The following is a 56,432-nucleotide window of genomic DNA, read 5'->3' on the forward strand; positions in this document are numbered from 1 at the left end:
CCCGGCCCCCGCCGGATCCCCCCGGTGCGCCGTGCCCGGCCCACCGACCCACGAACGAAGGACGAAGCCACCTGTGGCCGATCACTACGAAGTGCTGGGCGTCGACCGCGACGCCTCCGCCGACGAGATCAAGAAGGCGTACCGCCGACTCGCCCGCGAGCTGCACCCCGACGTCAACCCGAGCGCGGACGCCTCCGAGCGCTTCAAGCTCGTCACGCACGCCTACGACGTCCTGAGCGACGCCCAGCAGCGGGCGCAGTACGACCGCGGGCCCCAGGAGGGCTTCGGCGGCGGCGGCCAGGGCTTCGGCGGGTTCGGCGACATCTTCGAGACCTTCTTCGGGCAGGGCGCGCAGGGCTCGTCTCGCGGGCCGCGCTCCCGCCGCGAGCGCGGCCAGGACGCCCTGCTGCGCGTGGAGGTCTCGCTCGACGAGGTCATCTTCGGCACCCACCGCGACCTCGAGGTCGACACGGCGGTGCTCTGCGAGACGTGCCAGGGCTCGTGCTGCCAGCCCGGCACCTCGCCGGTGACCTGCGACATCTGCCACGGCTCCGGCCAGATCCAGCGCACGGTCCGCTCGCTCCTGGGCAATGTGATGACGGCCAGCCCCTGCGGCACCTGCCGCGGCTACGGCACCGTCATCGCGACCCCCTGCTCCACCTGCCAGGGCCAGGGACGCGTCCGCGCCCGCCGCACCATCCCCGTCGACGTCCCCGCGGGAGTCGACACGGGCCTGCGCCTGCAGATGCCCGGCAGCGGCGAGGTCGGCCCGGCCGGCGGCCCCAACGGCGACCTGTACCTCGAGATCAAGGTCAAGCACCACGACGTCTTCAGCCGCAACGGCGACGACCTTCTCTGCACCCTCGAGGTGCAGATGACGGACGCGATCCTCGGCTCCACGGCGTCGCTCAAGGCGCTCGACGGGGACATCGAGATCGAGATCAAGCCGGGCACGCAGAGCACCGAGATCGTCACGATCAAGGGACGCGGAGTCACGCGCCTGCGCGGCAGCGGACGCGGCGACCTCCGCATCGGCATCCAGGTCGTCACCCCGACGAAGCTGGGCCACCGCGAGCGGGAGCTGGTCCAGGAGCTGGCGAAGCACTACAAGCCGCAGAAGCCCGCGCTGACCCACTTCCAGCAGGGCCTGTTCTCCAAGCTCCGCGACCGCTTCCTGGGCTGAGCCCGTGGCGCACCACTACATCGACGAGTCGCTGGACTCCGAGGGCTTCATCGTCGGGGGCCGGCTCGCGCTCACCGGCGCGGAGGCACGGCACGCCGCGACCGTCAGCCGGATCCGCGCGGGCGAGAGCGTCCGGGTCGGGGATGGGCGCGGACTCGTCGCGACCGCGGTCGTCGAGAGCGCGGAGCCGGCGCGAGTGGTGCTCGTCGTGGAGTCGGTGCAGGAGTCCCCGGTGCCGTCCCCGCGCCTGGTCCTCGTGCAGGCCCTCGCGAAGGGCGACCGCGACGAGCTCGCCGTGCAGGCGGCGACCGAGCTCGGGGTGGACGAGGTCGTCCCGTGGCAGGCCGCGCGGTCGATCTCGCGGTGGTCCGGCCCGAAGGAGGAGAAGGGGCGCGAGCGCTGGCGCGCCATCGTGCGCGAGGCGAGCAAGCAGTCGCTGCGCCCCCGGGTGCCCGAGGTCGCGCCGCTCGAGCAGGTGCGCGGTCTCGTCGCGCGCGCCGCGACGTCCCGCGTGCTGGTCCTCGAGCCCTCGGCGCAGGCGCGGCTCTCCCAGGTGGTCCCGGACGGACGCGACCTGGTGCTCGTCGTCGGGCCCGAGGGCGGCATCGCTCCGGAGGAGCTGCGGCTGCTCGCGGAGGCGGGCGCCGAGGCCGTCGCGCTCGGCGACTCCGTCCTGCGCACCTCGACCGCAGGTCCCGCCGCCATCGCCGTCCTCTCGGCCCGCCTGGGCCGCTGGTGACGCTCCTCCACAGCCGACTCGGGGCGCCGGAGCAGGGTGCCGTGGGCGAACGCGGCACCCGTCGCGCACGGGCCCCGTTTAAGATGGGTGCATGAGCGAACCCACCGTCTTCACGCGAATCGTCCAGGGCGAGATCCCGGCCGATGTGGTGTTCGAGAACGAGCGCATCCTCGCGATCACCGACATCGAGCCGAAGGCGCCCGTCCACCTCCTCGTCTTCCCGAAGACCCAGGAGCACGCCACGGTCGCCGCCCTCGCCGCCGCCGATCCCGCCCTGCTCGCCGAGATGGTGCAGGTCGCCCAGTCGCTCGCCGACGCCCACAGCAACGGTCAGTTCCGCCTCGTCTTCAACTCCGGCGAAGAGGCGGGCCAGACCGTGTTCCACGTGCACGCCCACGTCCTGGGCGGCCACCAGACGGAAGGCTCCCTTGCCACCGGTTGAGAACACGGGCGCGAGCCCCGACGAGCGTCCCGCCCCCGGCGCGGACGCGTCCGAGACGACGCGGCGCGTCGTCGCCGTCGACGGAGTCGCGATGGTGCGCCTCCTCGGACCCCAGGACCGCCTCATCCGAGCGGTCGAAGGACGATTCCCCGATGTCCGGGTGCACGTGCGCGGCAACGAGGTGACGCTCGACGGCGAGCGCGAGCCCGTCGCCGCGGCGACGCGCCTGGTGGAAGAACTGGTGCGCATGACCGCGAGCGGGCACGATCTCGACCCGGAGGGCGTGCGCGAGTCCGCCCGCATCCTGCAGAACGGCGGGCCGGTGAGCCCGGCCGAGGCGTTCGGCCAGGCCATCCTCACGGCACGCGGACGGAGCGTGAGGCCCAAGACGCTCGGGCAGCGCGAGTACGTCGACGCGGTCGATCAGAACACCATCGTCTTCGGCATCGGCCCGGCCGGAACCGGCAAGACCTACCTGGCGATGGCGAAGGCCGTGCAGTCGCTGCAGCGCAAGGAGGTCGAGCGGATCATCCTGACCCGCCCGGCGGTCGAGGCGGGGGAGCGGCTGGGCTACCTGCCAGGCTCGCTCACCGACAAGATCGACCCGTACCTGCGCCCGCTCTACGACGCGCTGAACGAGATGATGGACCCAGAGATCGTCCCGAAGCTGCTCGCGGCCGGCACGATCGAGGTCGCACCGCTCGCCTACATGCGCGGGCGCACGCTCAACAACTCGTTCGTCGTGCTCGACGAGGCGCAGAACACGACGCCCGAGCAGATGAAGATGTTCCTCACCCGCCTCGGCTTCGGCTCCAAGATGGTCGTCACCGGCGACATCACCCAGGTCGACCTGCCGACCGGCGCGAGCGGACTCCGCCTCGTGACGCGCGTGCTCGACGGCATCGACGACATCCACTTCTCGCGCCTGACCAGCGAGGACGTGGTGCGCCACAGCCTGGTCGGCCGCATCGTGGACGCGTACACCGAGTACGACCAGCAGAAGCAGGCGCAGCACTTCGAGCGCGAGCAGGCCCGGGAGTTCGCGAACCGCGCCGAGCGCCGCGGCCAGGCCGCCCGCCCGCCCGGCGACCGCCAGCCTCCGCGCGGCTGAGCCCGCCCGCCCTTAGAACCGAAGGAAGACCCGCCCCCGTGAGCATCGAGATCAACAACGAGTCGAGCGTCCCCGTCGACGAGGCCGCCCTGCTGCGCCTCGCCGGCTACGCGCTCGACTCGCTCCACGTGCACCCCGACGCCGAGCTCGCGATCGTGCTGGTCGACGAGGGCGCGATGGAGCAGCTGCACGTGCAGTGGATGGACGAGCCGGGGCCGACCGACGTGCTCAGCTTCCCGATGGACGAGCTGCGGCCCGGGACCGAGGACGAGCAGACCCCCGCGGGGCTCCTCGGCGACATCGTGCTCTGCCCGCAGGTCGCGCAGTCCCAGGCCGAGTCGGCCGGCCACTCCGTGCTCGACGAGCTGCAGCTGCTGACCGCCCACGGGCTCCTGCACCTGCTCGGCTTCGATCACGCCGAGCCGGAGGAGGAGCGCGAGATGTTCGGCATCCAGCGCGACATCCTGGTCGGCTTCCACATCAGCGAGCGACGCCGCTAGAGCGCGCCGTGCCCACTCTCCAGCTCCTCATCGCCGCCCTCGCGCTCGTCGCCGTCGGCGGCTGGTTCGCCGCGACCGACGCCGCACTCGGCGTCCTCTCGCGCAGCGACCTGCTCGACATGGCCCAGCACTCCCGCAGCGCCCGCGCTCTCCGCGCGATCGCGGGCGACATGAGCGCCCACGTCAACGTCGTCAACTTCTCGCGGATCGCGGCCGAGACGACGGCCGCGGTGTTCGTCACCACGGTGCTGGTCGTCGAGGTCCCGCAGCTCTGGCTCGCGCTCCTGCTGGCGGTCCTGATCATGGCGGCGGTCTCGTTCGTCCTGGTCGGCTCCAGCCCCCGCAGCGTCGGGCGCGCGAACGCGCGTGCGGTCCTGTCCACCAGCGCCTCGCTCGTGCACGTGCTCCGGCTCGCGCTGGGCCCGGTCGCGCACGGGCTCGTGGCTCTCGGCAACCGGGTGACGCCGGGGACCGGGCGCTCGGCGGGGTTCTCCTCCGAGGAGCAGCTGCTCAGCATGGTCGACGAGGCGACGGAGCAGGACGTGCTCGAGCAGGACGACCGCGAGCTGATCCACTCGATCTTCGAGTTCAACGACACCTTCGTGCGCGAGGTGATGGTGCCCCGCACCGACATGGTGACGATCGAGGCGACCTCCTCCGTCGGCGCCGGCATGGGGCTCCTGCTGAGCCGCGGCATCTCCCGGCTCCCCGTCATCGGCGACGGCGTCGACGACGTCCTCGGCGTGCTCTACCTGCGCGACGTGGCCCGGCACACCTACGAGCGGCCGGACGACGACGACACGGTCGCCGATCTCGCGCGCCCCGCGCTGTTCGTGCCCGAGTCGAAGAAGGCCGACGAGCTGCTCCGCCAGATGCAGCTCGAGTCCAACCACCTCGCGATGGTGGTCGACGAGTACGGCGGCATCGCGGGCCTGGTGACGCTGGAGGACCTGATCGAGGAGCTCGTCGGCGACATCTCCGACGAGTACGACCGCGAGGTCGACCTCTTCGAGGAGACGGCGCCCGGGGTCTACCGCGTCTCGGCGCGCCTGCCGGTGGACGAGCTCGGCGAGCTGTTCGAGCTCGACCTCGAGGACGACGACGTCGACTCGGTCGGCGGACTGCTGACCAAGGCCTACGGGCGCCTCCCCGAGCGCGGCGCGACGGCGCGGATCGGCGGAGTGCTGCTCGAGGCCGAGCAGGCGGACCCGCGCCGTGGGACCATCTCCACGGTGATCGTCCGCCGCGATCCCGATCTGGACACCGCCGGCGAGCCCGGCACCGGCCCCGTCGCGATCATCGCGGACGGCGGCACCACCACCCCCAGCCCGAGCACGGCTCCCACCCGCGGAGCCACGGGCGATCAGCACGAGGACGCACGATGACCGACACCACTCCCGCCGCCGCTCCCTACCGGGCGGGCTTCGTGTCCTTCGTCGGCCGCCCGAACGTGGGCAAGTCGACGCTCACGAACGCCCTCGTCGGCGAGAAGATCGCCATCACGAGCTCGAAGCCCCAGACCACGCGGCGCGCTATCCGCGGAGTGGTGCACCGCACCGACGGCCAGCTGATCGTCGTCGACACCCCCGGCATCCACCGGCCGCGCACGCTTCTCGGCGAGCGGCTGAACTCGCTCGTCACCTCGACCCTCGGCGACGTCGACGTCATCGGGATGCTGTTCCCGGCGGACGAGCCGATCGGCCCCGGAGACCGCTTCATCAACGAGCAGCTCGACTCCTTCCCGCGCGCCCGGAAGGTCGCGATCGTCTCGAAGGTCGACCTCTCCTCGAAGAAGTCCGTGGCGAAGCAGCTGCTCGCCGTCTCGGAGCTGCGCGAGTGGGACACGATCGTGCCGATCTCGGCCGTGACCGAGGAGCAGCTGGACGTCCTGGCCGTCGAGCTCCTGCGCCTGATGCCGGTCTCGCCCGCCCTCTACCCGGAGGAGGCGGTGACCGACGAGGACCTGTCCTCGCGGATCGCCGAGTTCATCCGCGAGGCCGCCCTCGAGGGCGTCTCGGACGAGCTGCCGCACTCCCTCGCCGTGACGCTCGACGACATGGTCGAGCGCGAGGACGGCTCGCTGATCGACATCTACGCCAACGTCTTCGTGGAGCGCGACAGCCAGAAGGGCATCATCATCGGCAAGGGCGGCCAGCGCCTGCGCGAGGTGGGAGCCGTCTCCCGCGAGCAGATCGAGCGCCTGCTGGGCCGCCGCGTGTTCCTCTCCATCCGGGTGAAGGTCGCCAAGGAGTGGCAGCGCGACCCGAAGCTGCTGGGGCGCCTGGGCTTCTGACGCCGGAGGACGACCGCGGTCACCCTCCAGGACGACGCCCCCGGGCGCGCGGACCCGTAGCGTGGTCCTCATGCGCGCCCTCCTCGACCGACCGGCGGCCCTGCCGATCGCCGGGGCGCTGCTCGCCGCCCTCCACCTGCTGCTCGGGCTCACCGGGGTCACTCCGACCGAGCGGATCGCCGGCGGCCTCGTGCTCGCGCTGGCCCTCGCCGTCGCGGGATTCCTGCCCGCGCTCGCCCCCTCGCTCGTCGCGGTCGGCGCGCTCGCCGACGGAGGCGTCCTGCTCGGCGGTGTCCCCGTCGACGGGGTGCTCGTCGGCCTGGTCGTCCTCTGGCAGACGACCCGCCGGGTGGGCCCCTGGACCCGTGCCCTGGCGCTCGCGGGCGGCCTGATCCTCGCCGGGATCGGCGGCGTCACCGTCGCGCTCGGCCTCTCCGGCCCGCTCGATCCGTCCGGGCTCCCGGCGCGCGTGGAGTTCGTGGTCCTCGCCCTGGTCGCCCTCGCGGTCGCCTCCGTGCTCGGTGCGGCGAAGGTCCTCGTGTACCTCAACGCGCTGCGGGCGCCGGTCCTCGCGGGCGATCGGATCGACGCGCTGCTGACCCGGGTCGCCGGTCCGCAGGACCCCTTCGCGGTGGGGGTCGCCGGTGGTCAGGCGCTGGTGCTCCTCCTCGTCGCCGGCCTCCCGTTCGCCGGGGTGGACGGCGCGATGCAGCTGCTGGTCGCGGGCGTGCTCGCGGTCGCGCTGGTGCTGCACCGGCGGTCCCCGGTCCTCGCCCTCTCGATCGCCTGGGCCGGTGCCGCCCTCCAGATGAGCGCGAGCCTCGCTCCCGGACCCGCGGATCTGGCCATCCTGGCCGTCCTCTTCGGCGCCGGCGCGTCGGAGTCGCGGCGGGTGCGGATCGCGGGCGCGGTGTCGGCCGTCCTCGGCGCCGTGGTCGCCGTCGTCTACCTCGTCCTCGTCTTCGACCTCGTCGCGAGCGCCTACGACGGCCTGCTGTCGGCCGGCGCCACCTTCGGCGGGATCCTCGCGACGCTCGGCCTCTCCTGGACCATCGGACTGCTCTCCCGCTCGGTCCGCCGGGCGCGGGAGGGCCAGACCCTGCGCGCGCAGGCCGAGCAGGAGCGCGCGCGGGCGCAGCGCGAGCTCGACACCGTGGAGGAGCGCAACCGGATCGCCCGCGACATGCACGACGTCGTCGCCCACTCCCTCGCCGTCGTGATCGCGCAGGCCGACGGCGCGCGCTACCTCGGCGCCACCAGCCCCGAGCAGACCGACGCCGCGCTGCTGACCATCTCCTCCGTCGCCCGGGACGCCCTCGGCGACGTGCGCGTGCTCCTCGCCCAGCTGCGGCACTCGCAGAGCGACGGCCCGCAGCCCGGCGCCCGCGACCTGCCGGCCCTCCTCGACAGCGTGGGCGGAGCGGGAGCCCCCGTCCGCGCCGAGCTCGCCGTCGACCTGGAGGCGGTGCCGCGCGCCGTCGGTCTGGCCCTGTACCGCATCGCCCAGGAGGCGACCACGAACGCTCTCCGCCACGGCCGCCCGGGCTCGCCGCTCGACATCGCCCTGCGCCAGGACGGCGGCGAGCTCGCCCTGACCGTGCGCAACGCCCGGTGCGCCGACGTCGAGCGCGACTCCCTGCCGGGCGAGGGCCACGGCCTGGTCGGCATGCGCGAGCGCGCCGCGCTCGTCGGGGGAGTGCTCGCCGCCGGCCCGGTCGGGGACGACTTCGTCGTCGACGCGCGCCTGCCCTCCTCCCCGTCCCTCGCCCGCACCGCCCCACCCCTCGCCTCCGGAGGCAGCCCCGCATGACCGACACCATCCGCCTCGTCCTCGTCGACGACCAGGCCCTCTTCCGCGCCGGCATCCGCATGCTGCTCGGCTCGCAGCCCGACCTCGAGGTGGTCGGGGAGGCCTCGGACGGGGCGGAGGGCGCGGAGCTGGTCGCGCGGCTGGCCCCCGACGTCGTGCTGATGGACATCCGGATGCCGGGCGTCGACGGGATCGAGTCGACCCGGCGGATCCTCGCGGACGCGCAGGAGCGGCGGGTCGAGCCTCCGCGCATTCTCGTGCTGACCACCTTCGACCTCGACGAGGCGGCCGCGCGCGCCATCCGGGCGGGCGCGAGCGGCTTCCTCCTGAAGGACACGGAGCCCGGCTTCCTCCTCGCCTCCGTCCGCACCGTGCACGCGGGGACCGCCGTGGTCGCCGCCTCCGCGACCCGCGAGCTCTTCGAGCACTTCGGAGCGGCGGGCAGCGGACGGGAGACCCCGCCCGCCTTCGCGACCCTCACCGACCGCGAGCGCGAGATCTTCCACCTGGCCGCGCGGGGGATGAGCAACACCGAGATCGCGCGCGCCGAGTTCCTGAGCGAGGCGACGGTGAAGACGCACATCAGCCGCACCCTCGGCAAGCTCGGCCTGCGCGACCGCGTGCAGCTGGTGGTCTACGCCTACGAGAACGGCCTGGTCTCCTAGCGCGGGACGCCGGGGTGACGCGCCGCGGGGGCGGTGCTACCCTGACCGGGTGCGCTTCGGACAGCTCCTCCTTCTCCGCCGCGACGAGATCTGATCCTCAGGCCATCCTCGTCGCGGAGTCCGTCGTCGGCTGAACCATCCCTCGCCCGCGAGGTCGATCCGCATCCGGATCCCCGCGAGACCGCCCGACCGGCACCGCCCACCAGCGGAGCCGCACGCGAGCGGGATCGGTCACGAGCGAGAACAGACACGTGCGCACCACTGCGCCGGGAGAGCACCTCATGCTGAACAACCAGAAGCCGTCGCCCATGCCGATCGGCAAGTACCGCCCCTTCCACGAGCTGATCGCCGTGGACCTGCCCGACCGCACCTGGCCGTCGAAGCGCATCACCGCCGCGCCCCGCTGGTGCGCCGTGGACCTCCGCGACGGCAACCAGGCGCTCATCGACCCGATGAGCCCCGAGCGCAAGCGCATCATGTTCGATCTGCTGGTCCGGATGGGCTACAAGGAGATCGAGGTCGGGTTCCCGAGCGCGAGCCAGACCGACTTCGACTTCGTGCGCAGCCTCATCGAGGAGGGCGCGATCCCCGAGGACGTCACCATCCAGGTGCTGACCCAGGCCCGCGACCACCTGATCGAGCGCACCTACGAGTCGATCCGCGGCGCGCGCCAGGCGATCGTGCACCTCTACAACTCCACGAGCGTGCTGCAGCGCGAGGTCGTGTTCCGCAAGGACCGTCAGGGCATCATCGACATCGCGCTGGCCGGCGCCCGCAAGTGCCGCGAGATGGAGTCGACCGTCCCCGGCACGGCCGTCTACTACGAGTACTCGCCCGAGAGCTACACCGGCACCGAGCTCGACTTCGCCCGCGAGATCTGCGATCGCGTCGTCGAGGTCTTCGAGCCGACTCCCGAGCGCAAGGTCATCCTGAACCTGCCCGCCACCGTCGAGATGGCCACCCCGAACGTCTACGCCGACTCGATCGAGTGGATGAGCCGCAACCTCGCGCAGCGCGAGAACATCGTGCTGTCGCTGCACCCCCACAACGACCGCGGCACGGCCGTGGCGGCCGCCGAGCTGGGCTACCTGGCCGGCGCGGACCGGATCGAGGGCTGCCTCTTCGGCAACGGCGAGCGCACCGGCAACGTCGACCTGGTCGCGCTGGGCGTGAACCTGTTCACCCAGGGGATCGACCCGCAGATCGACTTCAGCGACATGGACGGCATCAAGCGCACCGCCGAGTACTGCAACCAGCTGCCCGTGCCCGAGCGCAGCCCCTGGGCGGGCGACCTGGTCTTCACCGCCTTCAGCGGCTCGCACCAGGACGCCATCAAGAAGGGCTTCGAGGCGATGCACGCCGAGGCCGAGCGGACCGGCCGCAGCGTCGACGAGCTCACCTGGGCCGTGCCCTACCTGCCGGTGGACCCGAAGGACCTGGGCCGCTCCTACGAGGCGGTCATCCGCGTCAACTCGCAGTCCGGCAAGGGCGGAGTCGCGTACCTGCTGAAGACGGACCACGCGCTCGACCTGCCGCGCCGACTGCAGATCGAGTTCTCGGGCGTCGTGCAGGCCAAGACCGACGCCGAGGGCGGCGAGGTCACGAGCGAGCAGATCTGGACGGTGTTCCAGGACGAGTACCTGCCGGCGCCCGCCGAGCGCGCCGACGAGAAGTGGGGCCGCTTCGAGCTGCTGCGCACGAACACGTCGAGCGATCTGGGCGGCAGCATCGCGCTGGACGCGGTCCTCCGGGTGGGCGACGAGCGCGTCTCGGCCAGCTCGCGGGGCAACGGCCCGATCAACGCTTTCGAGGCCGTGCTGGAGCAGCAGGGCGTCGAGGTCCGGGTCCTCGACTACGTCGAGCACGCGCTCAGCGCCGGCGGCGACGCGCTGGCCGCCTCGTACGTCGAGTGCACGGTGAACGGCCGCACCCTGTGGGGCGTGGGCGTGGACGCCGACATCTCGACCGCCTCCCTCAAGGCCATCGTCTCTGCCGTCAACCGCGCCCTGCGCGAGGAGGTCCCGGTCCGCGAGCTGGCCGGCGCCTCCGCCTGATCGGGCCCGATCCCCGCCGGGGGAGCCGTGATGCGTCGCGGCTCCCCCGGCGTTCCCGTGCGCGGACCGCGCGGGACTCCGCTCCCTGCGTCCGGGTCGGCCGCCGCTAGGTCCGGCGGCGCCAGCGCAGGCGCGGCACCCCGCTGAGCGCGCGCTGCTCGGGCAGGCTCCAGCCGTAGCGGACCGCGAGCAGGCGGATGACCGTGGTCACGCCCACCGCGAGCGGCGCGGCGAAGTCGATCGTCACTCCGAAGCGCAGCGCGAGGACCAGGACGCCGGTGCCCACCGAGGCGGCGACCGCGTAGAGCGAGCCGACGTGCATCAGCGCGATCGGCCGGTTCAGCAGGATGTCTCGGACGACGGATCCGCCGACGGCCGAGACGGTGCCGACGAACACGGCCGGCACCTCCGGCACGCCGAGCGACAGGGCCTTCGTGGTGCCGATCGCGCCGAAGAGCCCGAGGGTCAGCGCGTCGAGGGCGGTGATCGTCCCGTCGACCCGGTTCAGCAGGTGCTGGAGCAGCATCCCGAGCAGGGAGGCGGTCACCGCGACGATCAGGTACGCGTCGGTGTGCAGGGCCACCAGGGGCGTCTGGAGCAGCAGATCGCGGAGCACGCCGCCGCCGAGGCCGGTGGCCGTGCCGATGATCGTGACGCCGAGCAGGTCGATCCGGCGGTCGCGGAACTCGCCCGCGAACATCGCGCCCTGGAGGCAGCCGATGGCGATCGCGAGCAGGTCGGCCCAGGCCGGGATCTCGAAGAGGGAGGCTGCCACCCGGACATCGTTCCACGGCGCGGGCCCTGCTCCGGCCGGGCTGCCAGCCGGGTGTCGGGGGTCGGGGGGATAATCGGTGGATGCCCACCTATCGCGACGAAGCCGTGGTGCTCCGCACGCACAAGCTGGGCGAGGCCGATCGCATCGTGACGCTGCTCTCGCGCAGCCACGGCAAGATCCGCGCGGTGGCGAAGGGCGTGCGCAAGACCGGCTCCAAGTTCGGCTCGCGGCTCGAGCCGTTCATGGTCGCCGACCTCCAGCTCTACGAGGGCCGGAGCCTCGACATCGTCACGCAGGCCGAGTCGCTCGGCGCCTACGGTGCGCTGATCGCCGCCGACTACGACAGCTACACGGCCGCGAGCGCGATGGTCGAGACGGCGGACCGCCTCACCGACGCGGACGCCTCCCTGCAGCAGTACCTGCTGCTCGTCGGGGCCCTGCGATCGCTCTCGAAGCACGAGCACGAGCCGGTGCTGACGCTCGACTCCTACCTCCTGCGGGCGCTCTCGATCGCGGGCTGGGCGCCCAGCTTCGAGGACTGCGCGCGCTGCGGCGCCCCCGGGCCCCACGGCGCGGTCGTGGTGCAGCTCGGAGGCGTCGTCTGCGCCGACTGCACGCCGCCCGGAGCACCGCGGGTCGCTCCGGAGGTCGTGGTCCTGCTGGGTGCGCTGCTCACGGGAGACTGGGCCCACGCCGAGACCACCGAGCCGACCACGCGGTCGCGGGCGAGCGGAGTGGTCGCCGCCTACACGCAGTTCCACCTCGAACGCGGTCTGAGATCCCTGGAGCACGTCACCCGATGAAGCCCTTCACCCACAAGGACGCCGAGCCGTACCGCCCTCTCGACTGGACCGGGATCCACCCGCCCGCGATCCCGCGGAAGGCCGTTCCGGGGCACGTCGCCATCGTGATGGACGGGAACGGCCGCTGGGCGAACTCCCGCGGCCTGACGAGGATCGAGGGGCACAAGCGCGGCGAGACGGCGCTGCTGGACGTCGTGGCCGGAGCGATCCAGATCGGCGTGAAGCACCTCAGCGTCTACGCGTTCTCGACCGAGAACTGGAAGCGCTCGCCCGAGGAGGTGCGCTTCCTGATGGGCTTCAACCGCGACGTGCTGCACCGCCGCCGCGATCAGCTCAACGAGTGGGGCGTGCGCATCCGCTGGGCCGGGCGGAAGCCGCGCCTGTGGGCGTCGGTGATCAACGAGCTGCAGTTCGCCGAGCGGATGACCGCGGGCAACGACGTGCTCACCCTCACCATGTGCGTCAACTACGGCGGGCGCACCGAGATCGCCGACGCGGTGCAGCGGCTCGCCGCCGAGGTCCAGGCGGGGCGGCTCAAGCCCTCCGGCATCTCCGAGAAGACCATCGCCAAGGCGCTCTACGTGCCCGAGATGCCGGACGTCGACCTCTTCGTGCGCTCCTCCGGCGAGCAGCGCACCAGCAACTTCCTGCTCTGGCAGAGCGCCTACGCCGAGATGGTGTTCCTCGACCGGCTCTGGCCGGACTTCACGCGGACCGACCTCTGGGACGCGATCGAGCACTACTCCGGCCGCTCCCGCCGCTTCGGCGGCGCGGTCGACGTGCCGGGGGCCTCCTCGTGATCCGGGCCGGGATCGTCGGCTTCGGGCTCGCCGGCAGCGTCTTCCACGGTCCGTTCCTCGCGGCCGACCCGGCTTTCGAGGTCGTCGCCGTCTCCACCCGCGACGCCGGTCGGAGGGCCGCGGCCTCCGCCGCGCATCCGGAGGCCCGGATCGTGCCCGACCTCGACGCGGTGCTCGCCGAGCGGCCGGAGCTGGTCGTGCTCGCCTCGCCGCCGTCGGTGCACCGGGAGCAGGCCGTCCGGGTGCTCGAGGCCGGTGTCGCCGTCGTGATCGACAAGCCCTTCGCACCGAGCGCCGCCGACGCGGATGCGATCATCACCGCCTCCGAGCGGAGCGGTGCGCCCGTCTTCGTCTTCCAGAACCGGCGCTGGGACGCCGATCTGCTCACCCTCCGCCGCCTCCTGGGCGAAGGGGTCCTCGGCGAGGTCCTCCGCTTCGAGTCGACCTTCGAGCGCTGGAGCGCGCCGAAGACGGGCCGGTGGCAGAGCGAGACGGGTCCGGCCGAGGGTGGCGGGATCCTCTTCGATCTCGGCAGCCACCTGGTCGACCAGGCGCTGCTGCTGTTCGGCCCGGCGGTCGTCACGGCGGCCGAGACCCGGACCGTCCATGAGGGCTCCGCGAGCGAGGACGACGCGTTCGTCTCGCTCCTGCATCACAGCGGCGTCCGCTCCCACCTCACCATGAGCCGCGTCGCCCGGGCGACCGGCCCCCGCTTCCGCGTGCTCGGCACCCGCGCCGCCTTCAGCGTCGACGGTCTCGATCCGCAGGAGACCGCGCTCCGCACCGGCGGCGCCCGACCGGACGACGACGGCTTCGGCGAGGTCGCGCCGGAGGGATGGGGCGTCCTCGTCGACGACTCCGGCGCACACCCCGTGCCGAGTGAGCGGGGACGATACGCCGCGTTCCTCGAGCAGGTCGCGCGGTCCCTCCAGGACGGCGCTCCCTCGCCGGTCGACGTCCGCGAGGCCCGCGAGGTCGTCGCCGTGCTCGAGCAGGCGCACGCCCTCGCCGCCCGCTGACCGGGCCCGCCGCCGACGCGCCCGGTCGCTCCCCGGTCTTGGCGATCCGGCTCCGGAGCGTCATCCTCGAGAGGTGAGCACCGCACTGCCGAACTCCGCCGACCTGCGCGCGCGCTTCGCCGGTGCCCGCGGCTACCACAACGCCTGCACCCTCGGTCTGCCGCCGCGGGAGACCGTCGAGGCGCTGCGGGCGGACCTCGACGGCTGGTCGTCCGGGGAGAGCACGGCCGCCGCCTACGGCGCTGTCGCCGAGCGCGCGCGTGCCTCGTTCGCCGCGATCTCCGGCGTTCCGGTCGACCGGGTCGCCATCGGCTCGCAGACCTCCGCCATGGCCGCCGTGCTCGCCGCCTCGCTGCCCGACGGGGCCCGCGTGCTCTGCGTGGACGGCGACTTCTCCTCCATCGTGTTCCCCTTCCTCGCCCAGGCGCACCGCGGAGTGACCGTGCGCTCCGTCGCGCTCGAGGCGCTGGCCGACTCCGTCGAGGACGGGGACGACCTCGTCGTCTTCTCCGCCGTGCAGTCCAGCAGCGGAGCGCTCGCCGATCTCGACGCCGTCCTCGAGGCGGCTGCGCGCCACGGAGTGCGGACCGCGTGCGACCTGACGCAGGCGGCCGGCGTCCTGCCGGTCGACGCCTCCCGCTTCGACGCGACCCTCACCCACGCCTACAAGTGGCTGTGCTCGCCGCGCGGAGTGGCGTTCCTCACCGTCTCGCCCGACTACGCGGCTGAGCTCGTCCCCGTGCAGGCGGGCTGGTACTCGGGGGAGGACGTGTGGTCGTCCTGCTACGGACCGGCCATGCACCTGGCCGAGAACGCCCGCCGCTTCGACGTCTCGCCGGCCTGGCAGGCGTTCGCCGGCGCCGAGGCGTCGCTCGCCCTGTTCCGCTCGCTCGACCTCGACGCGGTCTGGGCGCACGCCTCCGGCCTCGGCGACCTGCTGTGCGAGCGGCTGGACCGGGAGCCTCAGCACCGGGCGCTCGTGTCCTGGCCGGACGAGGGGGGAGCGGACCTGGAGCGGCTGCAGGCCGCGGGTCTGCGCGTCTCGGGCCGCGGCGGCCGGCTCCGCATCGCCTTCCACCTCTGGAACGACGAGTCCGACGTGGACGAGCTCGTCCGCGTGCTGCGGGAATAGCGGGGCGCCCCCTCCGTTGTCCTGGGGGTGAGTGCTGAGCCGAGCCCCCTGTCCGTCGACGTCTGGTCCGACATCGCCTGCCCCTGGTGCTACATCGGGAAGCGCCGGTTCGAGCGCGGGCTCGAGGCCTTCCGCGCCGCGCACCCCGAGGCTCCGGAGGTCGTCGTGGAGTACCGCAGCTTCGAGCTCTCGCCGGACACGCCGGAGGACTACCGCGGGGGAGAGGCGGCGTTCCTCGCCGAGCACAAGGGGATCCCGGAGGCGCAGGCGCAGCAGATGCTCGACTCCGTCACGGCGATCGCGGCGAGCGTCGGCCTCGACTACCACTTCGAGTCGGTGCGCCACGTCAAGACGGTCACCGCCCACCAGGCGCTCCACCACGCCAAGGAGAACGGACTGCAGCTCGAGCTCGTCGAGCGTCTCCTGAGCGCGTACTTCGTCGAGGGCCGCGACCTGGCCGATCCGGAGGTGCTCGCCTCGCTCGCCGGCGAGGTCGGGCTCGACCCGGCGGAGACGCGCCGCGCTCTCGAGGACCGGCGCTACCTCGGGCGGGTGCAGTCCGACATCGCCCAGGCCCGCGAGTACGGGATCTCGGGGGTGCCGTTCTTCGTCCTCGACGGGCGCTTCGGCGTCTCCGGCGCCCAGGAGCCGGCGGCGTTCACCGAGGTCCTCGAGCACGTGCTGGAGCAGCGGGCGGCCGTCGCGTGAGCGGGCCGTTCGAGATGCTCGGCGACTCCGGCGGGCCGCTGTGCGAGGACGGCGTCTGCGCCGTGCCGCAGGCCGCGGAAGCGCAGGCCGAGGTGCCGCCGATCAGCGCGGAGGCTCCTCCACGGTGATGTCGGCCACGGTCGCGCCGTAGGCGGCCACGAGGGCGTCCGCGTCGACGAAGGCGCTGCGCCCGTCGGCGCCCGCACCCATCGCGACGCGGCGGCCGAGGATCCGCTCGTCGGCGTAGACCGGCCAGGCCTTCGTGGAGCCGATCGGGGTGATCGTGCCGCGCCGGTAGCCGGTCGCCTCGAGGGCGGCCGTCTCGTCCGGGAGGCGGAGCTTGTTCACTCCGACCACCGCGCGCAGCTTCGGCCACGCGATCTGCCGCCCGCCGGGGACGAGGGCGAACAGGTAGCCGCCGTCGTGGCGCTTCACCACGAGCGACTTCACGATGTCGCCGGGCTCGATGCCGAGCAGCGCGGCCGCCTCGTGCAGGCTGCCGGCAGCGGGCCTCTCCACGATCTCGACCGCCAGGCCGCGGGCGGACGCGTCCGCCTCCAGCCGCTGCGAACCGTCCTCCACAGGTGTGCTCCCGTTCATCTCTCCGCCTCTCTGCTCGTCACTCCGCCTTCCCCAACACAGGATCTGGGAGAATCGATACCGATGTCCTCCATTCTCACGGCCGCCCCGCCCGCGCGCACCGCGCCGGCGCTCCGGATCGGCCCCCTCGAACTCGACGCGCCGGTGGTGCTCGCCCCCATGGCGGGCATCACCAACACGGCGTTCCGCCGCCTCTGCCGCGAGTTCGGCAACGGCCTCTACGTGAGCGAGATGATCACCTCCCGCGCGCTCGTCGAGCGCACGCCGGAGTCGATGCGCCTCATCCGCCACCACCCCAGCGAGTCGGTGCGCTCGATCCAGCTCTACGGAGTGGACCCGGTCACGGTCGCCGAGGCGGTCACCATGCTCGTCGCCGAGGACCGGGCCGACCACATCGACCTCAACTTCGGCTGCCCCGTGCCCAAGGTCACCCGGAAGGGCGGGGGAGCGGCCCTGCCGTGGAAGCTCCCGCTGTTCCGGCAGATCGTCGAGGGCGCCGTGAAGGCCGCCGGCGACGTCCCGCTCACCGTCAAGATGCGCAAGGGCATCGACCCGGACCACCTCACCTACCTCGAGGCCGCCCGTGCCGCCGAGGGCGCCGGGGTCGCGTCGATCGCGCTGCACGCGCGCACCGCCTCCGAGTTCTACAGCGGGCACGCTGACTGGTCGGCGATCGCCACGCTCAAGGAGACGGTCACGAGCGTGCCCGTGCTGGGCAACGGCGACATCTGGTCGGCCGAGGACGCGCTGCGGATGATGGCCGAGACGGGCTGCGACGGAGTCGTCGTCGGTCGCGGCTGCCTCGGGCGCCCCTGGCTCTTCGGCGACCTCGCCGCCGCGTTCGCCGGCTCCGACGAGCGGTTCCGCCCCTCGCTCGGGCAGGTCGCCGAGGCGTTCCGCCGCCACGCGGAGCTGCTCGTCGACTTCTTCGAGAGCGAGGAGCGCGGCTGCCGCGACATCCGCAAGCACGTCGCCTGGTACTTCAAGGGCTACGCCGTCGGCGGCGACCTCCGCGCCCGCCTGGCCACGGTCGAGACGCTCGCGCAGCTCGACGAGCTCCTGGCGACGCTCGACTGGACGCAGCCCTACCCGGGCGAGGCGGCCGAGGGGCAGCGGGGCCGCGCCGGCTCGCCCAAGGTCCCCTCCCTCCCGGACCGCTGGCTCGAGTCCCGCGAGCTCGACGCCGGGCAGCGCGACGCGGTCTCGGCCGCCGAGATCCACAACAGCGGTGGATGACCGCGCGCTCTGGGGGTACTCGCTCGTCGACACCGAGCGATTCCTGCCGGAGGACCACTCGACCCGCCGCTCCGACTTCGCCCGCGACCGCGCCCGGCTCTTCCACTCCAGCGCGCTCCGCCGCCTGGCCGCGAAGACCCAGGTGCTCAGCCCCACGGCGGGCGTCGACTTCGCGCGCAACCGCCTGACCCACTCGCTCGAGGTGGCGCAGATCGGCCGGGAGCTCGCCACGAGCCTCGACCTCGACCCCGACGTCGTCGACACGGCCTGCCTCGCGCACGACATCGGGCATCCGCCGTTCGGACACAACGGCGAGCGCGCGCTCAACACCTGGGCCGAGGGGATCGGCGGCTTCGAGGGCAACGCGCAGACCTTCCGGCTGCTCACGCGGCTCGAGCCGAAGGTGTTCGGCGACGACGCCCGCCCCTACGGGCTGAACCTCACCCGCGCCAGCATCGACGCGAGCTGCAAGTACCCCTGGCCCGACACGCGCTCGGTCGCCGACCCGTCGGGGCGCGCCAAGTTCGGCTTCTACGCCGACGACGCCCCCGCGTTCGCCTGGATGCGCGAGGGCGCCCCCGAGGGGGTGCGCTGCATCGAGGCCGAGGTGATGGACCTCTCGGACGACATCGCGTACTCCGTGCACGACTTCGAGGACGCGGTGGTCTCCGGCTACATCGACGTCGAAGCACTCGGCTCCCGCGCCGACCACGAGGACCTCGTGCAGTCGATGCACTCCTGGGTCGGCGGGGAGGTCGGACACGACGAGCTCGTCGCCGCCTTCGACCGTCTCGACTCGCTCGACGTGTGGGTCTCCTCCTGGGACGGCTCCCGCCGCGACCAGGCCCGGCTCAAGAACCTCACCAGCCAGCTCATCGGCCGCTTCGCCGCCGCCGCCACCGAGGCCACCCGCGAGGCGTACCAGCACCCCGACCTCGTCCGCTTCGGCGGCCACGTCGTCGTCCCCCGCGAGCAGCAGGCCGAGATCGCCGTGCTCAAGGGGATCGTCGCGACGTTCGTGATGTCGCGGAACACCCGCCAGCCCATCTACGCCCAGCAGCGCGAAGTCCTCACCCGCCTCGCCGACACGCTCCTCGACCGCGGCCCGGGAACCCTCGAGCCCGGCTTCGCCGAGGACTGGCACGCCGCCCCCGACGACGACGACGCCCGCCGCCGCGTCGTCGTCGACCAGGTCGCCAACCTCACCGACCAGAGCGCCCTCGCCTGGTTCGAGAGGCTGTGCTGATGCGCTGAGCCGGGCGGCGCCCGGCTCAGCTGTGCCGCCGGTCCCTGCCCGGCGTCACCGCGGTCGGCTTGCCGAGGTGGTGCGTTCCAGGGAGCGGGGTGCGTCCGCCTAGGGCGATCCGCTGTTACGCGGATCGGCCGTTCGGCTGTGCTCGATTGCACGCCGGTCCTCGCCCGGCGTGGCGCGGTCGGCTTCTCGGGGTGGTGCGGTTCGTGGAGCGGGGTGCGTCCGCCTAGGGCGATCCGCTGGCACGCGGATCGGCCGTTCGGCTGTGCTCGATTCCACGCCGGTCCTCGCCCGGCGTGGCGCGGTCGGCCTCTCGGGGTGGTGCGTTTCGTAGAGCGGGGTGCGTCCGCCTAGGGCGATCCGCTGGCACGCGGATCGGCCGTTCGGCGGTGCCGGTGGCACGCCGGTCTCTGCCTGGCTCGGCGCGGTCGGCGGTGCTCGATTCCACGCCGGTCCCTGCCCGGCGTGGCGCGGTCGGCTTGGCGACGTGGTGCGTTTCGTGGAGCGGGGTGCGTCCGCCTGGGGCGATCCGCTGGGACGCGGATCGGCCGTTCAGCGGTGCCGGGGCACGCCGGTCACCGCCAGGCGTCACCGCGGTCGGCTTGTCGGGGTGGTGGGTTCCAGGGAGCCGGGTGCGTCGTCTGAGGCGATGTGCTGGTGTGCGGGTCGGCCGGTCGGCTCGGAGGGCGGGGAGGGCACCGCACCGCGAGGCGCGGAGGGGCGCGGGGCGGCGGGTACGGTGAGGGCGTGGGAGCGGAGCGGACACGGCAGCGGATCCTGGAGGCGGCGACGGAGGAGTTCGCGGCGCACGGGCTGGCGGGAGCGCGGGTCGACCGCTTCGCGGCACGGTCGGGGATGAGCAAGCCGATGCTGTGCTCGCACCGGCCGACGGCGCGCGAGGCCGTCGCCGCCGTCGTCCGAGTCAGTGCGGAAGGGTACTCCGCGCCCGGCACTCCTGCCGGCTGCTTCGTGCTGAGCGAGCCGCGGCTCGAGGCCCGTCGCCGCGAGATGGAGGCGCTCGTCGCCGCACGAGTCGAGCGCGGGATCGAGGAGGGCGACGTGCCGCCGGAGACGGACGCCGGATCCGTCGCCGCCTTCGTCGTCGCCGTGCTCAGCGGGATGTCGACGCAGGCCCGCGACGGAGCACCGGCGGACCGCATCGCGGTCATCGGCGAGCTCGCACTCGGCGCGCTGCCGGCGGCCACGGGCGTGCGAGCCGCAGGGCGCACGCCGGGAGCTCCCGGATGAGACCGCGTCGGCCGCGTCTCGGCCTCCTCGCCCTGGTCGTCGCGGGGCTGCTGCTGGTCCAGCCCGCCGCGGCCTCGGCGGCACCGCTGCTCCCTCCCGCGAACGGCGTCCTCGACTACCAGCTGGGAGGCGCCTACGCTCCGGCGTCGAGCGTCACCATCGTCGACCGCGACCGCACGGACGCGCCCGCCGCCGGCCGCTACAGCATCTGCTACGTGAACGCCTTCCAGACCCAGCCCGGCGAGAGCGCCGCCTTCGCGAAGCGGCACCCCGAGCTCCTGGTGAGGCGAGCGGACGGGAAGCCCCTCGCCGATCCGGGCTGGCCGGACGAGTACCTCTTCGACGTCTCGACCGCCGCGAAGCGGACCGCTCTGCTCGCGATCGTCGGCGCCTGGATCGACGGCTGCGCCGAGGACGGCTTCGACGCCGTCGAGGCCGATAAGCTGGACAGCTACACCCGCTCGGGCGGGAGGCTGACGAAGTCGCAGGCGCTGGCGTTCGCCACCCTCCTGACGGCGCGCGCTCACCGCTCCGGCCTGGCGATCGGCCAGAAGAACGGAGCCGATCTCGCCGCTGCCGGGAAGAGGACGGTCGGCTTCGACTTCGCCGTCGTCGAGGAGTGCCAGGTCTACGACGAGTGCGCGGCCTACACGGACGTCTACGGGCGCCAGGTCTACGAGATCGAGTACACCGACAACGGCCGGTCCGCCTACGCCGAGGCCTGCGCCGGGCAGGGCCGGAGCATCTCGGTCACCCTCCGCGACCGCGACGTCGTCCCCCGTGGCGCAGCGGGCTACGTGAACCGGCACTGCTGACGCCGGGCGGACGCTACCGCAGGGCTCCCAGCACGACGGCCGCGGCGCGGGCGACCAGCGCGTCGTCGTAGTCCGCCTCGGGGTCGTTGCGCGTCGAGAGGATCGACAGCACGACCGCGTCCCGCCCGGGAGGCGTCACCACGGCGACGTCGTTGCGGATCCCGCCGGCGCCCCCGGACTTGTCCGCGACGCTCCAGCCGGCCGGAGGGCCCGCCCGGACGAGAGTGTCGCCGGTCGCGTTGCCGCTCATCCAGTCGAGCAGGAGCGCCCGGTCCTCCGCGGACAGCACGTCACCTGTGGCGACCGCGGCGAGGTCCGCCGTGAACGCGGCCGGGGTGGTGGTGTCCTCGGTGCTGCCGGGCTCGATCGTGTTCAGCGCGGGCTCCTCGTTCACCACCTCGGTGGTGGTGTCGCCGAGAGCCTCGAGTCCACGGTCGAGGGCGGAGGGTCCGCCGACGCGCCGGAGGACGAGATTCAGCGCTGTGCTGTCGCTCCGGCGGACGGCCGCCTCGGCGAGCTGCGACAGCGGCAGGCCGGTGGCGGTGCTCTCCTCCGTGACGGGGGAGTAGCCCGCCGCCTCGACGTCGGCGACGGTCCAGGTGACCACCCCTCCCGCTCGGCGGCGGGGACGGTGCGCAGGAACTCCGCCGCGGCGAGGACTTTGAGGCTCGAGGCGAAGCCGAAGCGCTCGTCGGCCCGGTGATCGACCCGGCGACCCGAGCCGGTGTCGACGGCACTGACGCCGATCCGGGCGTCGAACTCGTTCTCGAGCGCGGCCAGCTCGGCGGAGACGTCGATCGGAGGAGGGGTGGCGGAGGACGCCGACGACGGCACGGAGGCGGACGACGGCGGCGCGACCGGGGTGTCCGCCGTGGTGGTGCACCCGGCGAGGGCCAGGAGGAGGGCGGAACCCGCGAGTGCGCGGAGGGTCCGCGACGACCCTCTCGAACGGTTCACAGCGCGGAGTAGACGACGGAGAAGGCGACGGCGGCCGCCGCGGTGACGCCGAGCGCCGCGAGCGAGACGAGTGCGCGCGGCCTCCTCCGCACGACGGCCAGGACGAGGAAGCCCGCGCCCAGGACGATCTGGAGCCACCAGTACACCGGACTCGTGGTGTCGGCGACCGCGCCCAGCGCCCAGACGCCCTCGCCGATCAGCACGCCCGAGAGCGGCGCGACAGCCAGGACGCGCCACGTCCTCGAGCCGTGGAGGGTGAGTGCGGCGGCGGCGCCCAGGATCGGCCCGGCGGGGACGGCGAGCAGCCAGAAGACGTCCGTGAAGGGAGGCGAGTAGCCGAAGCCGCGCGCCGCGGTCACCAGGTCGTAGCCCTCGAGCAGCGCCCAGAAGCTCAGCAGGCCGAGAGCGGTCGCCGCCGCCGGTCGGGCGCCGCCGAGGCGCACGAGCGCGAACACGAGCATGGACCAGCCCCCGGAGGAGTTGGCGAACGAGCTCGCCGACGGCGGGAGGGAGCCCTGCAGCAGGCTGGTGAGCCCGCCCAGGACGAGACCGCCGAGCAGGGCGACGAGCAGAGCACGCAGGAGAGGCGGGCGGGAGGCGGCAGGGGGCATGGGTCGATCCTCGGAGACGGCGGGCGGGTGCGGATCAGGGATGACCCTGATCTCGGGGTGCGGGTGGATCACAGGTCTCGGGGTGATCCGCGCCGCCCTGGTGCAGTTCTCCCCACCCCGGCTCGGCGGCCCCGGCGGCCGATACGATGGACCCCATGCCTCGGATCCGACAGTCAGATGTCGAGGAGGTCAAGGCGCGGGTGAACATCGGCGACGTGATCGGCGAGTACGTCACGCTGAAGTCGGCCGGCATCGGCTCGCTGAAGGGCCTCTGCCCCTTCCACGACGAGCGCAGCCCCAGCTTCCACGTCCGCCCGCAGGCCGGCTTCTACCACTGCTTCGGCTGCCAGGAGTCGGGCGACGTCTACAGCTTCGTCATGAAGATGGACCACAGCTCGTTCAGCGAGACCGTCGAGCGCCTCGCCGGGCGGATCGGCTTCCCGCTGCAGTACGAGGACGGCGACGGCCGCGCGCCCGAGACCGGCGGGCGAGCGCGCCTCCTCGCCGCGAACGACGCCGCGGAGGAGTACTTCCGCGAGCAGCTCGCGACCCCGGGCGCCGACGTCGGTCGGCGCTTCCTCGGCGAGCGGGGCTTCGACCGCGCCGCCGCCGACCGCTTCGGCGTCGGCTTCGCACCCGACGGCTGGGACGGGCTCACCACCGCGCTCAAGCGCCGCGGCTTCTCGGAGGAGGAGCTGACCACGGCCGGCCTGGTCAGCAGCAACAACCGCGGCGGCGTCTACGACCGCTTCCGCGGCCGCCTCGTCTGGCCGATCCGCGACGTGACCGGCCAGACCGTCGGTTTCGGCGCCCGCCGCCTCCTCGAGGAGGACAAGGGCCCCAAGTACCTCAACACCCCCGAGACGCCCGTCTACCACAAGTCCCAGGTGCTCTACGGGCTCGACCTCGCCAAGCGGGACATCTCCCGCGGGCACCGGGTGGTCGTCGTCGAGGGCTACACGGACGTCATGGCCTGCCACCTCGCCGGCGTCACCACCGCAGTCGCCACCTGCGGCACCTCCTTCGGCGTCGACCACATCAAGGTGCTGCGCCGGGTGCTGGGCGACGACAGCGGCGTCGGCGAGGTCGTCTTCACCTTCGACCCCGACGCGGCGGGCCAGAAGGCGGCGATGCGCGCGTTCCAGGAGGAGCACCGCTTCGCCGCGCAGACCTTCGTCGCCGTCGCGCCCGAGGGCCTGGACCCCTGCGACCTCCGCCTGAACCGCGGAGACGACGCCGTCCGCCGCCTCATCGACGACAAGAAGCCGATGTTCGAGTTCGTGATCCGGCAGCTGCTGGACCGCTACGACCTCGAGACGGTCGAGGGCCGGATCGCGGCCCTGCGCGCGGCCGCCCCGGTCGTCGCCGAGATCCGCGACCCGGCGCTGCGGCCCGGCTACTCCCGCGAGCTCGCCCGGATGCTCGGCCTGGACATGGCCGAGGTCAACTCCGCCGTGCGCTCCGCCGGATCCCGGCCCCGCTCCTTCGGACCCGAGGGCCGCGACCAGCAGGGCGGGCGAAGCGGCGGCGAATCGTCCGCGGCCGAGGCGCCCCTCGGCGCGCGCATCGCCGACCTCCCCGTCGACGTCGTCACGCGCATCGAGCGCGAGGCGCTGATGGCGATGCTCCAGCTTCCGCAGGCGATGGGTCCGGAGCTCCTGGCCCGGGCGGCGCACGCGGCGGTCACCAACGAGACCCTCCGCGTGGTCCGCGACGCCGTGGTCGCGAACCTCGAGCGGGCGGAGGACCGCGACTGGGTCGAGCACGTCGCCGACGACGTCCCCGGTCCCTTCGCCTCGCTGGTGCGCCAGCTCGCGGTGGCGCCGATCCCGGCCGCCGACGAGGAGGGGCTCGCCCGCTACTCCCGCGACGTGGCGATCTCGCTCATCGAGCGCGATCTGCTCCGCGAGATCGCCGAGCTGCGCGGGGCGCTCCAGCGCGCGTCCGCCGATCCGGTGATGGCGCGCGCGGTGCAGGTGCGCCTGGTCGAGCTCGAGCGCGAGAAGCGGGCGCTGCGCACGGAGTGAGCGTGTTGCGGTCGTGTGAAGAAATCGGCCGCACGCCCGTGCCGGTTCGGAGAGCGCTTCCAACTGTGTTACCTATGAGGAACAGCAATGCGGGCGTCCAGTGTCGTGACGCCACAGCCCACAGGAGATCTGTGTGCCGAGAGTCCGCGCGCCCGGAGCGCGCCCGCATCCCATCCTTGACAGGAAGAGGCAGACGGAGATGAATTCCGCATCCACTCGCGGCACCCGTGCACTGGCCGCCGCCGCAGGCTTCGCCGCGGTCGCGCTCGTGCTGACGGGCTGCGCCGCCGGCGGGAACGACTCGTCCGGCGGAAGCGCCGGAGGGGCCCTGACCATCGGCACCACCGACAAGATCACGACGCTCGACCCCGCGGGCTCCTACGACAACGGCTCGTTCGCCGTGATGAACCAGGTGTTCCCGTTCCTGATGAACACCCCCTACGGCAGCCCGGACGTCGAGCCCGACATCGCCGAGTCGGCGGAGTTCACCGCTCCCACGGAGTACACCGTGAAGCTGAAGGAGGGACTGAAGTGGGCCAACGGCCACGACCTCACCTCCTCCGACGTGAAGTTCTCCTTCGACCGCCAGGTCGGCATCGCGGCCGAGAACGGCCCTTCCTCGCTCCTGGCGAACCTCGACAGCGTCGCGGCTCCGGACGACACGACCGTGGTCTTCACGCTGAAGTCCGAGAACGACCAGACCTTCCCGCAGATCCTCTCGAGCCCCGCCGGCCCGATCGTGGACGAGGAGGTCTTCTCGGCCGACGAGCTGACCGCGGACGCCGACATCGTCTCGGGCGACGCCTTCGCCGGCCAGTACACGATCGCGAACTACGACGTGAACAACCTCATCCAGTACAAGGCCTACCCGGACTACCAGGGCGTTCTCGGCGAGGCGAAGACGGACACCGTCAACGTCAAGTACTACGCGGACTCGTCCAACCTCAAGCTGGACATCCAGGAGGGGAACATCGACGTCGCGTTCCGCAGCCTCTCGGCGACGGACATCGACGACCTCCGCGGCAACGACACGGTCAAGGTCGTGGACGGCCCCGGCGGCGAGATCCGCTACATCGTCTTCAACTTCGACACCCAGCCCTTCGGCGCGACGACCGGCGAGGCCGACAGCGCCAAGGCCCTCGCCGTGCGCCAGGCCGTCGCCGACCTGATCGACCGCGACGAGATCGCCGACCAGGTCTACAAGGGCACCTACACCCCCCTCTACTCCTACGTCCCCGCCGGCCTGACCGGCGCGGTCGAGCCGCTCAAGTCGCTCTACGGCGACGGCAACGGCGCGCCCGACGCGGACAAGGCGAAGGCGACCCTCGAGGCCGCCGGCGTCACCGCTCCGGTCACCCTGAACCTGCAGTACTCGAACGACCACTACGGTCCGTCCTCGGGCGACGAGTACGCGCTGATCAAGGACCAGCTGGAGTCGACCGGCCTCTTCACCGTGAACCTGCAGACCACGGAGTGGGTGCAGTACTCGAAGGACCGCTCGAGCGACGTCTACCCGGCGTACCAGCTCGGCTGGTTCCCCGACTACTCCGACGCCGACAACTACCTCTCGCCGTTCTTCATCAAGGAGAACTTCCTCGCGAACCACTTCGACGACGCCGAGGTGCAGAGCCTGATCGCGCAGCAGGTCTCGACCACCGACGCCGACGCGCGCACCGCGCTGATCGAGCAGATCCAGGAGAAGGTCGCGGCGCAGCTCTCGACCGTCCCCTACCTGCAGGGCTCGCAGGTCGCGGTCGTCGGCAGCACCGTGAGCGGAGCCGAGGACACCCTCGACGCCTCGTTCAAGTTCCGCTACGCGGCACTCAGCAAGGGCTGATCCACCCCCCTCGCGGCCGGCGCCTCCCCGATAGGAGGCGCCGGCCGTTCTCCACGAAAGGCATCACGTGACGACAGCCACGACGGCTGCGGCGACGGCGCCCACCCGGCGACCGCGCGGCTCCGGGGGCGGACTCGGGCGTTACCTGCTCGTCCGCTTCCTGCTCATCATCCCCACCGTCTTCATCCTCGTGACGCTGGTGTTCCTCCTCATGCGCTCCACGGGCGACCCGATCACGGCGGCCCTCGGCGGCCGCCTGACCGCGGACCAGCTCGCCGAGCGCGTAGCCGCCGCCGGCTACGACCGGCCGCTGATCGTGCAGTACCTCGAGTACCTCGGCAAGCTGCTGACCGGCGACTTCGGCACCACCCTGAGCGACAACCGCCCCGTCACCGAGGTGCTCCTCACCTACGGCGCTGCGACGGTCGAGCTCGCCTTCTACGCCCTGATCGTGGCGTTCCTGGTCGGCATCCCGCTCGGGATGCTCGCCGCCTACCACCGCGACCGCACGCCCGACGCGGTGCTGCGCATCTTCGCGATCCTCTGCTACGCGACCCCGGTGTTCTTCGCGGGCCTGCTGCTGAAGCTGGTGTTCTCCGTCTGGCTGAAGTGGTTCCCCGTCGCCGGGCGCGCCTCGACGAGCACCGAGCTCTCGCTCCAGTTCCTCGAGAACAAGACCGGCATCTATCTGATCGACGCGATCCAGACCGGCGACCCGGCCGCGATCTCGGACGTGCTCTCGCACGCGGTGCTCCCCGCCGTCGCGCTGGGCCTGCTCACCGCGGGCATCTTCCTGCGCCTGGTGCGCACCAACGTGATCGGCACGCTCGGCACCGATTACGTGGACGCGGCGCGCTCGCGCGGCGTCAGCGAGTTCCGGCTCGTCCGCACCCACGCCTACCGGCCGGCGCTCATCCCGATCATCACCGTGATCGGCCTGCAGATCGCCCTGCTGCTCGGCGGCGCCGTCCTCACCGAGACCACCTTCGAGTGGAAGGGCCTCGGCTTCCAGCTCGCCGAGTACCTCCAGGCCCGCGACTTCGTGGCCGTGCAGGGCATCGTCGCCCTGCTCGCCGTCATCGTGGCGCTGACCAACTTCATCGTCGACGTCATCGCGGCGCTCATCGACCCGCGAGTGAGGTACTGAGCATGAGCACCACCTCCCCGGCGCGTCCGCGCCGCCGCCTCGTCGACCGCCTGCCGGTCGTCCACCAGCTCCGGCAGAGCGTCGGCCTCCAGCGGGGGATGCTCGTCACCGGCCTGATCATCACCGGCGCGTTCCTGCTGGTGGCCCTGTTCGCGCCCCTGATCGCGCCCTACGGCTACTCGCAGCTGCGCTCGGGCGGCGAGTCGTTCGGCGCGCAGGAGCCGCCGAGCGCGGAGCACCTGCTCGGCACCACCGTCGGCGGCTACGACGTCCTCTCGCGAGTGATCTGGGGAGCGCAGACCGCGTTCCTCGTGATCGTCGTCGCCGTGGTCCTGTCGATCTTCCTCGGCGTCTTCCTCGGCCTCGTCTCCGGCTACCTCGGCGGCTGGCTCGACCGCGTGCTCGTCGTGATCTGCGACGCGATCTACGCGTTCCCGACCCTGCTGCTGGCGATCGTGATGTCGATCGTCATCTCCGGCGGGCAGTCGAACCTCTGGGCCGGCATCTTCGCCGCGGCGGTCTCGATCACCGTGGTCTACATCCCCCAGTACTTCCGCGTGATCCGGGCTGAGACAGTGCGGATCAAGGGCGACGCCTTCGTCGAGTCGGCGAAGGTCATCGGAGCGTCGACGCCGCGGATCATGTTCCGCCACGTCCTGCGGAACGCGACGCGCACGCTGCCGCTGATCTTCACGCTGAACTCCTCCGAGGCGATCCTGACCCTCGCCGGCCTGGGCTTCCTCGGCTTCGGCATCGAGCCGACGTCGGCCGCGGAGTGGGGCTACGACCTCAACAAGGCGCTGTCGGACGTCACGAGCGGCATCTGGTGGACCTCGGTCTTCCCGGGCCTGGCGATCGTGCTCGTGGTGCTGGGCATCACCCTCGTGGGCGAGAGCCTGAACGACCTCGCCGACCCGCGCCTGCGCGGTCGGCGCGCGGTGGCCGCCGGTGCCGGCGACGTCGCCGCGACGTCCGTCGTGCCGGGCGGCGTCCTCGCCGCCGACGGCCTGGAGACGCCGGGGCACGACCCCGTCGCCGGAGTGGAGGAGACGCGATGAGCGACCAGCGCATCGTCCGGGACGCCTCAGCGCGTCCGATCGTGGACATCACCGACCTCGAGGTCGCCTTCGCGAGCGACCGCGGCGCCGTCCGCGCCGTCGCCGGGGTGAGCCTGCGCGTCGAGCGCGGCGAGGTCCTGGCGATCGTCGGCGAGTCCGGCAGCGGCAAGACCGTGACCGCGAAGACCATCCTCGGCCTCCTGCCCGAGACGGCCAGCGCCTCCGGAGTGGTCCTGCTCTCGAAGAAGGACGGCAGCGCGGCGACCGATGTCGTCTCCGTGCCGAAGGCCCGCCTCCGGGAGCTGCGCGGCACCGACGTCGCCATGGTCTTCCAGGAGCCGGGAACCGCCCTCAACCCGGTCTTCACGGTGGGCTGGCAGATCGCGGAGGGACTGCGCGCCCACGGCTCCGTCTCGAAGAAGGAGGCGCGCAAGCGCGCGATCGACGTCCTCCGCACCGTCGGCATCCCGGAGCCGGAGAAGCGGGTCGACTACTACCCGCACCAGTTCTCGGGCGGCCAGAAGCAGCGCGTGGTCATCGCGATGGCGCTGGTCCTGGATCCCGGTCTGATCGTCGCGGACGAGCCGACCACCGCGCTCGATGTGACCGTGCAGGCCGAGATCCTCGACCTGCTCCGCCGGTGCCGCGACGAGTTCGGCACCTCGATCGTGCTGATCACCCACAACATGGGCGTCGTCGCCGATCTGGCCGACCGCGTCGCCGTGATGTACCAGGGCGAGCTGGTCGAGGAGGCGACGGTCTCCGAGCTGTTCTCGGCGCCGAAGGCCGAGTACACGAGGAAGCTCCTCGCCGCCGTCCCGCACGTGGGCCAGGGCGTCGAGCGCGCCCGCGTCCGCGCCGTCGAGCGCGCCGAGGCCCCCGAGGCCGAGACGCTCGTCGCCGCCGAGGGCCTGCGGATCCAGTACCCCGGCCGGCTCGGCCGTCCCGGCTTCGTCGCGGTCGACGGCGTCTCGCTGCGCATCCGCGCGGGCGAGGTGCTCGGCCTCGTCGGCGAGAGCGGCTCGGGCAAGACCACCATCGGGCGCGCCATCGCGGGCCTGACGCCGGTGACCGGCGGGTCGCTGAAGGTCCTCGGCAAGGAGATGCGCGGCATCCGCGAGCGAGCCTTCCGGCCGGTCCGCGGCGACATCGGCTTCGTGTTCCAGGACCCGGCGTCGAGCTTCAACCCGCTGCTCACCATCGCGGAGTGCGTCGCCGAGCCGCTGATCGTGCACGGACGGGCCGGCGACGCCGCCGGGGCGCGCTCGCGCGTCGACGAGCTCCTGGAGGCGGTGCAGCTGCCCCGCTCCTACGGTGACCGCTACCCGCACGAGCTCTCCGGCGGCCAGCGCCAGCGCGCCAGCCTCGCCCGGGCCCTCGCCCTCGAGCCGAAGCTGCTGATCGCCGACGAGCCCACCTCGGCGCTCGACGTGTCGGTGCAGGCCCGCGTGCTCGAGCTGTTCGCCGAGCTGCAGCGCGAGTTCGGCTTCGCCTCCCTGTTCATCAGCCATGACCTCGCCGTGGTCGACCTGCTCGCCGACCGCATCGCGGTGCTCTACCGCGGCGAGCTGGTCGAGGAGGGGACGGGGGCCGAGGTGCTCGCTGCGCCGAAGCACCCCTACACGCAGCGCCTGCTCGCCTCCCTGCCCGTGCCCGACCCGGTCGAGCAGGCCTCGAGGCGCGAGCTCCTGCGCAGCATCGTCGAGGCGGAGCGCCGGGCGTGAGCCGGACCGCCGAGGATCAGGCCCCCATCGTCGTCGACGACCTCAGCGTCGAGTACCCGCCGCGCGGCATCAGCCGACGGTGGACGGCACTGCGGGGAGTGAGCCTCCGCGTGGAGCCGGGGGAGGTGCTCGGGATCCTCGGCGGCAGCGGCTCGGGCAAGTCCACGCTCGCGCGCGTGCTCGGCGGCGACGGCCTGGGGCACGACGGCGGCCGCACGCGTCCGGTGATCATCGGAGGGGACGCGACGGTCGCGGGGCACCGCCTCCGCTCGCTCCCCGCCCGCGAGCTCAAGCGCTTCACCGTCGACGTCGCGCATCTCGCGCAGGACGCCGGTGCGGCCCTCCGCCCCGAGCTGACCGTCTCGGAGCTGATCGCCGAGCCGATCTTCCTCCGCGACCGCCACTACGACCCGAAGGCCGCGGCGGTGCGGGTGGCGACGCTGCTCGACTCCGTGCACCTGCCGCTGTTCCTGCTCGACCGCTACCCCTACGAGCTCTCCAGCGGCCAGCGCCAGCGCGTGGCTGTGGCCCGCTCGCTCGTGCTCGGGCCGAAGGTGCTGATCGCCGACGAGCCGACCTCGGGCATCGACGCGACGGTGCGCGAGTCGATCGTGGACCTCCTCGCCGACCTGCGGCGCCGGGAGGGCTTCGCCGCCGTCGTGGTCAGCCACGACATCGACGTGCTGAGCCGGGCGACCGACCGGATCGCCGTGCTCGTCGGCGGCGAGGTCGTCGCGTACGGGCCGCTGCTGGAGGTTCTGATCGAGGCCCGGCACCCCTACGTGCGCGAGCTCGGAGCGGCCTTCGCCGAGTACGAGCGCTTCGACGCCTCCCGAGCGCAGCGCGTCGAGGCGGCCGACCAGTGACCGTCCCGCGCGTCGCGGTGCTCCCGCGGCCGAAGCCGGTGTTCGCCGAGGCGGTGGAGTCGGGCGGTGGAGTGGTCGTCGGACTCGACGAGAGTCCGGACGCGCTGCTCTGGCTGTCCTACGGCCGCACGGACGAGCTGGCCGCTGTGCTGGAGGAGCACCCGTCGATCCGCTGGGTGCAGCTGCCCTGGGCCGGCGTCGACGTCTTCGCGCCCGTGCTCGCCGCGTCCCGCGCGGACGTCGTCTGGACCAGCGCCAAGGGCGCCTACGCGGAGCCGGTGGCCGAGCACGCGCTCGCGCTGGTGCTCGCCCTCCTGCGCTCGCTGCCGGAGCGGGCGCGCGCCGTGTCGTGGGGGCCGAAGAAGGCGGTCACGCTGCACCGCGCCTCCGTGGTGATCGTCGGAGCAGGAGGGATCGCTCGCGAGCTCCTGCGGCTGCTCGCCGTCTTCGACTGCCAGGTGACGATCGTCCGCCGCGGAGACGAGCCGGTGGAGGGCGCCGCCCGCACCCTGCCGGCGTCGCGGCTCGCCGAGGCCGCGGCGGACGCCGACGTGCTGGTCCTGGCCGCCGCCGCCACCGCGGGCACGGAGCGGATGGTCGACGCGGGTCTGCTCGCGCGGCTCCCCGCCCACGCCGTGCTCGTCAACGTCGCCCGGGGGAGCCTCGTCGACACGGACGCGCTCGTCGCGGCCCTCGCCGAAGGCCGTCTCGCGGGCGCCGCGCTCGACGTGACGGACCCCGAGCCGCTGCCGGACGGGCATCCGCTCTGGAGCGAGCCCCGGTGCCTGATCACGCCCCACAGCGCGGACACCCCCGAGATCACCGCGCCGCTCCTGGCCGAGCGCGTGCGCGCCAACGTGGCCGCCTGTGCCGCCGGCGGGCCGTTCGTCGGCCGCGTCGACCCGGGCTCCGGCTACTGAGTGCGCGCCCGATTTTGCGTTCGCGGAGAGTTTGCTAAAGTAGTACCGCGCTGATCGCCTCCGGGTGGTCGGATGATCCTCGATAGCTCAATTGGCAGAGCAATCGGCTGTTAACCGGTAGGTTCTTGGTTCGAGTCCAAGTCGGGGAGCGAAGGGTCCGGGACTCCACTCTCGGGCCCTTTTTTCGTGCCCGCGAGCGGTCGCCCTCGAGGGCCCACCCGCTCGGACCGACGATCGGAGGGGCGATGCGCGAGGACGTGCTCGCTCTCCTGCGCCGCCGCCCCGACGTCGAGGCGCCGGATCTCGTCGCCGTCGACGCCAGTGACCGTCTGCTGCTCGACCTCGCCGCCGATCGCGGCCGCCTCACCGTGATCGGGGACGCCTACGGGGCACTGAGCCTCGGCCTCGCCGCCGACGGCCGTGCCGTACGCGTCGTGCAGGACTCGATCACCGCCGAGCGCGCTCTCGCGCAGAACCTCGAGACGGTGCGGGGGTCGGGCGTCGATCTCGCGCCGATCGAGATCGTCGACTCCGTCGCGGAGGCCGTCCGCGACGCCGACGCGGTGCTCCTGCGCCTGCCGCGCTCGCTCGACGCGCTGGCCGCCGTCGCGGCCGGGACCGCACTCGCGAACCCGGCGGCGACCCTGATCGGCGCCGGCCGCATCAAGCACATGACCCGCACGATGAACGACGTGCTCGCCGTGCGCTACGAGCGGATCGACGTCTCCCTCGCCCGGCAGAAGTCGCGCGCCCTGCTCGCGAGCGGCGCGCTCCCCGACCAGCCGCCCGCGCCAGGGCCCGAGCGGCGCCGTCTGGACGAGCTCGACCTCGAGGTCGTCGCACTGCCGGGAGCCTTCGCAGGTGCACGACTGGACCTCGGCACCCGCGCCCTCCTCGCCGCCCTCGATCTCGACTCCCTCCCCGCGGGCACCGCACTCGACCTCGGCTGCGGAACCGGCGTGCTCGCCGCCGTGGTGGCCCGGGCCCGCCCCGACCTCGCCGTGATCGCGACGGACACCTCGCGTGCCGCGGTCGAGTCCGCCCGGGCGACCGCGGCGGCCAATGGGCTGGCCGTCCGCGTCCTCCGCGACGACAACGCCTCGACTCTGGAGGCGTCCTCCGTCGACGTCGTGCTCTGCAATCCGCCGTTCCACTCCGACGGAGCCGTCACCGACCTCGTCGCCCGGCGCATGCTGCGCGCGGCCGGCCGCGTGCTGCGCCCCGGAGGCGTGCTGTGGACGGTCTTCAACTCCCACCTCGCGCATCCGGCCGAGCTGCGCCGTGCGGTCGGGCCGACCACGGTGGTGGCGCGCGACCGCCGCTTCACCGTCACCCGCTCCGTTCGCTCCGACGGCTGAGTACGGCTCCGCAACCCCCTCCGCGGCCTCAGGTCCGCTGTCCGCGGCGCGGGTACGATCTCTCTCCGGCGCTCCTGTGCCGAACCCGTCCCGTCACCCCGGAGGCCGTCGTGCTCGAAGTCGTCCTCGTCCTCGCCCTGATCGCGGTCGTCGTGCTGTGGCGTCGCGCCGTCGGCGCCGAGCGCCGTGCCGCCGAGAGCCGTGCGGAGGAGGCGGCGCGCGTCGTCCGCCTCGAGCTGGCGGTCGGCGAGCAGGAGGCGAGGCTCCGCATCGTCGGCGAGCTCGAGCAGCTCGCGGTCCGCAGCGCCGCGCACGTCGTCGAGGAGGCCGAGAGCGTCCGGCTCACGATCGACCGCGACCCCGCCGCAGCCGCGCGGTCGGCGCAGCGGGCAGTGCGGGCGGCCGAGGCCTCGCTGGCGCAGCTGCGCCGCATCGCGACCGTCGCCTCCGTCGATCCGGGGGAGCTGCCGCGCACCGGCGGCTCCGTCCCCCTGATCGAGGGCGCCCGCGAGCGAGGCCTGAGCGTCCGCGAGGAGTCGTTCGGCGAGCCGTTCCCGCTGCAGGACGGCGCCGAGGTGGCTGTGCTCCGGGTGCTCGAGTACGCCTTCGACTCGGCGCTGGAGACCGGCGGCGCGGGGACCGAGGTCCGCATCAGCTCCCGATGGACGACCACGGGCCTCCGGGTGGAGGTCGACGACGACCGCGAGCAGCACGGCGCGGCGGAGCAGGACGCCAGCGCTCTCGAGGCGGACCTGCGCTCGCTCACCGAGCGCATCGACAGCCCCGCGCTCGCCGAGCTGCGCGAGCGGGCCGCCCTCTTCGGCGGCGACGTGACCGAGAAGCGGACGCCCGGCGTCGGCCGGAGCGTCACCGCCTCGTTCCCCGCGATCCGCCACCACAACGGCGTGCACGGGGTCGACCTGGCCTGAGTCAGTCCTCGAGGTGCTCCACGCCGGGCAGCCACGAGACGCCGGGGCCGCCCCAGCCGCGCTTGCGGGTGATCTTCGCGACCGGCTTGTGATAGTCGTGCTCGAGACGGTCGATGTAGAGCACGCCGTCGAGGTGGTCGAACTCGTGCTGGAACACGCGGGCGAACCAGCCGTCCGCGACGATCTCGAACGGCTCCTGCTCGAGGTCGACCGCGCGGAGGATCGCGCGCTCGGAGCGGCGGAGCGGGAAGCGCTCGCCGGGGAAGGAGAGGCACCCCTCCGACTCCGTGTCCTCGTCCGCCTCGCCGAGCGGGGTCGGCGTGACGAACAGCTCGGGGTTGATCGCGACGCCGCGGCGGGGGGTGCCGTCGTCGTCGGCGTAGTCGTAGACGAACAGGCGCAGCGGGACGCCGACCTGCGGGCCGGCGAGGCCGACTCCGGGGGCGGTGTCCATCGTCTCGAACATGTCGGCGACGAGGGTGCGCAGCGCATCGTCGAACTCGGTGACGGGTGCGGCGGGGGAGTGCAGGACGGGGTCGCCGGCGATGCGGATGGGGAGGACGGCCATGGGGGACAGGGTACCGCGGGGCCGTCGACCGGGTCCGCGAGGATCATCCGCTGGGCTCAGCCCCTCACCCGTGCGTCGGAGGACTCCCGGAGGCGTTCTGGGTAGGGTCGACCCCATGCCCGCCGATCTCGCCGAACTCCTCAACGACCCGGCGAAGTTCATCGGCATCCCGATCGCTCTCGTGGGCGCGGTGTTCCTCTCCCTCGGCGCGCAGTTCCAGCACCGGGGAGTGGCGAAGGTGGAGCGGTTCTCGAAGCGCTCCGGCTCCTCCGGGCTCAGCGGCGGCCAGCTGGTCGCGCTGCTCTCGCGCCCCTCGTGGGTGATCGGCACCCTGCTCCTGGGTCTCGCGATCGTCTTCCAGCTGACGAGCCTCGGCTTCTCCCCGCTCATCGTGGTGCAGCCGCTCGGAGCGGTGGCGCTCGTGATCACCGCGGTCGTCAACGCGCGGGTCAGCCGGGTGCGCCTGAACGCGGCGTCGATCCGGGCGATCGTGCTCTGCGTCGGAGGCGTCGGCACGTTCGTCCTCGTGGCGGCGTTCAACGCGGTCGACAAGTCCATCCAGACGCCCGAGCTCATCACGATCCTCGTGATCCTCGCCGTGGTGCTCACGGTCTTCGTCATCGCCTTCCGCGTCTTCCGCCGCGGAGCGAAGGCGATCTTCTACATCGTGGGCGCCGGAGTGGTCTACGGCTTCGTCGCGACTCTCGCGAAGGTCGTGCTCAACCGCATCAAGTACGGCGAGTTCGACCCGCTGACGGTGGTCTGCATCGTGGCGCTCCTGGCCGCGACCGCGCTCGGCGGGTACTTCGTGCAGAACGCCTACTCCTCCGGCCCGCCGGACCTCGTCGTCGCGGGCCTCACCGTCATCGACCCGCTGGTCGCCGTCGCGATCGGCATCGTCGTGCTCGGAGAGGCGCAGTACGCGGCCCCGTGGGCGATCCCGCTCTTCATCGCGGCCGGTGCCGTCGCCATCTACGGCGTCTTCCTCCTCGCCAAGCACCACCCGCAGGCGCGCTGACGGCGCGGGATCCCGAGTGGTGAGGAGTCCTCTGCCTACAATGGGTCCGCGCCGAGAGCCACGAAACCGACCGACCTCCGCCGATCGCTCCCTTCTCTCCCCGAGCGGCACGACACCGATAGGACCTCCCGTGTCAGATCCCCGCGACGCGTCCCGACCGGGATCGCCCGACTCCCGACCGCTGACGGTCGTGATCGGCTGCGACACCTTCGCTCCCGACGTGAACGGAGCCGCGAAGTTCGCCGAGCGCCTCGCCGCCGGTCTCGCGCAGCGCGGCCACGAGGTCCACGTCGTCGCCCCCTCGGCCGACGGCTGGAGCGGCACCCGGGTCGAGACGCACGAGGGCCAGCGGATCATCGTGCACCGGCTCTACAGCTGGCGCTGGTATCCGCACGACTGGCTGCGCTTCGCGATGCCGTGGCGCATCCGGCAGAACAGCGCGCGCATCCTCGACGAGGTGAAGCCCGACGTCGTGCACTTCCAGTCGCACATCATCGTCGGCCGCGGCCTCGGGATCGAGGCGGCCAAGCGCGGCATCCGCATCGTCGGCACGAACCACTTCATGCCCGAGAACATGCTCGAGTTCACCCTCCTGCCGAAGGCCGTGCAGGCCAAGGCCGTGGCGATGGCGTGGCGGGCCGCGCGCCGCACCTTCGGCCGGGCGGAGGCGGTCACCACGCCGACCCGCAAGGCCGCGCAGTTCCTCGAGAAGTACACGGGCCTCCGGGGCGTCCACGCCATCTCCTGCGGCATCGACGCCGACAACTACACGCCCGACTTCGCGGCGCGCGCCGGCGACTCGATCCTCTTCGTCGGCCGCGTGACCGGCGAGAAGCACATCGACGTCCTGCTCCGCGCCGTCGCCCTGCTCGATCCGGCGCTCGACGCGAAGCTCGAGATCGTCGGCGGCGGCGACCAGATGCGCAACCTCCAGCAGCTCGCCGCGACCCTCGGCATCGCCGACCGCGTCCGCTTCACGGGCTATGTCTCGGACGCCGAGCTCAAGGAGGCTTACACGCGCGCCACCGTGTTCGCCATGCCGTCCATCGCCGAGCTGCAGAGCATCGCGACGATGGAGGCGATGGCCTCGGCCCTCCCCGTCGTCGCCGCCGACGCGATGGCCCTCCCGCACCTCGTCCACGACGGCGAGAACGGCTACCTCTTCGCGCCGGGCAGCGCCGAGGCCCTCGCCGACCGCCTCACCGCCGTGCTCACGGCCGACCAGGAGAACCTCGAGGCGATGAAGCGCGCCTCCCTCCAAATCGTCGCCGCGCACGACATCAACCGCACGATCAGCACCTTCGAGAGCCTGTATCGTGGGGAGCCGGTGGCCGATCCGGTCTCCGACGCAGCGTCCGCACCCGCCGCCACCTGACGGCCGCTCGGACGGCCGCCGCGGGGCGTTAGCTCAGCCGGTCAGAGCAGCGGACTCATAATCCGTCGGTCACGGGTTCAAGTCCCGTACGCCCTACTCCGCTCCACCCGCGGTGGTTCCTTCTCTCCAGCGCCGGGTCGGGCATCCACCTGATGTCGGTCTCGTCGGGGCGGGCGGTCCGGCCCCGTCAGGCCGACGGGCCGTGCCTCAGGACGGTGCCGACGCGGTCCTCGCCGGCACGCCGACCGCGGACGAGTCGGAGGCGACGTTGCGGACGACGACGGCGCCGGCTCCGACCCGCACACGGTCGCCGACGGTCACGTCCCCGACGATCGTCGCGCGGGCGCCGATGTAGACGTCGTCGCCGATGACGGGCGTCCGACCCTTCGACTCGCCGATGGTGACGCCGTGGTAGATGAACGCGTTCCTTCCAATCACCGTGCGCGGGTGCAGGATCACGCCGCGGCCCCAGTGGGGGAGCCGCAGGCCGGGCCCGACCTGAGCGGCCGGCGGCAGCTCGGCTCCGACGATCATGCGGGTCCAGACGAGATCGACCAGGCGGTAGACGAGGTGGAGGGGGAGCCGGGTCCTCCGAGAGCTCGAGTACTGCCCGAGTCGGAGGACGAGGACGGTGAGCCGGTCGGAGGCGTGGCCCTTGGCGGCCAGGTCCGCGCGGACGACGGCTCGGAGTTCGGCGAGATCCATGCTCCCAGTCTGAGTGGGAGCCTCGCGGGTGAGGGCGGGCCGTCGGAGATCGTCCGGGGCGTGGCGAGCATCCGCGAGCGGACGACACGGTGGCTCGATGCGCTAGCACGTCCTGACGCGCCGCGCCCGTACTGGCCGCTCTCCGCTCGACGTGATTGCCTGAACCCGTGCCTGATCTTCCGATGTTCCCGCTCGGCTCCGTGCTCCTGCCGCACATGCCGCTCCCGCTCCGGCTGTTCGAGCCGCGGTACCTGCGGATGCTCGGCGACGTCCTCGAGGACGAGACCCTCGCGTTCGGCGTCGTGCTCATCGAGCGCGGCCAGGAGGTGGGCGGCGGCGACCAGCGGTTCGCGGTCGGCGCCCGCGCGCGCATCCTGAACATCGACGGGGCGGAGTCGTTCGTCACGCTCGACTCCGTGGGCGAGGAGCGCTTCGAGGTCGTCCGCTGGTACGAGGACGACCCGTACCCGCGCGCCGAGGTCCGCCTGCTGCCCGATCTGGAGTGGGACGAGAAGCACGCCCCCGCGCTGGCTGCGGCGGAGTCGGCGGTCCGCACGGCACTGGCGGTCGCGAGCGAGTTCGTCGAGCAGCGCTACGGCGCGGTCGTCGAGCTCGCCGAGGATCCGGCCGCGCACGCCTGGCAGCTCGCCGGCGTCGCACCGGTCACCGAGCTCGACCGCCTCGCGTTCCTCCGCAGCTCCACCATGGAGGAGCTGCTGGAGTCGGTCCGGGAGCGCTCCGCCGAGGCGACCGAGTCGTTCCGCGCCGGCTGGGCCTGAGCCCCGTCCCGGCGTCCCACGACGAGCCCGTCAGTCCTCGAGGCTGACGCCGCGCTCCTCCGCCAGCTTGACCAGGTCGTCGACGACCACGAGCGCCATCCGCACCGAGCGGTCGCGGCGGTACTCCTCGTCGTCCGGGTCGATCCGCGAGGTGCGGTCGAGGGTCTCCTCGATCGACTGCGCGAGCTCGCGCCACGCGTCCTGACGGGCGTCGTCGACGAGCGTCGTGAGGTACTCCTCGTCCTGCGCCCGCCTGTGGAGGGAGTCGGCGACCAGGAGCGAGAGCCGCTCGCGGTGGTCGAGGTTGTCGACGTCGGCCGAGCGGTAGTCGTGCACGTGGTCGGAGCGGCCGCCCACCGAGGTCACGTCGGCGGCGATGCCGCGCAGGCGCTCGGCGGCCGCCTCGGACTCGCGCGCCAGCTTCTCGAGCTCCTCCGCGGCGACGACGGAGTAGCGGCCCGAGTCGAAGGGGACGTCAGCGCCGAGGCCGTCCATCAGCACCCGGTTCTTCACGGCCATGCGGCTCGCGTACTGCGCGAGCATCAGGCCCTCCTCGGCGGCCTCCTCGACGGAGGCGGGCTCGCGCGACGGGTTCTCATCGGGGTCGTACGGCTCCATCTTGAACCTGCGTCGACGCCGGAACCACACGTGCGTCACCTACATCCCGGAGCAGGCGCCCCGCCCGCCGGAGCACCTCTTCGAGAGTACCCGGCGGGCGGGCGCCGTGGTCGGCGGCTCAGGCCTCGCGCCAGTCGTCCTGCCGGAGGTGGGAGCCGGCCTGCGGCCCCATCTGCAGCATCCCGCCGTCCACGACGTACGAGGATCCGGTGATGGAGGAGGCGGCGGGAGAGGCCAGGAAGGCGACCACCGCCGCAATCTCGCGGGCGTCGCCGGGGCGGCCGAGGGGGATGCCGGGGCGGTCGATCGTGACGGGGTCCACGTCCTCGGCGTCGTTCATCGGCGTGGCGATCTCCCCGGGGGCGACGGCGTTGACGGTGATGCCGAGGGAGCCGAGCTCGAGTGCGGCCACCTTCAGCAGGCCGCCCAGCCCGTGCTTGGCAGCGGTGTAGGCGACAGAGCCGACCCGCGGCTGGTGCTCGTGGACACTGGTGACCGCGATGATCCTGCCGCCCGTGCCCTGGGCCGCCATGCGCCGCGCGGCGCGCTGGAGGCAGACGAACGCTCCGTCGAGGTTCAGGGCGACGGTCGAGCGCCAGCTGTCGAGGCTCTGCTCGAGGAAGGGCTCGCCCCCGCCTCCGCCCGCATTGCTGACGGCGACGTCGAGCCCGCCCAGTCGATCCGCGAGGTCGTCGTTCACGTCGCCCGCGCCCTCCAGATCCGTCGTGTCTAGGCGCGCGATCTCGGCGCGCCGGCCGAGGGAGCGCACCTCCTCCGCCGTGCCCTGCGCGCCCTCCTCGTCGCTGTGCCAGGTGATGCCGACGTCCATGCCCGCCTCGGCCAGTGCCACCGCGGTCGCCCGGCCGATGCCGGAGTCCGAGGCGGTCACCAGTGCACGGGTGGGCCGGAAGTCTCGAGGTCCCTGGGTCATGTCGTCTCCTGTCTCGATCGGGCCGCCGATCCGGCGGACACGGGTCGATCCCATCAGGGGATCCGACGCGCTCGGGAGCCGGTTGACAGGTCCGGGCTCGCGCGAGACGCGTGGCGGTGTCCCCGCTGAGCGCCCCGATCGCGTTGACTGGGCGGATGGATCACCGGCGCATCTCGGTCGTCGTCCCCGTGAAGGACGACGCCCGCCACCTCGAGCAGCTGCTCGAGCTCCTCCGCGAGCAGACGCTCGCTCCGTTCGAGATCGTCGTCGTCGACGACGGGAGCACCGACGACAGCGCCGCCGTCGCGCGAGCGGCGGGCGCGCGGGTGGTGCGGCACGACGGAGCCGGGATCCCGGCGAGCACGGCGCACGGCTTCGACGAGGCGCACGGCGACGTCCTCGCACGGCTCGACGCCGACTCCCGCCCGGGACCCGACTGGCTGGCGCGCCTGGCCGGCCACTTCGCCGATCCCGAGGTCGGAGCGGTGACCGGTCCCGGACGCTTCGACGAGCTCGGCCCGATCGCCCGGGTGATCGCGCGGGTCGCCTACATGGACGCCTACTTCGTGCTGATGGGGTCGGCGCTGGCCAACTGGCCGCTCTTCGGCTCCAACTGCGCCGTCCGCCGGTCGGCGTGGGAGGAGATCGCGGAGGAGATGCACCGGCACGACGCCTACGTGCACGACGACGTCGAGATCAGCGTGCACCTGGGACTCCGGCACCGGATCGTGCTCGACCGCCACCTCGAGGTCGGCATCTCGGCCCGCCCCTTCGGCGCCTTCGCCGACATGCTCCGCCGGTTCGACCGCGCTCTGCACACGCTGGCGCGGCACCCCGGGATGGGGTCGTCCCTGCAGCGCTGGACGCACCGGGTGCGCCGCACCCACCGCGACCGCCTGCGAGCGACGGCCGCGGCGCGCCGCTCCGGCTGACGACGAGAACCGACGGCGCCGCCTGTCGGCTAGGGCTGGGCCGCGTCCGGCCGGGCCGCGTCGGGCTCGGCCTCCGCCGCCCGATCGTCTCCGCGCGCGGTGCGCCCCTCCTTCGGCATCGCCCAGACCGCGGCGAGCATGCCCACGGCGAGGACCGTGAGCGCGATGCAGACGAAGCGGGTGCCCTCGGCGAGGTCCGCCGGTGCGGGGACGCCGCCGCCCGCCTTCGCGTTCACGATCGCGCCGAACACGGCCACGGCGACGGCGCTGCCGATGTTCCGGGCGAAGAAGTTGGTCGAGGAGACCACTCCGCGCTCGTTCCAGTCGACGCTCGACTGCGCCCGGATCAGCGTCGGAGTCGCCACGAGCCCCATGCCGGCGCCGATCAGCACGCAGAAGCCGGCGATCTCCCACAGCGTCGAGGAGGCGCCGAGCAGGACGGTCAGCGCCGTGCCGATCACGACGAGCCCCGCTCCGAGGAAGCCCGTGTTGCGGAAGCCGATGCGCAGGTAGAGCCGGCCCGACAGGCTCGCCGCGACCGGCCAGCCGAGCGTCATCGCCGCTACGGCGAATCCCGCGCCGAGGGCGGAGCTGCCGAGCACGCCCTGCGCGAAGGTCGGGAAGTACGAGGTGACGCCGAGCGTGATCGCGCCGACGGTCACCGAGACCAGGCTGGTCGAGATCAGCACGCGCCGCGTGAGGACCCAGAGGGGGAGCACCGGGGCGGCCGCGCGCCGCTCGATCGCGACGAAGCCGGCGAACGCGAGGGCCGAGACGACGAACACGCCGACTCCGGCGGGGGAGAGCCACGGCCAGGCGCTGCCGCCCTCGAGCAGCCCGAGGATGAGCAGCGCGGTGCCCACGGCGAGCACGGAGGCGCCCGCCACGTCGATCCGCTGCTTCTCGCCCCGCGTGGTCTCGCGGAAGCTGCGGATCAGGAGGAACGCCGCCAGGAGGCACAGGGGGATGTTGACGAGGAAGATGCCGCGCCAGGCGCCCAGGTCCGAGAGCACGCCGCCGAGGGTCGGCCCGACGACCGAGGAGATGCCCCAGACGCTCGCGAGGTAGCCCTGGGTCTTCGCACGCTCGGCGACCGTGTAGATGTCGCCGGCGATGGTGATGCCCATCGGCTGGATCGCTCCGGCCCCCAGGCCCTGCAGGGCTCGGAACGCGATCAGCGCGGGCATGCTCCAGGCGAGGCCGCACAGGAGCGAGCCGACCAGGAACAGGGCGATGCCGATCAGCATGATGGGCTTGCGCCCGATCACGTCGGCGAGCTTGCCGTAGAGGGGGACCGAGACGGCCTGGGCCAGCAGGTAGATCGAGAACAGCCAGGGGAACTGCTCGAAGCCCCCCAGGTCGGCGACGATGGACGGCACGGCCGTCGAGAGGATCGTGGCGTCGAGGGCGACCAGAGCGGTCGAGATCATCAGGGACAGCAGGATCGGGCCGCGCTCCGAGCGCAGTCCGACACTCGCGCGGGTGGGGGCGTCGGTCACTCTGCCCAGGCTATTCCATAGCCGGGGGATGGAAGCGGGGAGGAGAGGATCCGCTCCGGGGCTCGATAGACTGGTGGCATGGAACTCGTTCTCTGGCTCGTCGTGTCCGCCATCGCCGGTGTCGGCCTCGTCTCCGGAGTCGCGGCTCTCATCGCCATGACGCGGGCGCCCTGGTCGGCCGACAAGTAGCCGCCCGACCGGCCTCGCGCCGGCACTACTCGTAGATCCGCACCACGCTCCACTGCGGCTCCGTCGACGCGACCACGTCGAGCACGAACGCTCCGCCGGTCGCGACGTCTGTCGCCTGGAAGCGCCAGCCGCCGATGCTCACCGGTGTGCGCCCGAACGTCGGCGGGAACCCCTCGAGGGGCGCCCACCACTCGCTCGTGCAGGTCCACACCGTCGGCCGGTCGGTCACCCGGTAGCTCCCGCCCCGCCACTCGAGCGCGATCGGCACTCCCTCGCCGTCGGTCGAGACCAGCGCCGTCTCGTCGATCACCGCCATCGTCGTGCTCCCGTTCACTCGCCGGACCCGGTTGGCCGTTCGAACATGTGTTCGATAGTCTGCGAGTGTACGCCGCGGCGCTCGTGCTCGCCACGGCCGCGGATCGACCGGTGGGAGGCGCGATGATCGAGTGGAGTCCGCTCCAGATGCTGCGCAGCAGCGGGCAGGACGAGTGGGTGATGGTCGACGCCCTGCGCACCGGCCGGATCGGCCTGGTGCGCCGCATCGAGACCGGCCCGTACCGCGAGACCTGGTTCCGCGCGGTGACCTGGGCGGCGGAGCCGGAGAGGCGGACGCTCGTGGGCTACTCCCGCTCGATGGACACCATCGCGGCCGCCCTGTGGGCCCATCAGCCGCCGACGGCGCAGGAGAAGCCCTTCCCCGGCTACCCGCCCTCGCGGCCGTCGCCGTGACTCCTTCAGCGAGAGGGGGCCCGGCCGTCCCCGCGACGGCGGCCTCCGTGTCCGCCACGGGGGAGAATGGCCCGATGCTCCTCGCACTCGTCGGCGGCCCCACGGGGGCGTGGCGGGCGGTCGACCCCGTCGGCGGCGCCGAGGCCGGGAGCGGCAGGGGCCCGGCCGAGCTGGCGGCGTTCGTCCGGGAGCGGGAGCCGGAGCGCCCGCGCTGGGTCTGGGACGACACCGCGCGCTGGTACCCCGCACTGCTGTCGGCCGGCGTGGTCGTCGCCCGGTGCCACGACCTCCGGCTGGCCCGCGCGATCCTCCGCCGCTCGGTCTCCGCCGCCGCATCGGCTCTCGCGCGCTCGCCCCTCGACCCGTGGGACGCGGGAGCCGCGGCCCCCGCCGCGCAGGACACGCTGATCGGGTTCGAGGAGGCGGCGGGCGGCTCCGACGAGCTCGACCCCGTCCTCGAGCTGGCCCGGCAGGAGGAGGCGCTCTCCGGCGTCGCCGAGGCCGGCCGGCTCCGCCTGCTGCTCGCCGCCGAGTCCGTCGGCGCCCTGATCGCTCGCGAGATCGCCCACGCGGGGCTGCCGTGGCGCGCCGATGTGCACGACCGGGTGCTCACCGGGATGCTCGGCCCCCGCCCGCTCTTCGGCGGCCGCCCGGCCCTGCTGGAGGCGCTGGCCGTCCGTCTGCGCGACGAGCTCGGCGCGCCCGAGCTCAATCCCGACTCGCCGGCCGAGCTCCTCAAGGCGCTGCGGCGCGCGGGGCTGCCGGTCGAGTCGACGCGCTCCTGGGAGCTGCAGTCCCTCGAGCACCCCGCGGTGCCGCCCCTCCTGGAGTACAAGAAGCTCTCCCGGCTGCTCACCGCCAACGGCTGGGCGTGGCTCGACGCGTGGGTGCGCGACGGCCGGTTCCGGCCGGAGTACGTGGTGGGCGGCGTCGTCACCGGCCGCTGGGCGACCTCGGGCGGAGGGGCGCTGCAGCTGCCGCGGCAGATCCGCGCCGCGGTCACCGCGGATCCGGGCTGGAGCCTCGTGGTCGCGGATGCCGCGCAGCTCGAGCCGCGCATCCTCGCCGCGCTCTCGGGCGACTCGGCCATGGCCGCCGCCGGGCGGGGCCGCGACCTCTACCAGGGCATCGTCGACGCCGGCGTGGTCCCCGACCGGCCGCGGGCGAAGGTCGCGATGCTGGGGGCGATGTACGGGGCGACGAGCGGGGAGGCCGGACGGCTGCTCCCGAGGCTCGCCCGTGCCTACCCGCGCTCGGTCGCGCACGTCGAGGCGGCGGCTCGGGCGGGGGAGCGCGGCGAGAGCGTCTCGACGTGGCTCGGGCGCAGCTCGCCTCCGGGCCCCGAGGGGCTCTCGGCCGATGCGGCGCGAGCGCGCGAGTGGGGACGCTTCACCCGCAACTTCGTGGTGCAGGGGACCGCGGCCGAGTGGGCGCTCTGCTGGATGGGCGAGCTGCGGGCGCGACTGCGCGCCGAGGGTGGCACGGTCGGCCGGGCGCACCTCGTCTACTTCCTGCACGACGAGGTGATCGTGCACGCTCCCGCCGACGTCGGCGAGCGGGTCGCCGCGATCGTCCGCGAGGCGGCGGTGCGCGCCGGACGCTCGCTCTTCGGAGAGGGCGAGGTCGACTTCCCGGTCACCGTCGCCGTCGTCGACTCCTACGACCAGGCGAAGTGAGACGCGGGATCAGTACCAGTGCGGCGAGCGGTTGTTCCAGCTCGACCACGCGTTGCAGGGCGAGCCGTAGGCGCTCTTGATGTACGAGAGCCCCCAGTCGACCTGCGTCGCCGCGTTCGTCTGGTAGTCGGCTCCCGAGTTGGCCATCTTGCTCGCCGGGAGGGCCTGCGGGATGCCGTAGGCGCCGGAGGAGCGGTTCAGCGCGTTCCAGCGCCACCCCGACTCGCCGTTCCACAGCGGGATGAGGCACCGGTCGACCTGGTCGGCGCCCCAGCCGAAGCGGCCGACAGCGGTGCGGGCGTAGGCCTGGGCCTGCGCGGGGGAGAGGCCGTCCGTGCGTCCGGCGTAGGTGCCGAGGGCGGCGATGGTCTTGGCGGAGCTGTTGCGCGCGCCGGTCGGGTCGTCGTCGCCGAGTTCGACCGGGCCGCCTCCGCCACCTCCGCTGTTGGAGGGCGCTGCCGGAGCAGCGGCCGCGGCGGGAGCCGACGCGGCGCGCTGGCGGGCGGCCTCGGCCTCGGCGGCGAGGCGGGAGAGGCGCTGCTGCTCCTCGAACGCCGACTTCGCGTCCTGGCCGTCGGCGTACTCCCGCTCGATCTCGGCGGTGGTGTTCTTGAGCGAGGCGAGCTGGGTGTAGAGCTCCTGGCTGTACTTCTCCTGGTCGGCGACCTTGGCGTCGGCCTCGGCCTGAGCGGAGCGGGCGACCGAGAGCGCGTCGGCCGCGGCGGTGGCGAGGGAGACGCGCTCGCCCCGGGCCTGCTCGGCCTGAGCGGCGAGGGAGACGGCCTGGTTCTCGGTCGACTGCGCCGCGGTCTGGAGCCGGCTGGTCTGCTGGGTGAGCTGCGTCATGGTGCCGAGGCGGTAGAGCAGCTCGCTCGACTCGTCGCCGCCGATGAGGAGGTTGAGCGTCGCATCGGTCCCGCCGTTGCGGTAGAGCTGCGCGGCGAGACGGCCGGCCTGCTCCTTCGCTGCGTCGGCGTCCGAGCGGGCGGCGGAGGCGCGCTCCTCCAGGGCGCTCACGCGCTGGGTCGCCTCGTCGAGAGCGCTCTGCGCGGCGTCCGCCTCGGCGGCCCGGCTGATGGCGGCGTCGGTGAGGGCGGCGGCCTGGTCGCGCAGGTCGGCGAGGAAGGCGGTGATGCGGTCGACCTCGGCGGCGGTGGCGCTCTCGCTCGACTTCGCGGCCTCGACATCGGACCACGAGGGGTAGTCGGACGGGTCGTAGGCGGCGGACGCGGAGAGCGGGGCGGCGAGGGCGGCGCACAGGACGAGGACCGTGCCCGCTCCGGCGGCGACGAGGCGCCGGCGCGCCCGGGAGGGGACGCGGAGACCGAGGGGGGTGCGGGACATGCGAACCACCCTAGGCGACGGCAGCCGCGCCTGTCTCGTCCTAGCTCGAGGCTCGACGGCCCCGGCGGGGACGCTCGAGAGCGTATCCGCGGACGCCCCGTCCCGGCCCGTCGCCCGTGAGCTCGTCGCGGGCGGCCTCGAGGAGGCGCCGCAGGGCCTCCTCCCGCACGCCGGCGGCGATCGCGGCGAGGCGGCGCTGCGGGTGCGCGTCCTCCTCTTCCGCCTGCTCGTCGGCGGTGGCGGGCAGCGAGCTCTCGTACGCGTCGAGGACGGCGGCGAGGTCGGCGCCGGACAGGCTCGAGGCCAGCAGCACGCGGTCGAGGACGTCGTCCCAGTCCTCCTCCGGGGACGCTCCGTCACCCGTCAGCCAGGCGGCCGCCTCCGCGCGGCCCTCGCTGGTGAGCGCGTGCAGGGGGAGGCCGTCGTCGGTGGACCCGGCCGAGACGACGAGACCCCGCTCGCGCAGGCGCTCGAGCGTCGAGTAGATCTGGCCGACGTTGACCCGGGGCCGGTGCGCGGCACGGTCGAGGAGCTCGGCGTGCAGCTGGAGGCCGTAGGCGGGGCCGAGCGTGAGCAGGGCGAGCAGGCCGTCGCGGACGGACACGGTGCTCCTCCCGGCGGGCGTCTGGCGGTGTGCGGCGTCCGGCGGCGCGGACGACCTGAGTATAGGCAGGAGCCGCCCCCGGCCGGTCGAGCAGGCGCGGCGAGCCGCCTTGACGGAGGTCCGCCGCTCCTGCATGATCGGGCGTGGTGGCACGTCCACCGTCATAATCGAAGAAGGCGCACCGCAGAGTGTTCCGTGGTCCGGGTCGTTGGGGAAGACGCACCGGGACGAACGGAGGACACCATGGTGGCGCAGCAGACTCGGGGTGTGCTCTTCGTGCACTCCGCCCCCCGCGCGCTCTGCCCCCACCTCGAGTGGGGGACAGGTCGCGCCCTTGGTCGTGCCGTGAACTTCGCCTGGATCGAGCAGCCCGTGCTCCGCAGCACACTGCGCGCCGAGTTCGCCTGGGAGGGCCCGGTCGGAACCGGTGCCGTCGTCGCGTCCGCTCTCCGCGGCTGGGCCGATGTCCGCTACGAGGTCACCGAGGAGCCCTCGCCCGGCGTCGACGGCGGCCGCTGGATGCACACGCCCGAGCTCGGAATCTTCTACGCCCAGACCGACAGCGCGGGCAACACCGTCGTGCCCGAGGACCGCATCCGCTCCGCCATGGAGCTCGCCGGCGCCGACCCCATCGAGCTGCACCGCGAGTTGCGCCTCGCCCTCGGCCAGGCCTGGGAGGACGAGCTCGAGCCCTTCCGCTACGGCGGCGACTTCGCCCCCGTCGTCTGGATGCACGGGGTCGGCTGAGCTCATTCGACGCCGCTCCTCGCGCGGCGTCGCGCAGTCGGCTCGGTCGGGTGGTCGGGTTCCGTGGAGCGGCCGGCGTCCGGCGACGCCGATCCGCTGGCACGCGGATCGGCGGATACGCCTCGCGGGGACCGCTCGCTCCCGCCTCCCTGAACCAGGCGGCCAGCGGACCCCCCGTTCCGGCAGAGGTCCGCCTCGAAGCCGCGTCGTCACCTCGCGGTTGCCGCTCGCTGGCACGTCGACCAGACGGTCGGCGGAGCACCGCGTTCCGGCGGAGGGCGTCGGAAGACTCGCGGAGCCGCCCGCACCTCTGTCGCGCACGACACCGACGGTCCGAGTATTGGCGAGTCGCACGCTCCCCACGAGCGAAGCCGCCCTGATCCGAGCATCCGACCCGAGTCGCGGCGAAGCCCGCGCTCCCCTCGAGCACAGCTGCTTGAACCGAAGCTTTCTACCCGAGCCGCGGCGAAGCCCGCGCTCCCACCCGGACAGCTTCCGCGATCGGAGTATCCGACGCGAGTCGCGGCGAAGCCCGCGCTCCCACCCGGACAGCTTCGTTGATCCGATCATCCGACCCGAGTCGCGGCGAAGCCCGCGCCCCCACCAGCACCGCGTGCTCACCAGCCCGCACCAGACGGCGGCGCAGCTCCCTCGCGGCACGAGGCGTATCCGGGGATCCGCGTTCCAGCGGATCACCGTCGCCGCACCGCACCGGCCCTCGGGAACCCCGCCCCCCTCCCCAGCGGACGCGCCTGCGCCGCGCAAGGAGCGGCGCAGCCCGCTTTCTGCACGGTGGAGCGGGGCTACGCCCCGCTACACCGTCCGGAAAGCGGCAACAGCATTGTGCCCCCCGAACCCGAACGAGTTCGAGATGGCGACCAGCGGTCCGTCGCCGAGGGCGCGGGGGCTGGTGACGACGTCGAGGGGGATCTGGGGGTCCTGCTCGAAGAGGTTGATGGTGGGGGGTGCGGTGCGCACGTGGAGGGCGAGCACGGTGAAGATGGCCTCGAGCGCGCCGGTGCCGCCGAGGAGGTGGCCGGTGGACGCCTTGGTCGCGGAGACGGCGATGTTCGGGAGGTGGTCGCCGAAGACGCGCAGCAGGGCGCGGTACTCGGCGATGTCGCCGACCGGGGTGCTCGTCGCGTGGGCGTTGACGTGGGTGACGTCGGTGAGCGCGGCTCCGGCCTGCTCGAGGGCGCCGATCATGGCGCGGGCGGCGGCGGAGCCCTCGGGGTCCGGCGCCGTGATGTGGTACGAGTCGCTGGTGACGGCGCCGCCGGCGAGCTCCGCGTAGATGCGGGCTCCGCGGGCGAGGGCGTGCTCCTCGGTCTCGAGGATGAGCGTCGCGGCGCCTTCTCCGAGGACGAAGCCGTCGCGGGAGACGTCGTAGGGGCGCGAGGCGGTCGCCGGGTCGTCGTTGCGGCGCGAGAGGGCCTGCATCGACGCGAAGGCGGCGATCGGGAGCGGGTGGACGACCGACTCCGTGCCGCCGGCGACGACCACGTCGGCGAGGCCGAGCTGCATGTGCTCGTAGGCGTTCGCGAGGGCCTCGGTGCTGGAGGCGCAGGCCGACACGTCGGTGCGGGCGTAGGCGCGGGAGGGGATGGCCATGCTGATCGCGGCGGCGGCCGCGTTGGGCATGAGCATCGGGATGGTCATCGGGAGGACCCGGCGGGGACCGCGCTCGCGGAGGGTGTCCCACGCGTCGACGAGGGTCCAGAGGCCGCCGATGCCGGTCGAGTAGTCGACGCCCACGCGGAGCGGGTCGACGTCGGTGATGCCGGAGTCGGCCCAGGCCTCGCGGGCCGAGATGAGCGCGAACTGGCTGGAGGGGTCGAGGCGCTTCGCCTCCGGGCGGGAGAGCACCTCCTCCGGGCGGACCTTGGCCTGGGCGGCGAAGGTGACCGGGATGTCGTACTGGGCGACCCAGTCCTGCTCGAGGGAGCGGACGCCTGATTCGCCGGCGAGGAGTGCGTTCCAGGACTCCCGGGCGGTCCCGCCGAGGGGAGTGCTGGCACCGATTCCGGTGACGACGATCTTCTTGGTCATGACGAGCTTCTCTGTTCCGTGTGGGTGGGTGCCGGGCTCACCCCGGCCGACGATCGCCGGCCGGGGTGTCCGCCACGAGGACGGGGTGCGCGGGCGACGACTACTCGGACGCCTTGACGATGAAGCGGACCGCGTCGCCGACCGTCTTGAGGTTCTTGACCTCGTCGTCGGGGATCTTCACGTCGAACTTCTCCTCGGCGTTGACGACGATGGTCATCATCGAGATGGAGTCGATGTCGAGGTCGTCGGTGAACGACTTGTCCATCTCGACGGAGTCGGTGGCGATGCCCGTCTCGTCGTTGACAAGCTCGGCCAGGCCGGCGAGGACTTCTTCGTTGGACAGTGCCATGGTTCTCTCCTTGGGGGTTCTTCGGGTGTTCGTCAGTGACCGTAGGTCAGTTTAGGGGTGGGGTCGCGCCGGTCACGGGAGCACCACGACCTGCGCGCCGAACACCAGTCCGGCGCCGAAGCCGATCTGCAGCGCGAGTCCGCCGTGCAGCTCCGGGTGCTCCTCGAGCAGGCGGTGGGTGGCGAGCGGGATCGACGCGGCGGAGGTGTTGCCGGTGGTCTCGATGTCGCGGCCGATAGCGACGGTCTCGGGGAGCTTCAACTGCTTCGCGAGCTCGTCGATGATGCGCATGTTCGCCTGGTGGGGGATGAACGCGGCGAGGTCCTCGGGCTGGACGCCCGCCTCCGCGAGCGCCTGCTTGGCGACCTTGGCCATCTCCCAGACCGCCCAGCGGAAGACCGACGGGCCGTCCTGGCGGAGGGTGGGCCATTCGGCGGTGCCGTCGCGGTAGGCCGCGAGCGGGTTGTCCATGCCGACGGTGTCCCACTTGGAGCCGTCGGATCCCCAGACGGTCTTCGAGATGCCGGCGGTGTCGCTGGGGCCGACGACCGCGGCGCCCGCGCCGTCGCCCAGGAGGAAGGAGATGCTGCGGTCGGTCGACTTGACCAGCTCGGACAGCTTCTCGGCTCCGACGACGAGCACGTACTCGGCCAGGCCGGAGCGGATGAAGGAATCGGCCTGGGCGATGCCGTAGGTGTAGCCGGCGCAGGCGGCCGAGATGTCGTACGCCGGGGCGGGGTTCGCCCCGATGCGGTCCGCGAGGAGCGCAGCCAGCGACGGGGTCTGCACGGTGTTGCTGATCGTGGAGACGAGCACGACGCCGATCTGGTCCGGGCGGATGCCCGCCTTCTCGATCGCCTCGAGGGAGGCGGTGGTCGCGAGGTCGACCGCGTGGATGTCGGCGGAGGCCCTGCGGCGCTCGATGATGCCGGTGCGCTGGCGGATCCACTCGTCGGAGGAGTTGATCGGCTCGATCAGGTCGTCGTTCGGGACGACGAGGTCGCCGCGTGCCGCGCCGATGCCGAGGATCCGGGTGTAGGCGCTGCCGCTGGACTGGGTGAGGGAAGGGGTCGTCATGGGGTCTCTCCTGCTAGGCGGCGTGCTCGTCGAGGAAGGCGCGGGCGGCGTCCACGTCGTCGGGGGTCGTGATGGCGATGCTCGGCACGCCCTTGAGGCCGCGCTTGGCGAGGCCGACCAGCGCGCCGGCGGGTGCCAGCTCGATGATCCCGGTGACGCCCGCGTCGGCGAAGGCCGCCATGCAGAGGTCCCAGCGGACGGGGGAGGCGACCTGGCCGACGAGCAGCTCGAGGAACGCGGCGCCGGAGTCGACGACCGACCCGTCGCGATTCGTCCAGAGACGGAGCGTCGGGTCGGAGGGGGTCAGCCCGGCGGCGACGCCGGCGAGGGAGTCGCGGGCGGGCGCCATGTAGCGGGTGTGGAAGGCGCCGGCCACCTGCAGGGGGATCACGCGGGTCCCGCGGAGCGGCTCCGCCTTGAGGGCCTCGAGCGCGTCGACCGCGCCGGCGACGACGATCTGCCCGCCGCCGTTGTAGTTGGCCGGCTCGAGGCCGAGCTCGTCGAGACGGGCGATCAGGGCCTGCTCGTCGCCGCCGAGGACCGCGCTCATCGCGGTCGGCTCGGCGGCGGCCGCAGCGGCCATGGCACGGGCGCGCTCGCGGACGAACACCAGCGCGTCGGCCTCGGTGAGGACCCCGGCTCCGGCGGCCGCGGTGATCTCGCCGACGGAGTGGCCGGCGATGCCCGCGATGCGCTCGCGCCGTCCGCCCTCGAGGAGGGCGGCGAGGCTCACGAGTCCCGCGGAGACGATCAGGGGCTGGGCGACCGCGGTGTCGCGGATGGTGTCCGCGTCCGAGACGGTGCCGTGCGCGGCGAGGTCGATGCCGACCGCCTCCGAGTGCGCGGCGACCTGCTCGGCCACGGAGGGGATCTCGAGCCAGGGGGCGAGGAATCCGGGGGTCTGGGAGCCCTGACCCGGGGCGACGACGACGATCACGGTATCCAGTCTTCCGATCTGCGCTCGCACGTGCGGCGCGTGGAGCCACTGACAAAGCACAAAGAGCTTGTCGCGGGTCTACAAGTGTTCAGGGGCGGGAGGGGTTCGGCGAGCGGAGGGCCTCAGCGTCGGGACGGCTTCCGGCGGACGGCGCCGTCCGGGTCGCTCATGGAGCCGAGGATGAGGGCGGACTGGAGGATGAGCGCCTCGCGGGCGCCCGTCGCGTCCCAGCCGATCACCTCGGCGACCCGCTTGAGGCGGTAGCGCACCGTGTTCGGGTGCACGAACAGCTCGCGGGCGGTCGCCTCGAGGGAGCGGCCGTTGTCGAGGTAGGCCCACAGCGTGGTCAGCAGCTCGGTCGAGTGCTTCTGCAGGGGCCGGTAGATCTGCGTGATGAGGCTCTGGCGGGCGAGCGGGTCGCCGGCGAGGGCGCGCTCGGGAAGGAGGTCGTCGGCGTTGACCGGTCGCGGCGCGTTCCGCCAGGAGCGGGCGACCGCGAAGCCGGCGAGGGCCGCGCGGGCGCTGCGGGACGCCTCGACCAGGGTCGGCACCTCGTGGCCGAGGACGAGGTGACCCGTTCCGAAGCCGGGCTCGAGCGCCTCCGCGATCTCGAGGAACGCGACCGGCGGGCCGGTCTCCTCCGTGGCGTTCTCGCTCGGCTCGGCGCGGCCGATGACCAGGACGAGCCGGCTGCCCTGCACGCCGATCAGCACGTCGGCGTCCATGTGCCGGGCCGTGCGGCGCAGCTGGTCGACGTCGAGCATCTTGGGGGCGGTGCCCACCAGGACGGCGACCTCGCCGTGGCCGTGCCAGCCGAGGGCGGCGATCCGGCTGGGCAGCTCGTCGTCGGCCTCGCCCGTGAGGATCGAGTCGACGACCAGCGCCTCCAGGCGCGCGTCCCAGAGGCCTCGGGCCTCGGCGGCGCGCGCGTAGACGTCGGCCGCGGCGAAGGCGATCTCGCGCGAGTAGAGGAGGATCGCCTCGCGGAGGTCCTCCCCGCCGTTCTTGATCCGGTCCTCGACGACCTCGACCGTCACCTTGATCAGCTGCAGCGTCTGCGTCAGCGAGACGGAGCGCAGCAGCTCGCGGGGAGCGGCTCCGAACACGTCCGCCGCGATCCACGGCGTGGCCGACGGGTCGTCGAACCACGAGATGAACGAGGTGATGCCGGCCTGAGCGACGAGGCCGACCGCCGAGCGCCGACCGGGGGGCATGCTGCCGTACCAGGGCAGCGTGTCCTCGAGTCGCTTGATCGTCTGCGTCGAGAGCTCACCGGCGAGGGTGCGCAGCCAGGCGAGGGTCTGCTCCTTCGTGCGGGGAGCGCCCGGCCGGGTGGCCGGACGCTCCGCCGCAGGAGCAGGACCCCGCGCACTCGACGGTGCGGGTTCCTGCGAGAGCACGGACTCGTCCGTCAGCTCTCGCCGCCCGCGTTGCCGGTGGTGCCGGCGTTGACGTCGAGGAGGCGGTACTTCTCGATCGCCTGGACGGCGAGCGCGGGGTCGACCTCGCCGCGCTTGGCGAGCAGCTGCAGCGTCCGCACGACGACCGAGGGGCCGTCGATCTGGAAGTAGCGCCGCGCCGCCGCACGGGTGTCCGAGAAGCCGAAGTCGTCCGCGCCGAGCGTCGCGAAGTCGCCCGGGATGAACTGGCGCAGCTGGTCGGGGACCTGGTGCGAGAAGTCCGAGACGGCGACGAAGGGGCCCTTCGCGTCGGCCAGCTTCTGCGTCACGTACGGCACCTGCTCGGCGTCCTCGGGGTGGAGGAAGTTGTGCTGCTCGGCCTTGATGCCGTCGCGGCGCAGCTCGTTCCACGAGGTGACCGACCAGACGTCCGCCGAGACGCCCCAGTCCTCAGCGAGGAGCTTCTGCGCCTCGATCGCCCACGGCACCGCGACGCCCGAGGCGAGGAGCTGGGCCTTCGGCCCGTCCCACTGGCCCCAGGAGATGCGGTGGATGCCGCGGACGATGCCCTCGACGTCGACGTCCTCCGGCTCCTTCGGCTGCACGATCGGCTCGTTGTAGACCGTGATGTAGTACATGACGTTCGGGTCGGTGTGCTTCCCGCCGTACATGCGCTCGAGTCCGGACTGCACGATGTGCGCGATCTCGTACCCGTAGGCCGGGTCGTAGCTCACGACGGCGGGGTTGGTCGCCGCGAGGATCGGGGAGTGCCCGTCCGCGTGCTGGAGGCCCTCGCCGGTCAGCGTGGTGCGTCCCGCGGTGGCGCCGATCATGAAGCCGCGCGACATCATGTCGCCGGCCGCCCAGATCGCGTCGCCCGTGCGCTGGAACCCGAACATCGAGTAGAAGACGTAGACCGGGATGAGCGGCTCGCCCTGCGTCGAGTACGAGGTGCCGATCGCGGTGAACGCCGCGAGGGCGCCCGCCTCGTTGATGCCGACGTGGAGGATCTGACCCTGCGGGCTCTCCTTGTAGGCCAGGAGGAGCTCGCGGTCGACCGACGTGTAGTGCTGGCCGCGCGGGTTGTAGATCTTCGCGTTCGGGAAGAACGCGTCCATGCCGAAGGTGCGCGCCTCGTCCGGGATGATCGGGACGACGCGGTTGCCGAAGTCCTTCGAGCGGAGGATGTCCTTCAGGATGCGGACGAACGCCATGGTGGTGGCGATCTCCTGCGTCCCGGAGCCCTTCTTGCCGACCGCGTAGGCCGAGTCCTCGGGGAGGTTCAGCTGCGTGTACTTCGAGCGGCGCTCGGGGAGGTAGCCGCCGAGCGCGCGGCGGCGCTCCTGCAGGTACTCGATCGCCTCGTCGTTCTGACCGGGGTGGTAGTACGGCGGGAGGTAGGGGTTCTCCTCGAGCTGCGCGTCCGTGATCGGGATGCGCATGGTGTCGCGGAACGACTTGAGGTTGTCCAGCGTCATCTTCTTCATCTGGTGGGTCGCGTTGCGGCCCTCGAAGCTGCGGCCGAGACCGTAGCCCTTGATGGTGTGGGCGAGGATGACGGTGGGCTGGCCCTTGTGCTCCGTCGCGGCCTTCATGGCCGCGTAGATCTTGCGGTAGTCGTGGCCGCCGCGGCGCAGGCCCCAGATCTGCTCGTCGGAGTAGCCCTCGACGAGCTTCTTGGCGCGCGGGTCGCGGCCGAAGAAGTTCTCGCGGACGTAGGCGCCGTCCTCCGTCTTGTAGGTCTGGAAGTCGCCGTCGGGCGTCTTGTTCATCAGGTCGAGTAGCGCGCCCTCGGTGTCGCGGGCGAGCAGGTCGTCCCACTCGCGGCCCCAGATGAGCTTGATGACGTTCCAGCCCGCGCCGCGGAAGTACGACTCGAGCTCCTGCACGATCTTGCCGTTGCCGCGGACGGGTCCGTCGAGGCGCTGGAGGTTGCAGTTGACGATGAAGTTCAGGTTGTCGAGGCCGTCGTTCGCGGCGACCTGGAGCTGACCGCGCGACTCGACCTCGTCCATCTCGCCGTCGCCGAGGAACGCCCAGACCTGCTGGTCGGAGGCGTCCTTGATGCCGCGGTTGGTGAGGTACTTGTTCGCCTGCGCCTGGTAGATCGCGTTGATCGGGCCGAGGCCCATCGACACGGTCGGGAACTGCCAGAACTCCGGCATGAGCCGCGGGTGCGGGTAGCTGGAGAGCCCGCCGCCCCGGTGCGACTTCTCCTGGCGGAAGCCGTCGAGCTGGTGCTCGCTCAGGCGTCCCTCGAGGAAGGCGCGCGCGTACGGGCCGGGGG

At 72.8% G+C, this 56,432-nt stretch carries 53 protein-coding genes and 2 tRNA genes (1 of these 55 running past the window's edge); 37 read left to right on the plus strand and 18 right to left on the minus strand.

Translation table 11 applies throughout. The annotated features are described in order from the left end of the window. Positions 1 to 73: 73 nt before the first annotated feature. From dnaJ to leuA, 10 genes are all read left to right on the plus strand, one after another. Positions 74 to 1,183: a molecular chaperone DnaJ gene (gene dnaJ, locus C5D36_RS11470; protein ID WP_104225203.1), complete on the plus strand. Its 1,110-nt coding sequence runs from the start codon at positions 74 to 76 to the stop codon at positions 1,181 to 1,183. A gap of 4 nt (positions 1,184 to 1,187) precedes the next feature. Beyond that, the gene (locus tag C5D36_RS11475) at positions 1,188 to 1,922 is read left to right on the plus strand and encodes a 16S rRNA (uracil(1498)-N(3))-methyltransferase (protein ID WP_104258276.1); all 735 of its coding nucleotides are present in this window, start codon (positions 1,188 to 1,190) and stop codon (positions 1,920 to 1,922) included. A gap of 91 nt (positions 1,923 to 2,013) precedes the next feature. After that, positions 2,014 to 2,364 carry an HIT domain-containing protein gene (locus C5D36_RS11480; protein ID WP_104225201.1) on the plus strand — a complete coding sequence of 117 codons (351 nt, stop codon included), beginning with the start codon at positions 2,014 to 2,016 and terminating at the stop codon, positions 2,362 to 2,364. A gap of 91 nt (positions 2,365 to 2,455) precedes the next feature. Further along, complete coding sequence (locus C5D36_RS11485) at positions 2,456 to 3,475, plus strand: PhoH family protein (protein ID WP_104225204.1); 1,020 nt, start codon at positions 2,456 to 2,458, stop codon at positions 3,473 to 3,475. A 38-nt stretch (positions 3,476 to 3,513) separates the two neighbouring features. Next, positions 3,514 to 3,975 carry an rRNA maturation RNase YbeY gene (ybeY, locus tag C5D36_RS11490; protein ID WP_104223424.1) on the plus strand — a complete coding sequence of 154 codons (462 nt, stop codon included), beginning with the start codon at positions 3,514 to 3,516 and terminating at the stop codon, positions 3,973 to 3,975. Positions 3,976 to 3,983: 8 nt separating this feature from the next. Next, a complete protein-coding gene (locus C5D36_RS11495) occupies positions 3,984 to 5,360 on the plus strand; it encodes a hemolysin family protein (protein WP_104223425.1) in 1,377 nt (458 codons plus the stop codon). Then, positions 5,357 to 6,268 carry a GTPase Era gene (gene era / locus C5D36_RS11500; RefSeq protein ID WP_104223426.1) on the plus strand — a complete coding sequence of 304 codons (912 nt, stop codon included), beginning with the start codon at positions 5,357 to 5,359 and terminating at the stop codon, positions 6,266 to 6,268. Before C5D36_RS11495 ends, era begins: the two co-directional genes overlap by 4 nt. Positions 6,269 to 6,338: 70 nt before the next feature. Further along, on the plus strand, positions 6,339 to 8,078 hold the full coding sequence (locus C5D36_RS11505) for a sensor histidine kinase (protein WP_146078490.1): 1,740 nt from the start codon (positions 6,339 to 6,341) through the stop codon (positions 8,076 to 8,078). Next, positions 8,075 to 8,743 (plus strand): response regulator transcription factor, encoded by a 669-nt coding sequence (locus tag C5D36_RS11510; protein ID WP_104234459.1) that lies wholly within the window; start codon positions 8,075 to 8,077, stop codon positions 8,741 to 8,743. The genes C5D36_RS11505 and C5D36_RS11510 overlap by 4 nt, the downstream gene beginning before the upstream one ends. A 281-nt stretch (positions 8,744 to 9,024) precedes the next feature. Further along, the gene (gene leuA, locus C5D36_RS11515) at positions 9,025 to 10,797 is read left to right on the plus strand and encodes a 2-isopropylmalate synthase (RefSeq protein ID WP_104234458.1); all 1,773 of its coding nucleotides are present in this window, start codon (positions 9,025 to 9,027) and stop codon (positions 10,795 to 10,797) included. Between the two features lie 106 nt (positions 10,798 to 10,903). Here leuA and C5D36_RS11520 read toward each other — a convergent pair whose 3' ends face one another. Further along, a complete protein-coding gene (locus tag C5D36_RS11520; RefSeq protein WP_104223430.1) occupies positions 10,904 to 11,572 on the minus strand; it encodes a trimeric intracellular cation channel family protein in 669 nt (222 codons plus the stop codon). Between the two features lie 80 nt (positions 11,573 to 11,652). Here C5D36_RS11520 and recO point away from each other — a divergent pair, with 80 nt between their 5' ends. From recO to C5D36_RS11545, 5 genes are all read left to right on the plus strand, one after another. Continuing rightward, positions 11,653 to 12,375, plus strand: a complete 723-nt coding sequence (gene recO / locus C5D36_RS11525) for a DNA repair protein RecO (RefSeq protein WP_104223431.1) — start codon at positions 11,653 to 11,655, stop codon at positions 12,373 to 12,375. Then, on the plus strand, positions 12,372 to 13,175 hold the full coding sequence (locus tag C5D36_RS11530) for an isoprenyl transferase (RefSeq protein ID WP_104295880.1): 804 nt from the start codon (positions 12,372 to 12,374) through the stop codon (positions 13,173 to 13,175). Before recO ends, C5D36_RS11530 begins: the two co-directional genes overlap by 4 nt. Further along, positions 13,172 to 14,194 (plus strand): Gfo/Idh/MocA family oxidoreductase, encoded by a 1,023-nt coding sequence (locus tag C5D36_RS11535; RefSeq protein WP_104295881.1) that lies wholly within the window; start codon positions 13,172 to 13,174, stop codon positions 14,192 to 14,194. Before C5D36_RS11530 ends, C5D36_RS11535 begins: the two co-directional genes overlap by 4 nt. 73 nt (positions 14,195 to 14,267) lie before the next feature. Beyond that, positions 14,268 to 15,326, plus strand: coding sequence for an aminotransferase class V-fold PLP-dependent enzyme (locus C5D36_RS11540; RefSeq protein WP_104295882.1), 1,059 nt, complete (start codon positions 14,268 to 14,270; stop codon positions 15,324 to 15,326). A 27-nt stretch (positions 15,327 to 15,353) separates the two neighbouring features. Next, entirely contained in the window at positions 15,354 to 16,034 is a 681-nt protein-coding gene (locus tag C5D36_RS11545) for a DsbA family protein (RefSeq protein WP_104238217.1), read from the plus strand. A 102-nt stretch (positions 16,035 to 16,136) separates the two neighbouring features. Here the strand turns inward: C5D36_RS11545 and C5D36_RS11550 are convergent, their stop codons facing one another. Next, a complete protein-coding gene (locus C5D36_RS11550; protein ID WP_104295883.1) occupies positions 16,137 to 16,634 on the minus strand; it encodes an aminoacyl-tRNA deacylase in 498 nt (165 codons plus the stop codon). A 63-nt stretch (positions 16,635 to 16,697) separates the two neighbouring features. Between C5D36_RS11550 and dusB the strand changes: the two genes are divergently transcribed. The 4 genes from dusB (at position 16,698) to C5D36_RS11570 (ending at position 21,185) form a co-directional block, all read left to right on the plus strand. Next, entirely contained in the window at positions 16,698 to 17,870 is a 1,173-nt protein-coding gene (gene dusB, locus C5D36_RS11555) for a tRNA dihydrouridine synthase DusB (protein ID WP_104295884.1), read from the plus strand. Next, positions 17,863 to 19,116 (plus strand): deoxyguanosinetriphosphate triphosphohydrolase, encoded by a 1,254-nt coding sequence (locus tag C5D36_RS11560; RefSeq protein ID WP_104295885.1) that lies wholly within the window; start codon positions 17,863 to 17,865, stop codon positions 19,114 to 19,116. Before dusB ends, C5D36_RS11560 begins: the two co-directional genes overlap by 8 nt. 753 nt (positions 19,117 to 19,869) lie before the next feature. Next, positions 19,870 to 20,370, plus strand: coding sequence for a TetR family transcriptional regulator (locus C5D36_RS17200; protein ID WP_104292603.1), 501 nt, complete (start codon positions 19,870 to 19,872; stop codon positions 20,368 to 20,370). Beyond that, on the plus strand, positions 20,367 to 21,185 hold the full coding sequence (locus C5D36_RS11570; RefSeq protein WP_104295886.1) for an endo alpha-1,4 polygalactosaminidase: 819 nt from the start codon (positions 20,367 to 20,369) through the stop codon (positions 21,183 to 21,185). Before C5D36_RS17200 ends, C5D36_RS11570 begins: the two co-directional genes overlap by 4 nt. A gap of 13 nt (positions 21,186 to 21,198) precedes the next feature. Here C5D36_RS11570 and C5D36_RS17025 read toward each other — a convergent pair whose 3' ends face one another. Beyond that, on the minus strand, positions 21,199 to 21,792 hold the full coding sequence (locus tag C5D36_RS17025) for a serine hydrolase (protein ID WP_219812596.1): 594 nt from the start codon (positions 21,790 to 21,792) through the stop codon (positions 21,199 to 21,201). Between the two features lie 346 nt (positions 21,793 to 22,138). Beyond that, positions 22,139 to 22,753 carry a DUF6518 family protein gene (locus C5D36_RS11580; protein ID WP_181072879.1) on the minus strand — a complete coding sequence of 205 codons (615 nt, stop codon included), beginning with the start codon at positions 22,751 to 22,753 and terminating at the stop codon, positions 22,139 to 22,141. A gap of 155 nt (positions 22,754 to 22,908) precedes the next feature. On the opposite strand from C5D36_RS11580, the gene dnaG reads away from it, so the two are divergent. The 10 genes from dnaG to C5D36_RS11630 all read left to right on the plus strand — a co-directional run bounded on the left by dnaG (position 22,909) and on the right by C5D36_RS11630 (position 34,619). After that, positions 22,909 to 24,780 (plus strand): DNA primase, encoded by a 1,872-nt coding sequence (gene dnaG / locus C5D36_RS11585; protein WP_104295887.1) that lies wholly within the window; start codon positions 22,909 to 22,911, stop codon positions 24,778 to 24,780. Positions 24,781 to 24,979: 199 nt separating this feature from the next. Then, on the plus strand, positions 24,980 to 26,617 hold the full coding sequence (locus tag C5D36_RS11590; protein ID WP_104223443.1) for an ABC transporter substrate-binding protein: 1,638 nt from the start codon (positions 24,980 to 24,982) through the stop codon (positions 26,615 to 26,617). 67 nt (positions 26,618 to 26,684) lie between these two features. Further along, positions 26,685 to 27,764: an ABC transporter permease gene (locus C5D36_RS11595; protein ID WP_104223444.1), complete on the plus strand. Its 1,080-nt coding sequence runs from the start codon at positions 26,685 to 26,687 to the stop codon at positions 27,762 to 27,764. 2 nt (positions 27,765 to 27,766) lie between these two features. Then, positions 27,767 to 28,822, plus strand: a complete 1,056-nt coding sequence (locus tag C5D36_RS11600) for an ABC transporter permease (protein ID WP_104226685.1) — start codon at positions 27,767 to 27,769, stop codon at positions 28,820 to 28,822. Beyond that, positions 28,819 to 30,546, plus strand: coding sequence for an ABC transporter ATP-binding protein (locus tag C5D36_RS11605; RefSeq protein WP_104223446.1), 1,728 nt, complete (start codon positions 28,819 to 28,821; stop codon positions 30,544 to 30,546). Before C5D36_RS11600 ends, C5D36_RS11605 begins: the two co-directional genes overlap by 4 nt. Continuing rightward, positions 30,543 to 31,412, plus strand: a complete 870-nt coding sequence (locus C5D36_RS11610) for an ATP-binding cassette domain-containing protein (RefSeq protein WP_258060485.1) — start codon at positions 30,543 to 30,545, stop codon at positions 31,410 to 31,412. Before C5D36_RS11605 ends, C5D36_RS11610 begins: the two co-directional genes overlap by 4 nt. Beyond that, entirely contained in the window at positions 31,409 to 32,332 is a 924-nt protein-coding gene (locus C5D36_RS11615) for an NAD(P)-dependent oxidoreductase (protein ID WP_258062930.1), read from the plus strand. Before C5D36_RS11610 ends, C5D36_RS11615 begins: the two co-directional genes overlap by 4 nt. Positions 32,333 to 32,408: 76 nt before the next feature. After that, positions 32,409 to 32,481: transfer RNA gene (locus C5D36_RS11620), tRNA-Asn, on the plus strand. A gap of 96 nt (positions 32,482 to 32,577) precedes the next feature. Then, the gene (locus tag C5D36_RS11625) at positions 32,578 to 33,690 is read left to right on the plus strand and encodes a class I SAM-dependent methyltransferase (RefSeq protein ID WP_104295888.1); all 1,113 of its coding nucleotides are present in this window, start codon (positions 32,578 to 32,580) and stop codon (positions 33,688 to 33,690) included. A gap of 110 nt (positions 33,691 to 33,800) precedes the next feature. After that, positions 33,801 to 34,619: a hypothetical protein gene (locus C5D36_RS11630; RefSeq protein WP_104292598.1), complete on the plus strand. Its 819-nt coding sequence runs from the start codon at positions 33,801 to 33,803 to the stop codon at positions 34,617 to 34,619. Between the two features lies 1 nt (position 34,620). Here the strand turns inward: C5D36_RS11630 and def are convergent, their stop codons facing one another. Next, on the minus strand, positions 34,621 to 35,187 hold the full coding sequence (gene def, locus C5D36_RS11635; protein ID WP_104223450.1) for a peptide deformylase: 567 nt from the start codon (positions 35,185 to 35,187) through the stop codon (positions 34,621 to 34,623). A 115-nt stretch (positions 35,188 to 35,302) separates the two neighbouring features. Here def and C5D36_RS11640 point away from each other — a divergent pair, with 115 nt between their 5' ends. From C5D36_RS11640 to C5D36_RS11650, 3 genes are all read left to right on the plus strand, one after another. Then, positions 35,303 to 36,205: a DMT family transporter gene (locus C5D36_RS11640; protein ID WP_104223451.1), complete on the plus strand. Its 903-nt coding sequence runs from the start codon at positions 35,303 to 35,305 to the stop codon at positions 36,203 to 36,205. 130 nt (positions 36,206 to 36,335) lie between these two features. Beyond that, positions 36,336 to 37,580: a glycosyltransferase gene (locus tag C5D36_RS11645; protein ID WP_258062931.1), complete on the plus strand. Its 1,245-nt coding sequence runs from the start codon at positions 36,336 to 36,338 to the stop codon at positions 37,578 to 37,580. Between the two features lie 22 nt (positions 37,581 to 37,602). After that, positions 37,603 to 37,676: transfer RNA gene (locus tag C5D36_RS11650), tRNA-Ile, on the plus strand. A 111-nt stretch (positions 37,677 to 37,787) separates the two neighbouring features. Here the strand turns inward: C5D36_RS11650 and C5D36_RS11655 are convergent. After that, on the minus strand, positions 37,788 to 38,285 hold the full coding sequence (locus tag C5D36_RS11655) for a DapH/DapD/GlmU-related protein (protein WP_104295890.1): 498 nt from the start codon (positions 38,283 to 38,285) through the stop codon (positions 37,788 to 37,790). 167 nt (positions 38,286 to 38,452) lie between these two features. Here C5D36_RS11655 and C5D36_RS11660 point away from each other — a divergent pair, with 167 nt between their 5' ends. Further along, on the plus strand, positions 38,453 to 39,064 hold the full coding sequence (locus tag C5D36_RS11660; RefSeq protein ID WP_244229436.1) for an LON peptidase substrate-binding domain-containing protein: 612 nt from the start codon (positions 38,453 to 38,455) through the stop codon (positions 39,062 to 39,064). A 30-nt stretch (positions 39,065 to 39,094) separates the two neighbouring features. Here C5D36_RS11660 and C5D36_RS11665 read toward each other — a convergent pair whose 3' ends face one another. Then, positions 39,095 to 39,682, minus strand: a complete 588-nt coding sequence (locus C5D36_RS11665; protein WP_104295891.1) for a hypothetical protein — start codon at positions 39,680 to 39,682, stop codon at positions 39,095 to 39,097. A 118-nt stretch (positions 39,683 to 39,800) separates the two neighbouring features. After that, positions 39,801 to 40,613 carry an SDR family oxidoreductase gene (locus tag C5D36_RS11670; RefSeq protein WP_104295907.1) on the minus strand — a complete coding sequence of 271 codons (813 nt, stop codon included), beginning with the start codon at positions 40,611 to 40,613 and terminating at the stop codon, positions 39,801 to 39,803. Positions 40,614 to 40,768: 155 nt separating this feature from the next. On the opposite strand from C5D36_RS11670, the gene C5D36_RS11675 reads away from it, so the two are divergent. Then, positions 40,769 to 41,545 carry a glycosyltransferase family 2 protein gene (locus C5D36_RS11675; RefSeq protein WP_104223456.1) on the plus strand — a complete coding sequence of 259 codons (777 nt, stop codon included), beginning with the start codon at positions 40,769 to 40,771 and terminating at the stop codon, positions 41,543 to 41,545. Between the two features lie 29 nt (positions 41,546 to 41,574). On the opposite strand, the gene C5D36_RS11680 is transcribed toward C5D36_RS11675, so the two are convergent. Together C5D36_RS11680 and C5D36_RS11685 are read right to left on the minus strand one after the other, a co-directional pair. After that, positions 41,575 to 42,975, minus strand: coding sequence for an MDR family MFS transporter (locus tag C5D36_RS11680; protein WP_104295908.1), 1,401 nt, complete (start codon positions 42,973 to 42,975; stop codon positions 41,575 to 41,577). A gap of 283 nt (positions 42,976 to 43,258) precedes the next feature. Continuing rightward, on the minus strand, positions 43,259 to 43,567 hold the full coding sequence (locus C5D36_RS11685) for a hypothetical protein (protein ID WP_146080951.1): 309 nt from the start codon (positions 43,565 to 43,567) through the stop codon (positions 43,259 to 43,261). Between the two features lie 104 nt (positions 43,568 to 43,671). On the opposite strand from C5D36_RS11685, the gene C5D36_RS11690 reads away from it, so the two are divergent. Further along, positions 43,672 to 43,962 carry a hypothetical protein gene (locus C5D36_RS11690; protein ID WP_146076962.1) on the plus strand — a complete coding sequence of 97 codons (291 nt, stop codon included), beginning with the start codon at positions 43,672 to 43,674 and terminating at the stop codon, positions 43,960 to 43,962. A gap of 74 nt (positions 43,963 to 44,036) precedes the next feature. Beyond that, positions 44,037 to 45,638: a bifunctional 3'-5' exonuclease/DNA polymerase gene (locus C5D36_RS11695; protein WP_104295892.1), complete on the plus strand. Its 1,602-nt coding sequence runs from the start codon at positions 44,037 to 44,039 to the stop codon at positions 45,636 to 45,638. A 9-nt stretch (positions 45,639 to 45,647) separates the two neighbouring features. Here C5D36_RS11695 and C5D36_RS11700 read toward each other — a convergent pair whose 3' ends face one another. Beyond that, a complete protein-coding gene (locus C5D36_RS11700) occupies positions 45,648 to 46,982 on the minus strand; it encodes a hypothetical protein (protein ID WP_104269256.1) in 1,335 nt (444 codons plus the stop codon). Between the two features lie 40 nt (positions 46,983 to 47,022). Beyond that, positions 47,023 to 47,586 (minus strand): PadR family transcriptional regulator, encoded by a 564-nt coding sequence (locus C5D36_RS11705; protein ID WP_181067942.1) that lies wholly within the window; start codon positions 47,584 to 47,586, stop codon positions 47,023 to 47,025. A 243-nt stretch (positions 47,587 to 47,829) separates the two neighbouring features. Here C5D36_RS11705 and C5D36_RS11710 point away from each other — a divergent pair, with 243 nt between their 5' ends. Further along, positions 47,830 to 48,333, plus strand: a complete 504-nt coding sequence (locus tag C5D36_RS11710; RefSeq protein ID WP_104295894.1) for a DUF3145 domain-containing protein — start codon at positions 47,830 to 47,832, stop codon at positions 48,331 to 48,333. 813 nt (positions 48,334 to 49,146) lie between these two features. Here C5D36_RS11710 and C5D36_RS11715 read toward each other — a convergent pair. The 6 genes from C5D36_RS11715 to aceE all read right to left on the minus strand — a co-directional run. Continuing rightward, entirely contained in the window at positions 49,147 to 50,382 is a 1,236-nt protein-coding gene (locus C5D36_RS11715; RefSeq protein WP_104295895.1) for a beta-ketoacyl synthase, read from the minus strand. A gap of 100 nt (positions 50,383 to 50,482) precedes the next feature. Further along, positions 50,483 to 50,731, minus strand: a complete 249-nt coding sequence (locus tag C5D36_RS11720; RefSeq protein ID WP_104223463.1) for an acyl carrier protein — start codon at positions 50,729 to 50,731, stop codon at positions 50,483 to 50,485. Between the two features lie 72 nt (positions 50,732 to 50,803). Then, complete coding sequence (locus C5D36_RS11725) at positions 50,804 to 51,808, minus strand: beta-ketoacyl-ACP synthase III (protein ID WP_104223464.1); 1,005 nt, start codon at positions 51,806 to 51,808, stop codon at positions 50,804 to 50,806. A gap of 13 nt (positions 51,809 to 51,821) precedes the next feature. Beyond that, positions 51,822 to 52,745 (minus strand): ACP S-malonyltransferase, encoded by a 924-nt coding sequence (locus C5D36_RS11730; protein ID WP_104226672.1) that lies wholly within the window; start codon positions 52,743 to 52,745, stop codon positions 51,822 to 51,824. A gap of 122 nt (positions 52,746 to 52,867) precedes the next feature. Continuing rightward, positions 52,868 to 54,034, minus strand: coding sequence for a CdaR family transcriptional regulator (locus tag C5D36_RS11735; protein ID WP_181027189.1), 1,167 nt, complete (start codon positions 54,032 to 54,034; stop codon positions 52,868 to 52,870). Positions 54,035 to 54,156: 122 nt separating this feature from the next. Then, on the minus strand, positions 54,157 to 56,432 hold the 3' portion of the coding sequence (gene aceE / locus C5D36_RS11740) for a pyruvate dehydrogenase (acetyl-transferring), homodimeric type (protein WP_104295896.1). 451 nt of this gene lie beyond the right edge of the window; only the last 2,276 of its 2,727 coding nucleotides appear in the window; its start codon lies beyond the right edge, outside the window; its stop codon occupies positions 54,157 to 54,159.

The sequence above is a fragment of the Rathayibacter sp. AY1C6 genome (assembly GCF_002931535.1).
Taxonomy (GTDB): domain Bacteria; phylum Actinomycetota; class Actinomycetes; order Actinomycetales; family Microbacteriaceae; genus Rathayibacter.

Bases quoted from the DNA above. Each gene is read 5' to 3' on its own strand.
- C5D36_RS11510 (WP_104234459.1), top strand. From the start codon at position 8,075: ATGACCGACACCATCCGCCTCGTCCTCGTCGACGACCAGGCCCTCTTC.
- dnaG (WP_104295887.1), top strand. From the start codon at position 22,909: ATGCCTCGGATCCGACAGTCAGATGTCGAGGAGGTCAAGGCGCGGGTG.
- C5D36_RS11640 (WP_104223451.1), top strand. From the start codon at position 35,303: ATGCCCGCCGATCTCGCCGAACTCCTCAACGACCCGGCGAAGTTCATC.
- leuA (WP_104234458.1), top strand. From the start codon at position 9,025: ATGCTGAACAACCAGAAGCCGTCGCCCATGCCGATCGGCAAGTACCGC.
- C5D36_RS11715 (WP_104295895.1), bottom strand. From the start codon at position 50,382: ATGACCAAGAAGATCGTCGTCACCGGAATCGGTGCCAGCACTCCCCTC.
- C5D36_RS11665 (WP_104295891.1), bottom strand. From the start codon at position 39,682: ATGGAGCCGTACGACCCCGATGAGAACCCGTCGCGCGAGCCCGCCTCC.
- C5D36_RS11550 (WP_104295883.1), bottom strand. From the start codon at position 16,634: ATGAACGGGAGCACACCTGTGGAGGACGGTTCGCAGCGGCTGGAGGCG.
- C5D36_RS11700 (WP_104269256.1), bottom strand. From the start codon at position 46,982: ATGTCCCGCACCCCCCTCGGTCTCCGCGTCCCCTCCCGGGCGCGCCGG.
- C5D36_RS11625 (WP_104295888.1), top strand. From the start codon at position 32,578: ATGCGCGAGGACGTGCTCGCTCTCCTGCGCCGCCGCCCCGACGTCGAG.
- C5D36_RS11655 (WP_104295890.1), bottom strand. From the start codon at position 38,285: ATGGATCTCGCCGAACTCCGAGCCGTCGTCCGCGCGGACCTGGCCGCC.
- C5D36_RS11720 (WP_104223463.1), bottom strand. From the start codon at position 50,731: ATGGCACTGTCCAACGAAGAAGTCCTCGCCGGCCTGGCCGAGCTTGTC.
- C5D36_RS11505 (WP_146078490.1), top strand. From the start codon at position 6,339: ATGCGCGCCCTCCTCGACCGACCGGCGGCCCTGCCGATCGCCGGGGCG.
- C5D36_RS11485 (WP_104225204.1), top strand. From the start codon at position 2,456: ATGGTGCGCCTCCTCGGACCCCAGGACCGCCTCATCCGAGCGGTCGAA.
- C5D36_RS11695 (WP_104295892.1), top strand. From the start codon at position 44,037: ATGCTCCTCGCACTCGTCGGCGGCCCCACGGGGGCGTGGCGGGCGGTC.
- C5D36_RS11570 (WP_104295886.1), top strand. From the start codon at position 20,367: ATGAGACCGCGTCGGCCGCGTCTCGGCCTCCTCGCCCTGGTCGTCGCG.
- C5D36_RS11605 (WP_104223446.1), top strand. From the start codon at position 28,819: ATGAGCGACCAGCGCATCGTCCGGGACGCCTCAGCGCGTCCGATCGTG.
- C5D36_RS11690 (WP_146076962.1), top strand. From the start codon at position 43,672: ATGATCGAGTGGAGTCCGCTCCAGATGCTGCGCAGCAGCGGGCAGGAC.
- C5D36_RS11590 (WP_104223443.1), top strand. From the start codon at position 24,980: ATGAATTCCGCATCCACTCGCGGCACCCGTGCACTGGCCGCCGCCGCA.
- C5D36_RS11580 (WP_181072879.1), bottom strand. From the start codon at position 22,753: ATGCCCCCTGCCGCCTCCCGCCCGCCTCTCCTGCGTGCTCTGCTCGTC.
- C5D36_RS11710 (WP_104295894.1), top strand. From the start codon at position 47,830: ATGGTGGCGCAGCAGACTCGGGGTGTGCTCTTCGTGCACTCCGCCCCC.
- era (WP_104223426.1), top strand. From the start codon at position 5,357: ATGACCGACACCACTCCCGCCGCCGCTCCCTACCGGGCGGGCTTCGTG.
- C5D36_RS11680 (WP_104295908.1), bottom strand. From the start codon at position 42,975: ATGATCTCGACCGCTCTGGTCGCCCTCGACGCCACGATCCTCTCGACG.
- C5D36_RS11530 (WP_104295880.1), top strand. From the start codon at position 12,372: ATGAAGCCCTTCACCCACAAGGACGCCGAGCCGTACCGCCCTCTCGAC.
- C5D36_RS11725 (WP_104223464.1), bottom strand. From the start codon at position 51,808: ATGACGACCCCTTCCCTCACCCAGTCCAGCGGCAGCGCCTACACCCGG.
- C5D36_RS11675 (WP_104223456.1), top strand. From the start codon at position 40,769: ATGGATCACCGGCGCATCTCGGTCGTCGTCCCCGTGAAGGACGACGCC.
- C5D36_RS11600 (WP_104226685.1), top strand. From the start codon at position 27,767: ATGAGCACCACCTCCCCGGCGCGTCCGCGCCGCCGCCTCGTCGACCGC.
- C5D36_RS11480 (WP_104225201.1), top strand. From the start codon at position 2,014: ATGAGCGAACCCACCGTCTTCACGCGAATCGTCCAGGGCGAGATCCCG.
- def (WP_104223450.1), bottom strand. From the start codon at position 35,187: ATGGCCGTCCTCCCCATCCGCATCGCCGGCGACCCCGTCCTGCACTCC.
- dusB (WP_104295884.1), top strand. From the start codon at position 16,698: ATGTCCTCCATTCTCACGGCCGCCCCGCCCGCGCGCACCGCGCCGGCG.
- C5D36_RS11670 (WP_104295907.1), bottom strand. From the start codon at position 40,613: ATGACCCAGGGACCTCGAGACTTCCGGCCCACCCGTGCACTGGTGACC.
- recO (WP_104223431.1), top strand. From the start codon at position 11,653: ATGCCCACCTATCGCGACGAAGCCGTGGTGCTCCGCACGCACAAGCTG.